The organism is Streptococcus sp. 27098_8_134, from assembly GCF_041431675.1.
Taxonomy (GTDB): Bacteria; Bacillota; Bacilli; order Lactobacillales; family Streptococcaceae; genus Streptococcus; species Streptococcus sanguinis_R.
Genome location: NZ_JAPVYD010000001.1, coordinates 1 through 57671, shown reverse-complemented (window position 1 = coordinate 57671; position 57671 = coordinate 1). Strand labels below are relative to the sequence as shown.

Here is a 57671-nt window from a genome sequence, read left to right as displayed (position 1 = left end):
TATGATTGGGGTGCTAAAAAGGCCGTAGACAGTGGACATTTTACAAAATCAGAGCTAAACTATTTAGAAAAGCATGCGATTATTTACTCAGATTCTGGGAAGCAAATTACGGGAATAGATGGAAATGGAGGAGCTATCCCCTACGGTCAAGTTCGCCTTTATGAAGGAAAAAGCCATAATATCCAAACTCCGTATTTAAAAGGTAATAATTATGATTTTGATAAGTATATCAAAAAAAATAAATTCGTTTCCGGCATGACAGAAAAACAGGTCCGAAAGATTGCTGAATATAAAGCAAAAACGTACAAAGTAAATGTAGCAATCGCAAATTATGGATTAGAGGATGGCAAGCAAAATCCTGAGTATTATGTTAGCGAGTATTTAAAGGAATATGGAAACTTTGCTCCTGAGCCTTCTAAACTGGATTTAATCGCCATAAATAGACAACACATTGATGAACTTCATGCTTCTTTAAGAACCAGCTCTGGCGACAAAAAAATTAGTTTAAGAGAGGAACTTGTTCGTACAAGTGCGCAAACAGCTCAGCTTCAGGCTGAAGTATATGAGCAAGAAATTAAAGATAAGATAAAAAGTGCTAAATCTAGTGTTGAAAATCATATCAAAGAACTGAGAGATGCAGCTTATACTCTAGCCCACAATCTTTCTGCTGATGAGATAGAAGGATTACTATCTGAGTTGAGCATATCAACTGCTTGGAATGATGGAAAAGAAGCAACTACCCTTGCCTCAGCAAGTGCATATACGACTAAAATGAAGGAAATCGCTGGTAATTTAAACAAGGCCGCTGATAATATCGTAGCGATTGATCAAAAAGGCGCCCAGATTTTCACAAAAAAATAGGAGGAAACGCATGATTGAACCAAATACAGAAGATCGAGCTGAAGCCGAACGCATAAAAAAAGAATATTTAAAGATTCAGGAACGAATTGCCATTCGCGGCTTGATTTCAGCTAAAAGAGCTGTCCTATTTGAAGAAAGTCAAGCATTGCAGAGTTGGCTAGATAGTCAAGCTGAGGCTATGAAAACTTTTGCCTCTACTCAAGTACCTGCTGACTTATCTGCGGCATTCACAGGTGGAGCAGCAGATTCAATCAAGGAGGTACTAGGCGCTGTTCCTAAGCCTAGTTTGACCAGCCCTATCTTATAGGAGGCTTTATGGAAATTCAAAAAAAGATTGATCGTCTTGATGATGATCACATAGCCTTTCGTAAGAAAGTTAGTGAGTATGAGTGGGATTACCAAGATATGAGACGAGAGGCTAAAAATGTTTCAGAGCAAATGAGCGAATGGATATTATCTTTTTGTCGTAATAGTCCTGATACCGTGCCCTCATATGAATTAAGACAAATAGAAGAAAATAGAGAAATTTTCGAGAGAAAAATTCAGCGTTATGAAGAACGGCTAAACAAAACTTATCATGAAGAAAATCGAATCTATAATAAAAAATTAGAGGAACTTGAGAAAGAAAAGAAGAACTCTTGACCTTTCTTCCATTTTCATAAACCTTATGGACAGGTCCTACCTGTCTTTTTGTTTGCATTTATTCTGCAACGAAATCTTCTAAATATGATACAATAATAACAGATTATAAGCGGACAAGTATGGCGGAGTAATCTTGCCATGATGTTCGTTAGATGAGGAGAAGCTGATGCAAGCAGTTAAACATTTTATTGAAACATTTGTTCCTGAGCACTATGATCTCTTTTTGGATCTGAATCGTGCCGACAAGTCTTTTTCAGGCAAGGTGACCATTACTGGAGAAGCTAAGACGAGTAAGATTTCCCTACATCAAAAAGATTTGACAGTTGAAGCTGTAGAGGTGGCTGGCCAAGCTCGTCCTTTCACTCTTGATAAGGACAATGAAGCTCTTTATATCGAGCTGGAAGCGGCTGGGCCTGTATTGGTGACAATAACTTATACTGGTAAGATTACGGACAATATGACCGGGATTTACCCATCTTACTACACGGTAGATGGTGTGAAAAAAGAGATTATTTCTACGCAGTTTGAGAGCCACTTTGCCCGCGAAGCCTTTCCGAGTGTGGATGAGCCAGAGGCTAAGGCAACTTTTGATTTGGCTTTGAAATTTGACCAAGCAGAGGGTGAATTGGCCCTGTCTAATATGCCGGAAATTGATGTTGAAAACCGCAAGGCGACTGGCGTTTGGAAGTTTGAGACGACTCCACGTATGTCTTCCTATCTCTTGGCTTTTGCTGCAGGTGATATGCAAGGAATTACTGCTAAAACCAAGAATGGAACTTTGGTAGGAGTTTATGCGACCAAGGCCCATCCAGAGAGCAATCTAGAGTTTGCTTTGGACATTGCGGTTCGCTGTATTGAATTTTACGAAGAATACTACGGAGTCAAGTATCCTATTCCTCAGTCACTTCACGTGGCTCTGCCAGACTTTTCTGCTGGGGCTATGGAAAACTGGGGCTTGGTAACCTATCGTGAAATCTATTTGCTGGTGGATGAAAATTCAACAGCTCTGAGCCGTCAGACAGTTGCCTTGGTTGTTGCACACGAACTAGCCCACCAATGGTTCGGAAATCTAGTGACCATGAAGTGGTGGGATGACCTTTGGCTCAATGAAAGCTTTGCCAATATGATGGAGTATGTCTCAGTTGATGCGATTGAGCCTAGCTGGAAGATTTTTGAAGATTTCCAGACCAGTGGGGCTCCTTATGCCCTCAAGCGTGACGCGACAGATGGCGTTCAGTCGGTCCATGTAGAAGTCAAGCACCCTGATGAAATCAATACTCTTTTTGATGGAGCGATTGTCTATGCCAAGGGCAGCCGTCTTATGCACATGCTGCGTCGTTGGCTGGGAGACGATGCCTTTCGTAAGGGGCTAGGCGCCTACTTTGAGAAGCATCAGTATGGCAATACCATCGGTCGTGATCTTTGGGATGCTCTTTCTCAATCTTCAGGCCGTGATGTAGCAGCTTTTATGGATGCATGGCTGGAGCAGCCGGGTTATCCAGTCGTCACTGCTAAGGTCGAAAATGACTGCTTGATTTTGACGCAGAAGCAGTTCTTCATTGGGGAGCACGAAGACAAAGGTCGTCTCTGGCCAGTGCCTCTTAACAGTAACTGGCAAGGACTTCCTGATACTCTGACGACAGAAAGACTGGAAATTCCTAATTATGCAGCCCTGGCAGCGCAAAATGAAGGAGCCCTGCGTCTCAATACAGAAAACACTGCTCACTATATTACAGATTATCAGGGTGAGTTGCTGGATGCTCTTCTGAATAATCTCAGCTCTTTGGACAATATCAGTAAACTGCAAATTGTGCAGGAGCGCAGACTTCTGGCAGAGTCAGGTAAGATTTCCTATGCGGACCTGCTGCCAGTTATCAGCAAGCTGGCGAACGAAACTTCTTATATGGTAGTTTCAGCTGTTTCCCAAGTGCTGGAAGGGTTGAATCGTTTTGTGGATGAAGACAGTCAGACAGAAGAAGATTACAAAGCCTTGCTGAAAATTCTCAGTCAAAGTAATTTCGACCGTCTTGGTTTTGAAAAACAGGACGGTGAAAGCGATGAGGATGAGATGGTTCGTCAGCTGATTGTGGGTAATATGATTAAGGCTGACGATGAAACGGCTAAAGCTCAAGCTAGCCAGATTTTTGACAACTATCGTGATAATTTGGAAAAACTCCCTGCCGCTATTCGCCTGCAGGTGCTGGTCAACCAAATCAAGCATCATGAAAGCAAGGAGCTGACTAAGCTTTATCTGGACCTATATGTCGCTTCAAATGATGGAAGCTTCAAAAATGCGCTTTCTACAGCCCTTTCTTATACGAAGAACAAGGAAACCTTGAATGAACTTTTAGCGACTTGGAAGGATAAATTTACTGTGAAACCGCAGGATTTGTCAGCTTGGTATGCCCGTTTCCTCAGCCGGGATTTTACTCAAGAAGCAGTGTGGACTTGGGCGCGTGAGAATTGGGACTGGATCAAGGCAGCGCTAGGTGGCGACATGAGCTTTGATAGCTTTGTCATTAGCCCAGCTGTGGTCTTCAAGACAGAGAAGAGATTAGCAGAATACAAATCCTTCTTTGAGCCGCAGTTAAATGATATGGCGATTAGCCGAAACATCAGCATGGGAATCAAGGAAATCGCTGCGCGTGTTGAACTGGTGAAACGCGAGAAAGAAGCAGTGGAAAAAGCAATTCGAGCTGCAATCTGATAGATTTGATTAAAATGACTAGAAAGTCTGAGATATGATCCTATCTCAGGCTTTTATTTATCATTTTGAGTATTTAAACATTGCTAATATGCCTTTGCTTTGATAAAATAGAACAATATGGACAATAAACAGGTAACTGTTTAAAGGAGAAATGGAGATTATAATGGAAAAGAAAATAGTCTATGGCTTCCGCAAGAGCCGCCTTTCTAAGGGCTTGTGCGGAGCTGTTTTGGGTGCAGCTTTGTTGCTAGCTGCTGGGTCGGTTCAGGCTGAGGAAAAGGTATCTTCAGCAGCCGATGAGTCTGCCCTTTCTGAAGCTGCACTTTCACCAACCGAAGCACCCCAGCCGCCTGCTGCCCCTGTTCAGTCGGAGCCAGTAAGTCAAGACGAGCTTCCTTTGGAGGTTTCTCATGCAGAAATAGACCAAGCTTTGGCAGAGGCCGAGAAAGCAGGAGTTCAGCTAAAGCAGGAGCCGCCTATTGATTTAGGAACAGCTAGAAATCCAGAAGAAGCTGCTAGTAAACGGGAGACAGCCCAAGCCGATTACGCAACTCAAGTCAAGGAAATACGCAAAAACACAGCAGCATATCAGGAGCAACTGAAGACTTATGAGAAAGAACTCAGTCAGAAAGAGTCTGCCAATCAAGCCTTGAAAGACCAATATGACAAGGCGCTGGCTTCCTATGAACAAGAGTACAGCCGTATTCAAGCTGAAAATGCTCAGCTAGAGGCGGATTATGAGCAGAAACGGACGGCTTATCAGGCAGAATTGAACCGTATAGTAAAAATCAATCAAGAGAAAGAAGCCTCCTATCAAGCGGCTTTAGCAGCCTATCAAGAGGATCGTTCACGGATTTTACAAGAAAATGCTCAAGCGAAAGCAGACTACCAAACTGCTATGGATAGCTATGCTACAGAGCTGAAAGCTACTCAGGAGAAGAATGCTCAAGCAAAGCGTCGCTATGATGAAAAGCTTGCTCAAGTCTCAGCTCGCAACAAAGCTGCCCAAGCTGAAAATACAGCCATTGCAGCACGAAATCAAGCAGCTAAAAAGGCCTATCAGGAATCAGTCAAGCAGTATGAAGCTGAAGTATCCAGACTGGCTCAGGTTAAGTCGGAAAAAGAAGCTGTTTATCAAGCTGCCTTGGCTGACTATGAAAAACAACTGGCTCGGGTTCAAAAAGAAAATGCTGAGCTAGAGCAGCAGTATCAGTCAGAATTGACGGCTTACCAGCAGGAAGTAGAACGTATTCAAACAGCCAATCAAGCAGCTAAACAATCTTATGAGACAGCCTTGGCTAAAATCCAAGAGCAGAACAAGGAGATTGAGGCAAAAAATCAAGAAGTCCAGCAGAAAAATGCAGCCTTAAAAGAGCAGTATCAGGCTGATTTAGCTGCTTATCAAGAGCGATTGGCTGAGATTCGACAAAAAAACCAAGCGGCAGAGAAAGACTATGAGAGCAAATTAGCTGCTTATCAAAAGAATCGCTCTCAAATCGAGGCATCCAATGAGGCCAAAGAAAGAGATTATCAAGCGTCTTTGACTGCCTATCAAGCTGAACTTGAGCGTATTCAAGGTGAAAATAAGAAGCGGCAAACCGCCTATGACTCAGAAAAAGCAGGAGTAACAGCCCGTAATGCTGCTATTGAAGCTGAAAACGCACAGATTCGTCAGCAAAATCAGGAAAAACAAGAGCTTTATAAAAATCAATTAACCCAATATGAGCAGGATGTAGCTCGAATCACCGAAAGCAACCAGAAAAGTCGAGAAGCATATGAGAAAGCCTTACTTGCCTATCAGGAGGCGACTGCTCAGATTGAGACGGAAAACAAGAATAAACTAGCTGCTTATCAGGCAGACTTAGCGACCTACCAAGCAAATCTTGCAAGAATTGAAGCAGAAAATCAAAGAATAAAAGAAGATTATGAGGCAAACCTTGCGGCTATTTCAGCGCAGAACGCAGTGATTGAGCAGGAAAATGCAATCATTAAGGAAAAAAATGCCCGATTGAAAGCCGACTATGATAAGCTCTTAGAAGAATATAAGAAGGCAAAATCTGCCTATGATACTGCCAAAACTAAGTATGATGCAGCTCTTGTAACTTTTGATAGAGAATTGCAGGAAGCGGAGGCTAAGAAAAATGAAGAAGGCTATCTCAGCAAAGTTGAAAGCCAGCCTTTTGTTTTCAAATCTGAGCCCCAGGCTGTCTTGACACTTGATCCCTCTATTAGAACCTATACCAATGATGAGCTGACTGATGAGGTTCGTTCTTGGGGAATGGATAAACAAGGAATATCTGATTTGACCAGTGTTTTAAAAGGGAAAGAACATCAGACTAAAGTTGTTCTGCAAAAAGATGTGCCTCTGGTAGCTACTTATACCAATATCAAAAATTCCAGTATTCAAGGCAAGAAAATCACTAAAGTTGTTTACACTTATACTCTTAAAGAATCAACGAAGAGTCAGGATAAGCTGCCAGTTTTCTTAGTTAAGGATCCGACCTTAACTGTGTGGACCTTGGATTTTCATGGCCAATCTCGAATCAATGTCCAAGCGGAGTTTTTCGATGAAGCTGGAGAAAAGCTTGATATGACAGGTTCGCTTGTCAGCTTCTCATCTTTAAATACGAATAAAGCTGCGATTGAGTACATCAAGAATTTTAATGGTGAATATGTTCCTATCACAGGATCTGCTATTAACATTCACCCAGATACCAGTGTTCATGCCGATATTTCTATTAACCATGAGAAGGAAGGCTCTCGCTTTGAGTATAATAAGTGGGATACACCTAATAGTCCTTATAACTGGTATGGCGCTATTGTCGGTAAGGCACAGGGCGATGTCATTTCATTTGATATTGGTTCACGAAATCGGGGTTCTGCTTGGTTTGTATTTAACTCAGATATTAAAGCTAAAGGTGTCCCAATGAAGCCTGTCGCTCCGACTGAGATCGCTCAACCACAAGAGCCAACCTATGAAGAGCTCAAGGCACTGCAGCCTCTTCCGAGTCAGCCAGTCTATCAACCTTTGCCAGAAGAGCCAGCTCAGCCGGCCTATCAAGAACTTCCTAGCCAGCCGACAGAAACTCAGCCTCTTCCCCTTCCAAATCGGCCTGAGGGGCCAGTAGCCCTACCGGAAAGAGATTTGGAAAGTCTGCCGAAAGAGCCAACTTATCTGGCTGAGCCTCTACAACCTCAAAAGCCTGTTTATCAAGAGGTGCCAGAAGAACCTAGCTCCCCTCCTCTATTGATAGAGCCGGCTGCAGTTGAAGAGCCAACTTATGAGGAGGAGCTGCCCTTGCTGAGCCTTCCGCAAACTCCGGTTGAAGAAGCGCTGCCACAGGAACCTCAACGACCTTCTTATTTGAAGGAACCAGAAAAACCTCAAAAAGATCCTGAAGTAAACACTGGTGAGGCTCCGAAACCACCTGTTTATGAAGAAGAAATTGCTTTAGAGGACCTGCCTCAGGAACCAAGCTATTTGCAGGAATCACAGCTTCCTCAAGAACCTGTTCTTCAGCCTGAGCCCCAGTCACCTATCAGAGAAAGTGACCTGCCTTTGATGGAGGAGCCTGACAAGCCGAACTATAAAGAGCTTCCTCAAAAGCCGGCTGAACCTAGCTATCAAGATTTGCCAAGCCGTCCGCAAGCGCCGACTCAAACTTATCACTTTAACCAGCTCTTTATCCAGTTAAAAGTCAGAGAAGAGCTGGAGAATGAGTCCAAGAAGAATATTCATCAACAAGAGGTTAGCCAGGGAAGTTTTGCTGTCCTTAATTTGGTAACAGATGCTTTGCCTGCTTATCGACTGCCAATTCATTCTTTCGTATTGGAAGATCGCCTGCCAGAAGGTTTTGAATTGGATCTAGAAGCAACCAGAGTGAAAAGTCCTGGTTATGAGGTTTCTTATGACCCGAGCACCAGAGTCTTGACTTTTGTTGCTGCACCAGGTTTGCTTGAACGCTACAATGCTGATTTGAATACTGCTACCGAAACGCTAGCTCCAGCAGCAGTTGGTCGACTCTTGTATCCAGGCAGAACCTATACCAATCATTTCAGCTTGCTGATTAATAATCAATACCGGATAGCATCCAATCAGGTTAGTGTTTCGACACCTCCTGCAGAAATTACTGTTCAAACAGCGCAAAAATTTGAGCTTCTTTCAAACCGAACTTGGCAGCATCAAAGATTTGCAAGTAAGCAAACAAGCAACTTGCAGCTATCTGTCAGCTACCAAACCAAAGAGAGAGCTTCTCAAGGGCAACTGCCTAAAACTGGAAGCAATTCGAGTGCTCTTCTCACTTATCTTGGATTTGCGACCTTGCTAGCGTCAGCTGGCTTCCGTCTTTCTAAGAAAAAGTCATAAAAAGATAAGCAGCTCCTGCATCCAGAGCTTTTGAACATGATAAATCAAGACTGAGACAATTTCGCCCCAGTCTTTTTTGCTGCGGATTTTTTGAGCAAATGGTCGATAGATGTATCAAGTGTTTTAGATAGGCAAGTATTTTAAGATGAACGTAAATCGTGTTATAATAGCCATGTCAAAGAATTTTTACTTACAATAATCACTAATGTTAAAGAATTTCATCTAGCCAAACAACTAAAAAATAAGTATGATGAGGAGGAAAAGATAATGTTAGGAAAACAATTGAAGTTTATACGGGAGCAAAAAGGCTATAGTCAAGCTCAGATTGCAGAATCACTAGGGACGACTCGGCAGACCATCTCGAACTGGGAAAATGATAAGACGATTCTAGATAGTGTAAGTCTTATTCGTCTAGCCAATTTTTACCAGATTTCATTAGATGAGCTATGTGGTCGAAATGCTTTATCTATCTCCAAAGATTCGAGCATAAAATCAATGATTTTGACAAATGCCTGTACACTTTGGACTTGCTTTGTTTCATCTCTCGGATAATTCTATTGATTTTCCTGCTAACTTTTTAGTTATTTAGAATATTAGGAGGAAAACAATGTTTTACTATTTTTATTTATCTCTCGCAATTCTATTTGAAATTGCCGCCACAAGCCTTTTAAAATTATCTCAAGGTTTTTCGAAACTATTTTTCGGTTGCCTTGCTTTGATGTTTTATGGCTTGTGCTTTTTCTTTTTATCTCTATCTTTAAAGGGCATTCAGTTAAATCTAGCTTACGCTATTTGGTCTGGAATAGGTCTAGTAGGGACAACAATATTATCTATTCTGCTTTGGCACGAAAAAGTAACAGCTGTAAGTCTTTTAGGGATAAGTCTAGTTATTGTCGGACTTGTTTTATTGAATTTATCACAAAAGACTCACTAGAGAATGGAGAATTATATGTTTGATAATTATTTTAAAAATAAAAAGGTTGTAATTATTGGTGCAAGTGGCAGTTTGGGAAGAGTCTATACACGAGCTTTCCATCAAGCGGGTGCTAGGTTATTCCTCTTAGGAAGAGATATAGATAAGTTAACGATGTTTGTGCAAGAATTTTCGTCTTTTATTCCAATAAGCTCAGTGGATATTACAAGTGAAGAGTCTCTAAAAAATGTAGTATCAGAGATACAAGAGTGGTCGGAATGTATAGATATTGTTATCAATGCAACTGGTTTTGATGTAAGAAAGTCTTTGTCAGCGCATTCCCTTGAGGACATAGAGCAAACACTATTGATCAATTTATCTGGCGCCATTCTGATTAGCAAGATTTTTCTGCCCTTATTAGAAAATAAAAAAGGTGCTACAATTGTGCATTCTGGCGGTTTTGCAGATGGGCGACTCGCTTTCCCTTACTATAGCGTAGATGTGGCTAGTCGCGCAGGGATTTTTTCTTTTATTGAATCAATGAATCGCGAATTAAAGCAGGAGCAGGAAAAGGTGTATTTAACCTATTTTTGTCCCAATGCTGCGGACACACCCTCAGAAAAGCCTTACCATCCTGTTTGGAATGAAATGGGGATTAAGATTTCAACTACAGACGAAGTTTGCCTAGCTTTGCTAAAAGGTATTAAGTCTCATCGAAGAGTCATCCTGATGGGGCGAGGGGCATCTTTGTTTGCTAAACTCAACCTTCTGTCTTCAAGATTAGCTGATTTTCTTTTATTAGATAAATATAGCCGTATATTGAAAAAGCACTTTGCATAATCCATTTTCCCTATCTTTCAGCCTTTTTTAAGAAAAAATTCAGTCCTGTTTAAGTAAAAATCTATATGATAATGCTATTCAAGTGAAAGGATGTGTATAGGATGACTTGTAAGCTGCATTAGCTTCTTGTTTGATAGAAACAGATTGAAAAATTTACAAAAGAAAGAAGGAATCGTATTAAATGGATATGGAAAAAATGATTGTTGTAGAAAAAAGTACAAAATGGTGGCTGACGGTTGCGACGGGTGGTGCTGTAGCAGTCGGACTTCTGGGCGGTTATGGTCTTGCGACAGCTATTCACGGTACAAACAGTCAGCAATCAGCTATTCAACAGTCAGCTACTGTGCCTGGAGTACCGGAGCAGGGACAAAATGGTCAGGATGTAGGAAATGGCATGTCTCCGCAACCAGGTCAGAATACTCAAAACGGCGGACCTGGGCATGGAGTGCCACCACAGGATGGTGGTCCAGTACAGAACGGTCAAGACCAAGAAATGCCGCCTCAAGACGGTCAGCAGTCTGTCAAGGACAAGAGCAAGAATTCTTCTGCTCAGCAAAATGACAACGGGAAGAAAAACAAGAAAAAGTCTTCAACGAACACAAATGAACAATCGGACAAGAACAATAATAAGTCGACAAAAGAAAATAAAACGTCGCAGTCGTAGAAAAAAACTTACTGATTTTGACCCGAGTCATGATATAATAAGAATAGCAAATAAAACAAAAACCAAAAGACATAATCTTGGAAAGTTTTATTGGAGGAAAGAAAAATGATTAAAATTCTATTGGTAGAAGATGACCTTGGACTGTCAAACTCAGTTTTTGATTTTTTAGATGATTTTGCAGATGTAATGCAGGTTTTTGATGGCGAAGAAGGTCTATATGAAGCAGAAAGCGGTGTTTATGACCTCATCTTACTGGATCTCATGCTGCCTGAAAAGGACGGTTTCCAAGTGCTGAAAGATCTCCGAGCAAAAGGAGTCACAACACCTGTTCTCATAATGACAGCTAAGGAAAGCTTGGATGACAAAGGACATGGCTTTGAGCTCGGAGCTGACGACTATCTGACAAAACCTTTCTATTTGGAAGAACTGAAAATGCGGATCCAAGCGCTCTTGAAACGCGCTGGTAAATTCAACGAGAATACTCTTTCTTACGGTGATGTGACGGTCAATCTATCCACAAATTCAACCACGAAGGCAGGTAAAGACGTAGAGTTGCTTGGTAAAGAGTTCGACCTCTTGGTTTATTTCTTGCAAAATCAAAATGTAATCTTGCCTAAGACTCAAATTTTTGATCGTCTCTGGGGCTTTGACAGTGATACCACTGTTTCCGTTGTCGAAGTGTACGTTTCCAAAATTCGTAAAAAACTGAAAGGAACGGCATTTGCGAAAAACCTACATACTCTTCGTAGTGTCGGCTACATTTTAAAAGATGCTGAATAAAATCAAGAAGACCTTTTATGCGGATGATTTCTCTTATTTCATTCGCTATTTTGGGTTGTTTACATTAATCTTCTCAGCCATGACCTTGATTATTATTCAGGTTATGCGCTCCAGCCTTTATACGTCAGTTGATGAAAATCTGAGGAATCTGAGTAATGATCCTAGTTCGGTAGCAGATTTGGCCTATCGGACGACAGGTCAGCAGTCTGATCCGAGCAATAAGGTCAACACTAAAAGTCCTAAAAGCAGTAAAGAGCCTGATGGTGATCCAAACGAAGAGCCTAAGCCTGACAATCTGACGACGCCAAATTTCAGTTCTAATACTTTCGCCCTGCTTTTGGACGATAATTATAAAAATATTTCCACCAGCAAGAGCGATGGCTTTCTGGACTTTAATTCATTAGAGTTTAACAAGTCCTATCTGAATCAAATCAAGGAAATTGTGATTGGCAACAGCTTTGGTCAGACAGAAAGCTATCGGGCTTATCTCTTTGATATTGATCCTAAAAATGAGTATCCTGATATCAAGTATGCTGTGGTCATGACTAGTATCAGCCAGCTGGAGCAGACCAGCAGCAAGCATGAGCAGTTGATTGCCATGGTCATGGTCAGCTTCTGGGGAATTTCTCTGATTGCCAGTATTTATCTGGCTCGTATGAGTGTCAAGCCTCTGCTGGAAAGTATCCAGAAGCAGAAGGCTTTCGTGGAAAATGCCAGTCACGAGCTACGGACTCCTCTGGCAGTATTGCAGAGCCGCTTAGAAACGCTCTTTCGTAAGCCTGAAGCAACAATCATGCAGAGCAGTGAAAATATCGCTTCTAGCTTGGATGAAGTGCGCAATATGCGCTTGCTGACGACCAATCTGCTCAATTTGGCCCGTCGTGATGATGGCATTAAGCCACAATATGGTGAAGTCGAACCAGAATTTTTTGATACGACCTTTGCTAATTATTGCATTATTGCAAGGGAAAATAAAAAGGCTTTTCATTCAGAAAATATGATTAAGAACCCTATTGTGACAGATCAAATTTTCCTCAAGCAGCTGATGACCATCCTATTTGACAATGCTATCAAGTACACAGATGATGATGGCGAAATCAGTGTCATGGCTACTTCGACGGATCGTTACCTTATTTTCCGAGTGGCAGACAATGGTCCTGGTATCAGCGATGAAGATAAGAAGAAGATTTTTGATCGCTTTTATCGGGTGGATAAGGCTCGGACCCGTCAGAAAGGTGGCTTTGGTCTAGGACTTTCTCTGGCCAAGCAGATTGTCGATGCTTTCAAGGGCACTATTTATGTCAAGGACAACAAACCAAGAGGTACGGTCTTTGAAGTTAAACTGCTACTGAAAGAAACGAAAAAGCGTTCTGTAAAATAGCGGGAGAGGCCTAATATGAACATTTTGGTTTATGGTGCTGGCACGATTGGTTTGACATACGCTTGGTTACTGTCTAATCAACATCAAGTTACTGTCTTAGTTAGAGAGCATAAGCTGTCGACTTTAGAGCAAGGCTTCACACTTTCTATTAAAGATTTAAGGAAAGATGAACAGGTCTATAAAGAACATCATTTCCAGCCGCCATTGGTGACGAGTATCGCTCAAGACTATGACTTGATTCTCTTAACGGTAAATAGTTTGCAACTAGAGCAGGCATTGAATCATTTGGCGGATATAAAGGAAAAAGCTCATTTACTTATTTTACAGAATAACTGGAATATCAACTCCAAGATTCCTTCTTATTTGGACAGAAAGCAGGTGTCGTTAGCTTTTCCTTCTTCTGTTGGAGGAGGGCGAAAGAGTGATGGTCGGATCCAAGCTATCATTTTCAAAGAAGCTACGTTACTTGATGATGATTCTTACACAGCAGAGTTGTCTCCTATCTTCACAGCTAGTGGGATAGGCATTGATGCTATGCCTAACTTGGCTTCTTGGATGAAGGTTCACTGCCTTCAGGAGGCGGTAATGGCAGGTGCAGTTGCAGAAGCGGGGACTTTTGATGCACTCTTGAAAGATAAAAAAGCAATTCGAAAGATGATTTGCGCTTGGCGAGAAGGTTTAGAACTCTGTCAGCGATATGGCATTCCTAAACATCGTTATAAACCTACTAAATATCTATCCCTGCCCTTATTTCTCTTGGTTCCAGTAATGAAGTTCATGTTGAGTCAGCCTTTGGTTGCCGAAATGGTCACAAATCATATGCATTCAGGCTATGCCGAGTGGGTTGATCAATATTTTGAAATCAAAAGAAGTGCTGAAAAGGAAAGCATTCCCATGCCTCAATGGAATTCGTATAGCGACTTCATTGAACATTTTTTGAAAAACAATTCTTAGCAGGCCTTAATGGCTTGCTTTTTATCTGGCTTTTATTTACTTTTTTAAAAATTTAATATAAGTTTTGCCCAAAATAGGGTATAATAATAAACAAGAAAGAATGAGGTGAAATTATGGCATCAAAAATGTTACATACTTGTTTACGTGTGGAGAATTTGGAAGCGTCTATCGCTTTTTATGCAGAGGCTTTTGGCTTTAAAGAGCTGCGCCGCAAGGATTTTCCAGATTATCAGTTTACTATCGTTTATCTAGGTTTGGAAGGCGATGATTATGAGCTGGAACTGACCTATAACTATGACCATGGTCCTTATGTGATTGGGGACGGTTTTGCTCATGTGGCACTTAGCACGCCAGACTTGGAAGGTCTGCACGCTGAGCACAAGGCCAAAGGCTATGAAGTGACAGATCCAAAGGGTCTTCCCGGCAACCCGCCTAATTATTATTTTGTAAAAGATCCTGATGGCTACAAGGTGGAAGTCATTCGTGAGAAGAGTCTCTAACATCTAGCTGCAGTTAATTTTGCAAGATAAATGATGATTTTTATTCATTTAGGACAGGTGTATGAAAAGACAAAATAACAAGAAACACGGAAAGAAAACACTCATTGTTCTCAGCTTGCTAGGTTTAGCTTTTGTTGCTGCTCTATTTCTGGGTGCTGTAAAAATTTACGCTATTTTCCAAGAAAAGGAACTGCAAGAGAAGGTTAGTGTGCTGATTTCTCAAGAAGAGACCTACCACGCTGAAAAAACTGAAAAGCAGAGCAAGATGATTGGCAGCCACTATGTGGAGTCCTTTTATCCTCTGCTGGATGGTCAGGTTATGGCAAGCGTCAAGGAGCAGATGGACGCAGATAGCCAGACGATTAAGGATAATCAGAAGAAGGGCGATAAGATTGAAGAATTGACCTTCTACTATGCTGAGGAAAAAGAAACGAGCCTGAAGGACGTCAAAGAAGTACTGGTGCATCGCAAGGACTATCATGTCAAAGAGATGAAAATCAGTAAAGGAGAAGAGCGGGAAGTTGCTGACAGCTACCTTGGTGCAGACGGCAGCCGTTTCACTCTGGATAAGCTCTTTCAGGATCCCGATGCAGCTAAGGAAATCTTCATCAACGAAATATCCAGCCAGCTGACCTTTAGACAGGTCGATGAGGCGGTGCAGACGGGAATTCTCAACACCCTCAATGGAACGGAGTTGGGCCAGTGGTCCTTCCGTTATGAGTACAGCCATTTTTCTATTAAATTGAGCAAGGAAGTGCAAGGCTTAACCAGTATTGACGTTCCTTTATCTAGCTTCTATGACCAGATCAATGCGGACTATCTGACTGGAGATGACTTGGCAGCTTATCAGAGTTTTGAGGCTAAGAAGCATGTGAAAATGGTTGCTCTGACCTTTGATGACGGTCCTGATCCTAAGACAACACCGCAGGCTCTGGATATCCTCAAGAAATATGGTGCCAAGGCGACCTTCTTTATGGTTGGGCAAAACATTGCTGGTAATGAAGCGATTGTCAAGCGCGTGCACAATGAAGGTCATCAGATTGGGATTCATACATGGGACCATCCAGTCTTAACCAAACTTCCTCTGGAGTCAGCCCAAAAAGAAATCCTTGATACCCAGACCGCTATTAACAATGTCATAGGCATCAAGCCAACGATTACGCGGCCTCCTTATGGAGCTATTAATGCTACAATTCAAAATTCGGTTGACCAGTCCTTTATCATGTGGAATGTAGACAGTCTAGACTGGAAGACACGCAATACTAAAGCTATTATGCAAGAGATTGCTAAAACTCAACCAGGCTCGATTATCCTCATGCATGATATTCACCAGACCAGTATTGACGCTCTGCCAAGTGTCCTCGAATATCTGAAGAGTAACGGCTATACTCTGGTGACGGTCAATGAGCTGCTGGAAGGTCAGCTAGAGCCCCATCGTATTTATTACGGCAGAGACTAAGACGGTCCTTGGGTTTAGATTTTTGAAATCGTTGTTGGTAATGAGTAGAAGCAAAAAGCTTTGGAAATCTAATGTTTCCAAAGCTTTTTTTAGTTTAACTTGTTACATAAAGTTCTTGATTTTTTAGTACAATTTCGCGAACAGAAGCGTATTTTTTTAATGTCTTCAGTTCTTCTGGATGACTGATAAAGGTAATGACATAGCCTTCCTTGCCCATGCGGCCGGTTCGGCCAGAGCGGTGGGTATAGGTTTCTAAATCGCGCGGAAGCTCATAATTGACGACGCATTCTAGCGAGTCAATATCAATGCCGCGAGCAACCAAGTCAGTGGCTAGCAAGAGAGTAATCTGATGTTCTTTGAACTTATCTAGAATCACCTTGCGGAACTTAACATTGACATCGCTGGCTAGAGAAACCGCGTTGGCTTCACGATACTGAAGTTTTTCCTCGGCACTGCCTAGATCTGACAGAGCGTTGAAAAAGACCAATCCACGGAAATCTTCTACATTGGATAGCTTACGCAGCAACTCTACCTTATCGCGTTTTTCGACCTGCATATAAAAATGCTGGATATTGTCCAAAACTTGGTCGTCAATGCTGATTTCTAGAGTATTTTCAGCAATTTTATCGTGGTCGAACTTAGCAGTGGCGCTCATATATACCAGCTGGTGGTCACGAGGCGCATAGTGGGTGATTTTATCTACAAAGTGATACTGAGAATCGCTGAGCAGCTGGTCAAACTCATCTAAAATGATGGTTTCGACATTCATCATCTTGATTTTCTTGAGCTTGACCAACTCGAAAATTCGCCCAGGCGTTCCGATGATAATCTCCGGACCTTTCTTAAGGCGCTCGATTTGTCGCTTCTGGCTGAATCCGGAGAGCAGGAGCTGAGCTGTCAGTCCTAAAGGCTCTGCCCAAGTCTTGCAGACCTCAAAAATTTGTCCAGCTAACTCAGTATTAGGAGCTAAAATCAAGAGCTGTTGTGCTTTTCTAGGTGTCAGCTTGAGCAGACTGGGAAAGAGATAGGCCAGAGTTTTGCCAGTACCAGTCGGACTGATTCCCAGCACCGTTTCACCTGCAGAAATAGGCTCAAACATCTTCTCTTGAATAGCCGTCAAATCTTCAAATCCTAGCTGAGCCAGCTGATTTTGCCAGCTCGGGAGAAATTTTTCCTTAATCATCATCAACCTCAAATCTAATGCCAGCGTCCTTGCGCATAGCAACTAAGCTTTCATGAACAGTCGCTGCCGCATCCAACCATTTCTCATAAGCTGCATCCTGTCCGCCCTTGAGCACTCGGGCGAAAGCCTGAGCCTCTTCCAGCATGGTGTGTGAAGCACGCTGGATAGGCAGCACCTCCTCTTGACCGTCCAGATTTTGGAAAATAGCAGAGCTGATAAATTCAATCCCGTCCAAAGTCAGAGTTCCCTGATCGGTGTAAATCTCTGCAGGCAGATTGCTGTTTATATTCTTACCGGCCTGAATCTGAACTTGAAAATCTGGATAGATGAGACAGCCAGCTCCATTTAAATCAATCGTATTGGCTAGCTGCTGGGCGCTGTATCGAGCGAAGCGCGGATGACCGAAAAGTCTGATAGCCGCATAGACTGGGTAGACACCCAAGTCCATCAAAGCGCCGCCAGAAAACTTAGCTGAGAAAACATTGGGTTGCTCTCCTGCAAGCAGAGCCTGCATTTTTGAAGAATACTTGGCATAGGTGAAGTTGGCTCCCAAGACAGTCTTGTCCTTGAGAAAATCACTGATTGTATCAAAGGCCTGCTCATGATAGTTGCGGGCAGCTTCAAAGAGATAGACTTGATGCTCGTCAGCCAGCTTGGCCAATTCCCGCCATTCTTTGGGACGAGAAATCGCTGGCTTTTCGACAATAACATGTTTACGAGCCAGAATGGCTACCTTGGCATGATTGAAATGCAGGCTGTTGGGACTGGCGATATAAACAACATCGATATCAGACGACAGAAAGTCTAGCATTTCAATATAGACGGCTGTATTTTCATAGTTTTGCACAAAGCGCTCAGCAGAAGCCAGAGTCCGAGAGTAGACAGCTGCCAGCTGATAGTCGCCTGTTGAGTGAGCAGCCTTGATGAACTCATGAGAAATAGAACCTGTTCCGATGATTCCAAGTTTGAACATAAAAACCTCCTTTTTTCTATTTTTAAGCATGTACTTTTTTTATTTTAGCTCTTTCATTATAACATGAATTGCGGTAAAATAGATAAGATAACAAGAGATGGAGCTTATAATGCAAAATAGACCTATTATTATTGGTGTGACTGGTGGTTCCGGAGGCGGAAAGACCAGTGTTTCTCGAGCAATTTTGGCTAATTTTCCAAACGAAAATATTGCCATGATTGAGCATGACTCCTATTATAAGGATCAGACGCATCTGACTTTTGAGGAGCGGGTGAAGACCAACTATGACCATCCTTTTGCCTTTGATACGGATCTCATGATTGAGCAAATCAAGGAGCTCTTGGCTGGTCGGCCAGTGGATATTCCTACTTATGACTATACGGAGCATACCCGCAGCAAAAAGACCTATCGCCAGGAGCCTCAGGATGTGTTCATCGTTGAGGGGATTTTGGTCTTAGAAGATCAGCGCCTGCGAGATTTGATGGATATTAAGATCTTTGTAGACACAGATGATGATGTTCGGATTATCCGTCGGATTAAGCGAGACATGGAAGAGCGTGGACGCAGTTTGGATAGTGTCATTGAGCAGTATTTAGGTGTCGTTAAGCCTATGTACCATCAGTTCATCGAGCCGACCAAGCGCTATGCGGATGTCATCATTCCAGAGGGAGCTTCTAATAAGGTGGCTATTGACCTGATTACGACCAAGATTGAAAAAATCCTTAAGGAAGCCAGAGAAGGCTAGGACAAGCAGCTTTCTGCTCTGTCGTTTGAGCAAATAAAAGTCTGTGAATCTGGTGAATCACAGTATCTGCAAGATTTTTGAAATGTAGTTTAGCAAGGGGAAGTGGAAGGACTGAAATCTATGATTTTCGGAGTCTGGTCACTCCCTTATTTTGTGGGTGGTTTATGAAACAATTTGTAAAAAGAGAGTTTCACTCTCGTTCAAAATTTTTTGCCTGCCTCTTGACCTTTTGTGCAGGATTTATCGATGCTTATACCTTCATTGAGAGGGGAGGCACCTTGGTGGCGGGTCAGACGGGAAATGTCGTTTTCCTTTCGGTTGAACTCATCAATCAAGAGACAAGAGGAATCGAAGTGAAATTGGCAACTATGTTGGCTTTTATGCTGGGGATTTTTTTGATGACTGTTTTTCAGCATCATTTTGAGCATTCTTGGCGCAGGCTGTCCAGCGTTTTTCCCTTGATATTGACGACAACTGTCGCAGGATTTTTGCCAGCAAATGTACCCCATCTTTATATCGTGCCGCCACTAGCTTTCTGCATGGGCCTGGTCGCGACAGCTTTTGGCGAGGTGGATGGCATTGTCTATAACAATTCCTTTATGACGGGGAATATTAAGAAAACCATGGTAGCTTTTGGCAACTATGCTCGAAACAAGAAAGGGAAAGATTTGAAAGAAGGCCTTTTCTTTATAGCCCTATTAGCAAGCTTTGTAGTCGGAGCCATCATCTCTACCTATCTGATTCAATTTTACCTCCTGAAGACCATCTGGCTTGTTTCCCTGATTCTAACAGCCTTTCTCCTTTTCCGAGGAATTCAGTATATGAGGAGATGAAGAAAGTAGAATGAATCATGTTACGATTCCTGAAAAAATAGAAGAAGCAAAGTTACCTTACTTCTTTTTTCTCGTATTTACAGTTTTAAATCCCCAAAATAATCCAGCATATTAAAAATTTTCAGAAAATATCGACTTTTTCTTGACAGGTTTATGATACTGTGTTAAAATACTAAACAATAAGAAACCATCTCAAAAAGGAGTTAGTCAAACATGAAGTCAACCCAATCTTCAAACTTTGCTTTGTTGTTGCGTTACTCGGGCTAGTGCAAAAGCATTAGTCCTGTTTGGCTTACCAAGCGGGAGTAAATCAACATCTCGCTTGTTCCTCAAGTGAGATGTTTTTTTATTTCACCTATCTTACCTCAAACTCTGATGAGGAAGAAATGGTTTCTAAAGAAGCGACGGGAGTGGGAATACATCTTGATTTTTCTGAAATCAATTTGTCTCATACTGTCTCAGTCATTGAACACGACCTAGAAGTTGGGGAAGAGTTTTTCCTAAATGGTCTATGTATCTTAGAAAAGGAGTTGTCTATGACACGCAAAGTTGAGTTTTTTGATACCAGCCTCCGAGATGGCGAGCAGACACCAGGAGTGAATTTCTCTATCAAGGAGAAGGTGGCTATTGCCAAGCAGTTAGAGAAGTGGGGGATTTCAGTCATTGAAGCCGGTTTCCCTGCTGCGAGTCCAGATTCTTTTGCGGCAGTGCAGGAGATTGCTAAAGTCATCACAAAAGCCTCTGTTACTGGGCTGGCGCGTTCGGTCAAGTCCGATATTGACGCCTGCTATGAAGCGCTCAAGGATGCCAAGCATCCACAGATTCATGTCTTCATTGCGACCAGTCCTATTCACAGAGAGTTCAAGCTGAAAAAGTCCAAGGAAGAGATTTTAGAAGCTGTGAAAGAGCATGTCTCCTATGCGCGCTCCAAGTTTGAGATAGTCGAGTTTTCACCAGAGGATGCGACAAGAACAGAGCTGGATTTCCTCTTTCAGGTGGTACAAACAGCAGTTGATGCAGGTGCGACTTATATCAATATTCCAGACACAGTCGGCTTTACTACTCCAGAAGAGTTTGCAAATATTTTCGACTACCTAGTGGCAAATGTGACTTCTGATCATAAGGTGGTATTTGGTGTTCATTGTCATGATGACCTTGGTATGGCAACGGCCAATACTTTGACGGCTATCAAGCACGGTGCTGGTCGTGTTCAGGGAACTATCAATGGAATCGGTGAGCGGGCTGGAAATGTAGCATTGGAAGAAGTAGCAGTTGCCTTAGAGATTCGCCAGGACTATTATCAGGTTGAGACAGACATTGTCCTTAATGAAACTATTAACACTTCTGAGCTGGTGTCCCGTTTCTCAGGTATTCCAGTGCCTAAGAACAAGGCGGTCGTTGGTGGCAATGCCTTCTCTCATGAGTCCGGTATCCATCAAGATGGTGTTCTTAAGAATCCACTGACCTATGAAATCATTACACCTGAGCTGGTTGGAGTCAAGAGCAATTCACTGCCGCTTGGTAAACTGTCTGGCCGCCATGCCTTTGTCGAAAAACTTAAAGAACTAGCTCTGGACTTTGCGGAATCTGAAATTAATGATCTCTTTGCTAAATTTAAGGTCTTGGCTGATAAGAAAAATGAAGTCACGGACGCTGATATTCGGGCTCTGATTGCTGGAACGACGGTCGAAAATCCTGAAGGCTTCCACTTTGATGATCTGCAGCTCACGACCAATGACGACCATACCATCACAGCTGATGTGCAGCTGGTTAATGGCGACGGAGAGACGGTCAGCTGTGTGGCGGAAGGCAAGGGAAGCGTCGAAGCCATCTTCAATGCCATTGACCAATTCTTTAACCAGTCTGTTCAGCTTTTATCTTATAATATCGAGGCAGTAACGGACGGTATTGACTCTCAGGCTCGTGTTTTGGTAGCTGTTGAAAATACGGATACAGATACAATTTTCAACTCCTCTGGTATTGACTTTGATGTTCTTAAGGCCAGCGCCATTGCCTATATCCATGCCAATACCTTTGTGCAAAAGGAAAATGCGGGTGAAATCGGCCACCAGGTATCCTACCGCGATCTGCCTGCAAATAATTAGAAGGAAGCGACTATGACAAAAGAAATTGTAGCTCTGGCGGGTGATGGAATTGGCCCAGAAATCATGCAAGCCGGTCTCCAAGTACTGGCTGCTGTTGCGGATAAGTTCGGTTTTACTTATCATATCACGAAGAAGGCTTTTGGGGGTGCTGGTATTGATGCGGAAGGTCATCCTCTGCCTCAGTCTACTCTAGAAGCGGCCAAGAAGGCGGATGCTATTCTTCTAGCAGCTATCGGCAGTCCCCAGTATGATAATGCACCAGTTCGGCCAGAGCAAGGATTGCTTGCTCTGCGGAAGGAACTTGAACTCTATGCCAATATCCGTCCAGTTAAGATTTTCGATGCTCTGAAGCATTTGTCGCCTTTGAAGGCTGAAAGAATTGCTGGTGTGGATTTCGTGGTCGTGCGTGAGCTGACTGGTGGGATTTACTTTGGTGAGCATATTTTAGAGGATAAATCTGCGCGGGATATCAACGACTACAGCTATGAAGAGGTGGAGCGGATTGTCCGTAAGGCCTTTGACATTGCACGTGGTCGCAGAAAGCGCGTGACCAGTATTGACAAGCAAAATGTGCTAGCGACATCCAAGCTCTGGCGCAGAGTAGCAGATGAGGTGGCCAAGGATTATCCAGATGTGACCTTGGAGCATCAGCTGGTGGATAGCGCTGCGATGCTCATGATTACCAATCCTGCTAAGTTTGATGTCGTAGTAACAGAAAATCTCTTCGGGGATATTCTATCAGACGAGTCCAGTGTCTTATCAGGGACGCTGGGAGTTATGCCATCAGCTAGTCATTCGGCTGCTGGACCAAGTCTGTATGAGCCTATCCATGGTTCTGCTCCAGATATTGCAGGGAAATGTATTGCCAACCCTATCAGCATGATACTTTCTGTAGCCATGATGCTGCGGGATAGTTTTGCAGAGTTAGAAGCTGCAGAAGCGATTGAAGCAGCGGTTGAAAAGACTTTGGCTCAAGGGATTTTAACGCGAGATCTTGGCGGTCAGGCAGGGACAGCCCAAATGACGGAGGCAATTATTAATAACTTATGAAATGGATATTAACAGGTATTTGCCTGCTATGGAACCTTGTCGTTTTCCTGCTTTATGGCTGGGATAAGCGAAAGGCTAAGAAAAATCACTACCGCATTCCAGAGAAGACGTTGCTCTTGTCAGCATTGGCAGCCGGAGGTTTGGGCGCTTTATTAGGCGGTCGACTCTTTCACCACAAGACCAGAAAATGGTATTTCTGGCTGGCTTGGATTTGCGGAATAATAGTGGAAATCGGAATTTTATATTACATATGGAGAAGCTAGTATGGCTGGAAAATCGATTTTTGATAAGCTGTGGGAAAGGCATCTGATAACTGGTGAAGAAGGCCAGCCCCAGCTTATGTATGTGGATCAGCATTATATTCATGAAGTAACCAGCCCTCAGGCTTTTCAAGGTCTTCGAGATGCAGGGCGCAAGGTTAGACGGCCGGATTTGACCTTTGGAACCTTTGACCATAATGTTCCTACGGTCAATATCTATGATATTCGGGATGTGATTTCCAAGGCACAGATTGATAAACTTTCTGAGAATGTCAAGGATTTTGGCATTGAACACGCGGCTCACGGATCGGAACTGCAGGGGATTGTCCATATGGTTGGACCGGAAACGGGCAAGACTCAGCCGGGCAAATTTATCGTCTGCGGTGACAGTCACACGGCCACTCACGGAGCTTTTGGAGCTATTGCTTTTGGAATCGGTACTTCGGAGGTGGAGCACGTCTTTGCCACGCAGACCATTTGGCAGGTCAAGCCCAAGAAAATGTTGGTCAAATTTACTGGGGTGCCACCTAAAGGTGTCTATTCTAAAGACTTTATCTTAGCACTGATTGCCCGATATGGTGTGGCTGCAGGTGTCGGTCATGTGGTCGAGTATGCTGGTGATGCGATTGACCATCTGACCATGGAAGAGCGCATGACCATCTGCAATATGTCCATAGAGTTTGGCTCAAAGATGGGCATTATGAACCCCGACCAGAAGACTTATGATTACGTTCAAGGCCGGCCGGGCGCTCCTAAGGACTTTGAGGCGGCGGTAGCCGATTGGAAGACTCTAGTCAGTGATCCTGATGCCGTCTATGATAAGGTCATTGAGATTGATGTCTCCGAGCTGGCACCTATGGTGACTTGGGGAACCAATCCTTCTATGGGAGTAGAGTTCGGCTCGGCTTTCCCAGAAATACGTGATATGAACGATGAGCGGGCCTATAATTACATGGACCTCTCACCAGGTAAGAAAGCAGAAGATATTGACCTAGGTTATATCTTTATCGGCTCCTGTACCAATGCCAGGCTCAGTGACTTGCAGCTGGCAGCTAAGTTTGTCGCTGGTAAGCACATTGCTCCCAATCTGACAGCTATCGTCGTACCAGGCTCTCGTCCGGTCAAGCGGGCTGCTGAAAAGATGGGACTGGATAAAATTTTCATGGATGCAGGCTTTGAGTGGCGCGATCCGGGTTGTTCCATGTGCCTGGGGATGAATCCCGACAAGGTGCCAGACGGAGTTCACTGTGCCTCGACCAGTAATCGGAACTTTGAGGATCGGCAGGGATTTGGAGCAAAGACCCATCTTTGCAGTCCTGCTATGGCCGCAGCGGCAGCCATTGCTGGGCGATTTGTAGACGTCCGTCAGCTACCGGAGGTCCAGTAAGGAAGGTTTATGGAAAAATTTACAATCTACACGGGGACAACGGTTCCTCTCATGAACGATAATATTGACACGGACCAAATTTTGCCCAAGCAGTTTCTCAAGTTGATTGATAAAAAAGGCTTTGGTAAGTACCTCATGTACGCTTGGCGCTATCTGGACAATCAGTACACCGAAGATCCTGATTTCGTCTTTAACAGACCGGAGTATCGCAAGGCGACTATTCTGATTACAGGGGACAATTTCGGAGCGGGTTCCTCTCGGGAGCACGCTGCCTGGGCCTTGGCTGACTATGGCTTTAAGGTAGTCATTGCCGGATCTTTCGGGGATATTCACTACAACAACGAGCTTAACAACGGTATGCTGCCTATCGTCCAGCCACTGGAAGTCCGGCAAGCATTGGCTAATCTGAAGCCGACGGATCAAGTGACGGTGGATTTGGAGCAGCAGAAGATTTTTTCGCCGGTGGGGGAATTCTCCTTTGACATTGATGGTGAATGGAAGCACAAGCTTCTCAACGGACTGGATGACATCGGCATTACGCTGCAGTATGAGGATTTGATTACAGAATATGAAAAAAATCGTCCATCTTATTGGCAGTAACCATATTTTTGCTATATTGAGAAAATTCTGAAAAAACCTTGTCTCCGATAAAAATATATGGTAAAATAAATCTTAATTTAATAGAAAAGGAAGAAACTTATGACAAAACACATTCAATGGAACGGACAGCTTTCACAAGAAGGTTATGACATCTTGAAAGGTGATGGTGGCTGTATCGTTTGCCCTACCAAGGTGGGTTACATCATCATGACAAGCGATAAAGCTGGCTTGGAGCGTAAGTTCGAAGCTAAGTCTCGTAACCGTAATAAGCCAGGTGTTGTCCTCTGTGGTAGTATGGATGAGCTCCGTGCTTTGGCTCAGCTGAATCCGGAAATTGAAGCTTTTTATCAAAAGCATTGGGATGAAGACATCCTCTTGGGCTGTATCCTACCATGGAAGCCAGAAGCTTTTGAAAAGCTCAAGGCATTTGGCGACGGTCGGGAAGAGCTGATGACAGATGTTCGTGGCACTAGCTGTTTTGTTATTAAGTTTGGTAAGGCGGGCGAGCAGCTGGCAGCTAAGCTTTGGGAAGAAGGCAAGATGGTTTATGCATCCTCAGCTAACCCATCTGGTAAAGGAAACCGCGGCAAGGTTGAAGGAATTGGCGAGCGCATCGAAAATGCTGTTGACCTCGTCATTGAAGCAGATGATTATGTAGCCTCTATCCAGCCAGACAAGACCATTGAAACTCGCTATGAGCAAGGCGTTATGGTCTCTATGGTGGACAAGGATGGAAAACTGATTCCAGAACAAGGTGGGCAACGTTCCATCTCACCAGCACCAGTGGTCATCCGCAAAGGCTTGGACATTGACAAAATCATGATGCACCTGTCCGATACTTTCAACTCATGGGATTACCGTCAGGGTGAATATTACTAAGACAAAAAGAAGCTCAGTGCGAGAGGGGGATTTCCTCTTTACACTGAGTTTTTTGTTTGGAGTTTTTAGTTTAAAATCTTTATTCAGTTTAAAATTATTTCCAAATAGAACAAAATTCTTGACAGATGTAATTCTAGATGTTACAATTAAGGAAAATCGATTCGATATAGAAATAAATTGGAGGGAGTATGAAAGACAGTCATTTGGTGGCCTATCATATTCGTTTGTTGAATGGGCGGATTTTTCAAAAGTTACTGAATCAGGATCCTGAAGCTCTTTATCGCAGTGAACAGGGCAAGATTCTCACAGTTTTATGGAATAGTGAAACGGGTTGCGCTACGGCGACAGATATTGCACTGGCGACAGGATTGGCCAATAATACGCTGACGACTATGCTGAAAAAGCTGGAAGAACAGGGTTTGGTGACCTTTAGTCAGTGTGGTTTAGACAAGCGAAAAAAATATGTCAAGTTGACGGAGCAAGGTTGGTCCCAGAAAGAAGTTGGCCATCGCGTCAGTCAAAAATTGGATGCTATTTTTTATAAAGGTTTCTCAGAGGATGAAATTCGCCAGTTTGAAAGTTATCAGGAACGCATCTTAGCAAATTTAAAAGAAAAAGAGGCATAAATCATGTCAAAACAAGTTGAAAATGCACAAAATTTATACATTCATGCCATTCAAGATGGGCGTGTTGCCGAGGCTCAAACTCAGTCTGTAGGGGATACCTACATTCAACACTCGACAGGTGTGCCAGATGGGAAAGAAGGGTTTGCGGCTTTCTTTGCAAATTTCTTTGAGCGCCATCCCGAGCGTGAGATGAAGATTGTTCGCACCATTGAGGATGGTAATCTAGTCTTTGTCCATGTCCATCAATATCTCAATGGCGGGGAAGCTCAATGGGTGACGACGGATACTTTCCGTTCTGATGAGAATGGTCGCATCGTGGAGCATTGGGATGTGATTGACTACTATCGCGCTCCAGAAAATGGACAGTTAGACCAGATCTTTGGAGATTTTGAAATCACGGATTTGGACAAGACAGTAGCAAATAAAAAAACCGTTCGTCGTTTCTTGACAGAAATTTTCCAAAATGGGGAGCTAGAGCAGTGGAGTGATTATGTGGCAGAAGATTTGATTCAGCATAATCACGAGATTGGCCAAGGAAGTCAGGCTTATAAAGACTATGTAGCTGAGCATGGAGTTGCTTTTGACTTTGTTTTCCAGCTTTTGGGACAAGGAAACTATGTGGTTAGCTATGGGCAGGCTCAGATAGATGGGGTGGCTTATGCCCAGTATGACATCTTCCGTTTAGAGAATGGATTGATTGTAGAGCATTGGGACAATAAAGAAGTCATGCCTAAGGTAGAAGACTTGACCAATCGAGGGAAGTTTTAAATGAGGACAAAGAATGATTGAATATAAAAATGTAGCGCTACGCTATACAGAAAAGGATGTCTTGAGAGATGTCAACTTACGGATTGAGGATGGAGAGTTCATGGTTTTAGTGGGTCCTTCTGGATCTGGTAAGACGACCATGATTAAGATGATCAACCGTCTCTTAGAGCCAACAGATGGTAATATCTATATGGATGATAAGAGGATCAAGGACTATGATGAGCGTGAACTCCGCCTTTCCACAGGCTATGTTTTACAAGCGATTGCCCTCTTTCCCAATCTAACGGTTGCGGAAAATATTGCTCTCATTCCTGAGATGAAAGGTTGGAGTAAGGCGGATATTGAGCAGAAGACTGATGAATTGCTAGAGCTAGTAGGCTTGCCTGCTGAAGACTATGCTCAGCGTATGCCGAGTGAGCTGTCTGGTGGTGAGCAGCAGCGGGTGGGCATTGTCCGTGCCATTATCGCCCAACCCAAAATCCTGCTGATGGACGAGCCTTTTTCAGCTCTTGATGCTATCTCTCGTAAGCAATTGCAGAGCTTGACCAAGAGTATCCATGACCAGTTTGGGATGACAACAATCTTTGTGACCCATGACACGGATGAGGCTTTAAAGTTGGGGAATCGGATTGCTGTTCTGCAGGACGGGGAGATTCGTCAAGTGGCAACACCTGAGGAAATCTTATCTGCACCTGCGACCAGCTTCGTAGCAGATTTATTTGGAGGTGTTCAACATGGCTAATTTGTTTTCTACCTTTCAGGAGCGCTTTGGCGAATGGTTGGCAGCCTTAGGGCAACATCTCCAGCTGTCTCTTCTGACCTTATTAGTGGCAATCTTCTTGATCATTCCGCTCGCTATCTATCTTCATAGTCACAAAAAGACAGCCAATTGGGTGTTGCAAATTGCAGGAATCTTTCAAACCATTCCTTCAATGGCCTTGCTGGGGCTCTTTATCCCCCTCATGGGGATTGGCACACTGCCGGCATTGACTGCTCTGGTGATTTACGCTATTTTCCCGATTTTAGAAAATACTGTTACTGCTTTGAATGGGATTGATCCTAGTTTAGAGGAAGCCGGAATCGCCTTTGGGATGACCAAGTGGGAGCGACTCAAGAAGTTTGAACTGCCTCTAGCAATGCCCGTCATCGTTTCTGGAATTCGGACGGCAACGGTAATGATTATCGGGACAGCAACTCTAGCAGCCCTTGTTGGAGCTGGTGGATTAGGTTCTTTTATCCTTCTAGGAATTGACCGTCGCAATGCCAGTCTGATCTTGATTGGAGCAATTTCATCCGCAGTTTTGGCTATTCTTTTCAACAGTCTCCTTAAATGGATGGAAAAGGCTAAGCTTCGGACTGTATTTACAGCTTTTGCGGTCTTAATCCTCGGCCTCGGCGCTTCTTACTCGCCGAGTCTGATTCCCAAGCAGGAGAAGGATCATCTGGTTATAGCTGGAAAATTAGGTCCAGAACCAGAAATTCTCATGAATATGTATAAACTCCTCATCGAGGAAAATACGGATATGACTGTGACAGTCAAGCCTAATTTTGGGAAGACAGACTTCCTTTATCAAGCTTTAAAGAAAGGCGATATTGATATCTATCCTGAGTTTACCGGTACGATTACTGGAACTCTCTTGCAGCCTGCTCCAAAGGTCAGTAATGATGCTGAAGAAGTTTTTGAAGCAGCGCGTGATGGAATCAAAAAACAAGACAATCTAGTCTTGCTCAATCACATGGCTTATCAAAATACATATGCCATCGCAGTACCTAAGAGTGTCGCCAAAGAATACAATCTTAAAACCATCTCTGATCTTAAAGCAGTCCAAGATAAGCTCAAGGCGGGGTTTACCTTGGAATTTAACGACCGTGAAGATGGGAACAAGGGACTTCAATCTGTCTATGGACTGAATCTCAATGTGTCAACCATGGAACCAGCCCTTCGCTACCAAGCTATCCAGTCGGGTGATATTCAAATCACGGATGCCTATTCGACTGACGCAGAACTTGCGCGTTATGATTTACAAGTTTTAGAAGACGATAAACATCTTTTCCCTCCTTATCAAGGGGCACCTCTCCTTAAGGCTGAATTGTTAGAAAAACACCCTGAATTGGAAGGTGTTCTCAATAAGCTGGCTGGCAAAATTACGGAAAGTCAGATGAGCCAGATGAATTATCAAGTTGGCATCGAAGGTAAAAAAGCGGAAGCTGTTGCGCGTGACTATCTGGTCAAGGAAGGACTTTTAAAAAAATAATAAGTAAAAGAGTTAGACTTGTAAGTTCTAGCTTTTTTGCTTACTTGAGGATAGACAGACTACGGATTGAAGAAGCTGTGTTTATCTCTTAGTCAGGAAATCTTCATCCATTTTTGGTATAATAAAGTATCAATTCATGGAGGGGTTTCAATGTCATCTAGTCAAGAATATTTAGATTTTATCCTGAAGCAGCTGCAGGGCTTAGGCCAAGAAATTAGCTTTCGCAAGATGATGGAAGAGTATTTGCTCTATTATCGGGGGCGCTTATTTGGCGGGATTTATGACAATCGCTTGCTGCTCAAGCCGGTCCAGCCAGTCCTGGATTTTTGTGAAAATCCGGTTTATGAGACCCCTTATCCAGGTGCAAAGTCGATGCTTCGTATAGAAGAAGTAGAAGATGCTGCCTTTCTCTGTAATCTGATTGAAGCAGCCTACCCTGCCTTACCAGTACCTAAAAAGAAAAAATAGTCTTTCCTTTACAATGGATATTATAAAATGTTGCCGTTTAAATAGACAATTTTAAAATTTTCCTTTATAATGGACTTAAAGGAGGTTTGGTATGCTTTATATTGCTCTTATTGGAGATTTAATTGAATCCAAACAGCTGAAAAATCGCAAGCAGGCCCAGAAAGACCTGCAGGACATGATGGCGGTGCTAAATCAGGATTATCAGGATTATCTGGTGTCACCTTTCACGGTAACGACTGGAGATGAGTTTCAGGCTTTGCTGCGGCCTAATCCAGAGATCATGCAGCTCCTTGATCAGATTGCCTTGGGCTTTCCTCATCCGATTCGCTTTGGACTTGGTCTGGGGGAGATTGTGACGGATATCAATCGGGAGCAGAGTATTGGTGCGGACGGTCCGGCCTACTGGAGGGCGCGCGCAGCCATTGAGGCTATTCATGAGAAGAACGACTACGGCAGCAGCCGTATAGCTGTATCCTTGGGAGATGAAGAGCTCAGTCAGGCGGTCAATACGGTGCTGGCAGCTACTTCATTTATTCAGAGCAAGTGGAATAACAGTCAGAGAGAGGTTCTGGAGCAGATGCTCAAGGAATATATCTATGACGAGAATTTTTCTCATGGGGAAATAGCAGAGCTGCTGCAGATTAGTCCCAGTGCGCTTAGTAAGCGGCTCAAGTCGTCTGGTCTGAAGATCTATCTGAGAAATCGCCGTTTAGCTATGAGAATGATTCTACAGGCAGCAAAGGAGGCTGAAGAATGACAAATTTTATGGGATTTTCAGAATTTTTCATGCAGAATCCGATTCTCGTATTGACTTTGCTGGCTCATGTACTAGCTGATTTTCAGCTTCAAAGTCAGAAAATGGCCGACCTTAAAAGCCGTCGGTTAAATTTTTTGATTCTCCACTTGGGAATTGTTCTCTTGCCTCTGTTGCTCTTGGGGCTCATCTTACCTAATTATCTGCTATATTTCGCCTTGGTCTGGCTCAGCCATGCGCTTATTGATTTCTTGAAGAATAGGTTGAATTCATCGATTGTCCGCCATCATGCTCAAAAGTTTGCCTTTACACTGGATCAGGTCTTGCATCTGATTAGCATTTTTGCTCTTTATTTTCTCTTAGTGCGGCAGCAAATTCCAGTTCCTAATTGGCTTTCTGAGCGCTACCTTATGCTGCAGGCTCTCTTTTTCTTCGCCCTGACTGGTAAGCCGGTTAATATCCTCTTTAAACTCTTCTTCAGCAAGTATCAGGCAGGAGAAGACAGTGGGGAGACTATTGCGGGGGCTGGTGCCATGATTGGGGTATTAGAGCGCTTGATTATGGGACTTTCTCTTATTTTCGGGCAGTTTACTGCAATTGGGTTAGTTTTTACAGCTAAGTCTATCGCCCGCTATAATAAGATTTCAGAAAGTCAGTCCTTTGCTGAATACTACCTGATTGGCTCGCTTTTCAGTATGATTGCAGTCTTGCTGGTTTACGGCTGTCTGTATTGGTAAAAATAAATAAAAAACAGATCATCATAGCGATGGTCTGTTTTTGTGTTCTTATCTATAATTCTACTCAATCATGGTATTGACAGCAGTGCCTGTTTGGTAGTCAATCTCTGCATTTGGAGAAACATTGTCCAAGAGGACATGAGACATTCCGTCCTCGTCTATTGTTTCCTTGCCCCCTAGCTGAATGCTGACAACATTGCCTTCTGCGTCAAGCCCGACATACTGGAGCTCAATCTTGCGAGGAAGAAGCTCATTGTCCGTGTAAATCGGAGTAACCTTGTAATCCAGCCAGTAATCCGGATTTTCCTCTAACCAGCGCTCCAAGCGATGTTCATAATAGAGCATGCTATCTGGGTTATTGTCATCCAGTCCTTGGAAACTGCCAGAGTTGAGCCAAGCGGTCATCGGAACGAGGTTTTTCCCTTCGTTATTGAGGCCACTAAAAGTGAAGCCAATCAGATGAGCTCGATTCATGAGCCAAGCCCGATCATCTCCATTTCCGTAGTAAAATTTGTAATTGTGCCAACCGATGGGATTGTAAGTGACCTTGGTCTCCTTTTTCTTTTTGGCTTTGTGTTGCTCCTGCATTTGTACATGAGCAGCGGTAGCCCGACCGTACTTGTCCTTTTTCCCAAGCTTTAGCTGATACTCCCCATTCAACTCCAGAGTGCCGATAGCTGTTTCATCGCTATGGTTAAGCAGCTGGACCTTAATCTGGTTCTTCTGATTAGCAGCAACATTTTCTGCAGGAAGATCCTGTGAAAGTAACAACAAAGAGCCGGCTGACAGGACAAGCCAAGTGCCAAACCTAAACTTTTTCATAAAGAACTCCTTTTAAATAATATATCTCCGACATCATTCTACTAAAAAATAGATTGTTTGACAACTAAAACTTTTCAAAAATATTACAAAAATAAATATCTGTTCAATAAGTGCAAGGTTTGACTAGGATGTGTATTTTTTCTATAATCATAACTAGAGAAAACGCTTGTATATATTACCTAAGGAGGTACTTATGAGTCCATCTTTAGAGGAAATGTCACTGGAGGAGCTATGGCAGCTTTTTCCGATTTTTTTAAGAGAGCATCAGGCTGAGTGGAAAGACTGGTATGAGGAGGAACGGCTTCAGCTTTTGAGTTTTTTGTCTGCAAATCAGCTGGTTCGGATTAGTCATATTGGGTCGACATCGGTAGAGACCATCTGGGCCAAGCCTATAGTGGATATCTTGCTGGAAATTCCTAAAGAAACAGATATGGCGGTAACGAGAGACTTGCTGCTGCAAAATGGTTATCTGCTCATGTCAGAAAGCCAAGGGCGGATGTCATTTAATAAAGGCTACACACCGAGTGGTTTTGCGGAGCGGGTTTTCCATCTGCATTTGCGCTATGAAGGCGATCATGATGAACTTTACTTTAGAGACTATTTACAGGAGCACCCTGCTGTAGCCGAAGACTATGAAAAGCTCAAGCTATCCTTGTGGAAGCAATATGAGCACAATCGTGATGCCTATACAGAGGCGAAAACGGATTTTATCAAGAACTATACAGAGAAAGCTAAAAAGCTTTATGGCAGAAGATATGAGGGGGAAGATAGATGATTTATCTAGCAATGATTGGCCTTCTGATTATTCTTGCTTTTCTTTACTTAATGTACCAATCAAAGAGACCGTCTGGCTTTATAGGGCTATGGATGATGGAATTATGGAATCGTGTTTATATGCCCATGGTTGTTTGGGCGGTCAGTCAGCTGGATCGTAAGAAGCGATTTCATGCTATTTTGGATGTTGGAGTTGGAAATGGAGCATCCTCGAAATATTTGAAAAAGCACTTTCCTAATAGCCAAGTGTTGGGGATTGATATTTCTTATACTGCCATCAGAGCAGCTGAAAGATTGGCTGAGCCTGGTCTATCTTTCGAGGTGAAAAATGTTGAGAAAACAGATCTTCCTGTTGAGGAATTTGATTTGATTACAGCCTTTCAGACTCATTTTCATTGGTCAAATCTAACTCAAGCGTTCCTAGAACTTAAGCGGATACTTAAGCCAGATGGAATCATCTTACTGGCATGTGAATGGAGCAAATTAGCTTATTACCTAGCAGACTTTACAAAGCAAGAAAAACTGGAACATTATTTGTCTAACTTGGATTTATATCTTATTGATAGTCAAAGAAAGGGCCAATGGATTCTTTATAAAATCATGAAAAAATAAGGAGGTATCCTATGAAACAATTATTTTTATGTTCATATTTTGCGGGAGTCAAGGATTTGTTCAGACAATATGCGTCTGAAAAGCAATTGGGCAAACATGTGCTTTTTATCCCGACAGCTGGAAATGTAGAAGAGTACAGAGGTTATATTGACGAAGCCCTGCAGATTTTTGCAGATTTGGGATTTCAAGTAGAGGTCTTGGATATTTCGGCTTGTGATAGAGAAACAGCTCAGGCCAAAATTTTCCAAAGCAAACTCCTCTATGTCTCTGGCGGCAATACCTTTTACCTTTTGCAAGAACTTAAGAAAAAGCAACTTCTGTCCTTGATAAAAGAGCAGATTGCGGATGGCATGGTTTATGTGAGCGAATCTGCTGGTGCTATCATCACAGCTAAGGACATTGACTACAATAAGCTCATGGACGATAAGTCGGTTGCAGCAGAACTGAACGATACAGGGGCGCTAAACGAGGTGGATTTTTATGTCCTGCCTCATGTTAGCGAAGAACCCTTTGTCGAAAGTGCTCAGGACACTCTGGATACATACAGCGACCAGCTGAATCTGCTTTCCCTCAATAATCGCCAAGCTGTGCTTGTGGAGGGTGAAGAAGTGAAGGTTTTGGAGGATAAGTAATCAGAATATATGTTCTAGTGAACCTACTTGAGAAACTATAATAAAAGGAATGAGTGAAATTGCGATAAACTAGATTAAACAAATTAGAATGCGGGGATTGAACTTTGATTGAAAAAATATATGAAACACCAAGTGGAATAATTCATTATTGGACAAATGATGCTGTTGAATCATCCCAAAGTACTCTTATCTTTTTACCAGGGCTAACTGCTGATCATAGGTTATTTGAAAAACAAATAGAATATTTTAAAGATACATATAGAGTCTTGGTTTGGGACGCACCTGGACACGCTTCATCTTATCCATTTCGTCTCGATTTTACTTTATTTGATTTAGCAACTTGGCTGGATGAAATATTTATCAAAGAGAGAATAGAAAATCCAATAGTAATTGGTCAGTCAATGGGAGGATATGTAGGACAGGTTTATGATCAACTTTTTCCTGAGAAATTAAAAGGCCTTGTTACGATTGATTCACCTTCTCTGCAAAGGAACTATTATACAGCTATAGAGTTGTGGCTCTTAAAAAATATGGAAGCAATTTATAGAATCTATCGATGGAAATCTCTTTTGAAATCAGGCCCTAAAAGCGTATCAACAACAGACTATGGAAGAAAACTTATGTATGATATGATGATGGTTTATGATGGTGATCAAGAAAGGTATGCTCGTCTTGCGGGATACGGATATAAGATATTTTCAGAAGCAGTAGAGAAGAAACTTTCTTATGAAGTAAAATGTCCACAATTGGTTATATGTGGAAAAGAAGATCGTGCAGGGTCTTGTATACGATATTTGAAGGCCTATGAAAGAAATACTGGGAAGTCTGTTCAATGGATTGATAAGGCGGGACATAATTCTAATACCGACCAACCCGATATTGTAAATAGACTGATTGATGAATTTTTGGATAACAAAATTAAAGAAAAGCTTGGTTGAAAGACCGGCTTTTTGATATAATAGACTCTATGAATACAAAAGAAAAAATTTCAAGTTATCAACTTTTACTGGCTCAGCTGGAAGCCTTGTTAGAGGGTGAGACCAATGCTTTGGCTAATCTTTCCAATGCTAGCGCCTTGCTCAATCAAGCCTTGCCTCATTCGGTTTTTACTGGTTTCTATCTTTTTGATGGGAGCGAGCTGATTTTGGGGCCTTTTCAGGGTGGTGTTTCCTGTGTCCATATTACGCTGGGCAAGGGTGTCTGTGGGGAATCTGCGGAGAAAGAAGAGACGATTATCGTAGATGATGTGACCCAGCATGCTAACTATATCTCCTGTGATAGCAGGGCTAAGAGCGAGATTGTGGTGCCCATGGAAAAAGACGGTCGTCTTCTGGGAGTGCTGGATTTGGATTCAGCCTTAACGGGTGATTATGATAAGGTAGATCAGGAATATCTGGAAAAGTTTGTCCAGATTTTGCTTGAAAAAACTACTTGGAATTTTGAAATGTTTGGAGAAAAAGCCTAATGTATCAAGCTTTATATCGGAAGTACCGCAGTCAGACATTTGGTCAGCTGGTGGGTCAGCAAGTAGTGGCCACCACCCTGCGGCAGGCTGTGGAGCAAGGGAAAATAAGCCATGCCTATCTCTTTTCTGGCCCTCGTGGAACAGGGAAGACCAGTGTTGCCAAGATTTTTGCTAAGGCTATGAACTGTCCGAATCAAAAGGACGGTGAGCCCTGCAATGACTGCTATATCTGCCAGGCTATTACTGAGGGGAGCCTTGAAGATGTCATCGAAATCGACGCTGCTTCTAATAATGGAGTAGATGAGATTCGTGACATTCGGGACAAGTCTACCTATGCACCCAGTCTAGCTAAGCATAAGGTCTATATCATTGACGAGGTCCACATGCTCTCGACTGGGGCCTTTAACGCCTTGCTCAAGACCTTGGAAGAGCCAACGGAAAATGTGGTCTTTATCCTAGCGACGACAGAGCTGCATAAGATTCCAGCGACCATTCTTTCCCGCGTCCAGCGTTTTGAGTTTAAGTCTATCAAGACGCAGGACATTATTGGTCATATTGAGTGGATTTTGGAGCAGGAAGGTATTAATTTTGAGCAAGAAGGTGTGCAGATTATTGCCCGTCGAGCTGAGGGCGGTATGCGGGATGCCTTGTCTATCCTCGATCAGGCTCTTAGCTTGACTCAGGAAAATCGTTTAACTACATACATAGCTGAAGAAATCACTGGATCCATCAGCTTAGGAGCCTTGGATGCCTATGTAGCAGCCTTGATTTCTCATGATGCAGTAGCAGCCTTGGATAATCTCAATCTGATTTTTGACAGCGGTAAAAACATGGCTCGTTTTGTGACGGACCTCCTGCAATACCTGCGTGACTTGATTATTGTCAAAACTGGCGGGGAGAACCATCATGCTAGTGAGCTCTTTCTGGAAAACCTCAAGACACCGCAGGACACTCTCTTTGCCATGATAGATATGGCGACCAAGAGTTTGGCAGACATCAAGAACAGCCTGCAGCCCAAGATTTATACAGAAATGATGACCATTCGACTGGCAGAGACCAGCAGTCTTCCTGCAGCGGCAGTCATTCCAGATAATCTAGCTGATGAGCTCAAGGGTCTGAGACAAGAGATAGATAGTCTTAAACAGCAGCTGGCTAATGGCAATGGGAAACCTGCAGCAGCTGTCAAAACTTCGGATATTCGACCGCAGAAGTCTAAGGGCTACCGAGCAGACCGCAATAAGGTCAATGCCATCCTAGAAGAGGCTGTTGAGAATCCTAGTCTGGCTCGTAGTAACCTAACAAAGCTGCAGAATGCTTGGGGTGAGATTATCGAAAGTCTGGCTGGAGCTGATAAGGCCTTGCTGGCAGGCTCGCAGCCGGTGGCGGCCAATGAAAGTCATGCTATCTTAGCTTTTGAGTCTAATTTCAACGCTGAGCAGACCATGAAGCGGGACAATCTCAATACCATGTTTGGCAATATCCTCAGCAATGCAGCAGGCTTTTCACCAGAGATTTTGGCTATTTCCTTGGAAGAGTGGACCAAGATTCGGGCGGACTTTTCAGCTCGCAGCCGCAATGGCAAGACAGAGGCTGAAGAGAAGGAAGAGGAAAGCCTGATTCCGGAGGGATTTGACTTTTTAGCAGAAAAAATTACCATTCAAGAGGATTAAAAAAGATTTTTCTAGGCTTTCGTGTTATAATAAAACTATGAACAGACGACAATTTATTGTAATGGCTGTTTTTACGGCCTTAGAAACCTATTTTTTCAATGAATCTATCATGGCGGGGCGCTATTTTATGGCTGCTTTCTGGGCAGTTTTAGTGCTGCGCAATCTGCAGATTTCCTATGTCATGGGGCGGATTGTGGATGAAATCGATAAACATTTAGGACCGAAATAATGAAAACAGGACTGAGCTATGAGACTCAGTCCTTTTGAAATGAAATTTTTGATTACCAACTGGTCAGTGAGACTTCGCCACTGTTGAGCCAGATTTCCTGACCATCAGTCAGCTGGACTAAGAGTTGCCCGCTGTCTGAGATATCTTTGACCAAACCCTGGTAGTCTGCGCCTTTTTGGCTAAAGGTCACTTGTCGTCCCAGCACCAAGGATTGCTGCTTGTAGAGATAGATGAGCTCTTCTGGGTCACTTTCGTAGAAGCATTTCCAAATCTCGGCAATGAGCTCATTGCGACTAATGGCTGGTTTCTCTTCAAAGAGGGAGCCAGCTTTTTCTTTAATCTCAGCTGGAAAGTCTTTAATGAAAAAATTAAAGCCAACACCGATGATAACATCAGTGACGAGCCCTGTCTCAATAGAAGTTGTAGCCTCGGTCAGGATGCCGGAAATTTTCTTGTTTCGATAGTAAATGTCATTGACCCACTTGATATCAACCTCCATAAGGGTTAGATTTTTTACTGCCTTATAGATAGCTCCTGCGGTCAAGATTGTATAGGAGGGGAGCTGGTCGAAGGGGAGGTTGGGCTTGAGGTGGAGAGACATGTAAAAGCCGCCCTGGCTGGGGCAGAAGAAGGCACGATCGAAACGGCCACGGCCAGCAGATTGGGCAGCGGCCAGATAAAGAGTGTTGGCCGGGCGTCCGGCCTCCATGCCAGCCTTGGCGTCCATCTGAGTGGACAGGCAGTCAGGATTAAAGGAGACCTGAACAGGTGAGTGTTCCTCAATCCAATCAGGAATCAGCAAGTCACCAGTTGTCAATCGATAGCCCCGGTTCTTGACGGATTCAATTTGAATACCTTCTTTTTCCAGTTTTTGGATGGCTTTCCAAATGGAAGTTCGTGAAATGCCCAATTCTTGGGCTATTTTTTCGCCGTTGACATAGTCGTCAGCCTGACTGAGGATGTCAAAGATTTTTTCGTAGGTTTTCATAGGTGGTCTTTCTAGCTTAAAGGCTGCTTTCTCTTAGTGTCAGCTTGGTTGAGAGCTTGATCATATAAGGGATGGGGCTTTCGTCTATTTTGATCAACTGGTCCAGCATCTGCAGAGCTTGCTTGCCCATTTCCTCTGTAAAGACTGTCACAGTGCTGAGAGGCGGATAGACGTATTTGGCGATGGATGTATCATTAAAGGAAATAATCTGGACATCTTGGGGAACAGCTATTCCCGCTTCCTGAAGAGCACGGAGGGCACCGACAGCCAGAGCATCGCTGGCTATGAAAAATGCTTTGGGCATCTGTTCTTTTTGTTCGTCAATCATGTCTTTCATCAGCTGGTAGCCCGACTCTGAGGAGAACTTGCCTGTCTTGACATAAGTCGGCTGATAAAGGCCTTTGTCACTAAGGTAACGGCAGAAGCAGGCCAAGCGCGGATCGTCAAGACTTGTCGTTCCGTCTGTAGTCTCTTCGCGTCCAGCAATCATAGCGATTTCTTGAATGCCCTGCTGAAGAAAATGGTCAAGAACATGAGTAACGGCATGCTCAAAGTCCGTTGTCACACAGCTGTGGCCTTGGTCGAGAGTATCGCTATCCACGAAAACTAGGGCAGGGCTGTATTGCTCCAGCTCCTTGACTTGCTTGCTGCTAAATTTTCCGATGGCAATGATGCCGTCAATCTGTTCTAGCTGGTTTAGAGAGTCGTTGTTGAAAATACGCACGATATCATAGCCCAGTTTCTGGGCTTTCTTTTCAATGCCTAAGCGGATGGAGTAGTAGTAAAGATCATCCAGCTCTTCCAGCTCAGTGTACCATTCAACGATGGCAATGCGGTGGGTCTGAGGCAAAGTCTTTTTCTGTCTGTTGCTTTTTTTGTAGTTGAGCTGTTCAGCGATATCGAAAATCTTCCTACGCGTCTCATCGCTGACAGACATGGACTTGTCATAATTCAAAACCCGCGAAACAGTTGCGGGAGAAACACCAGCAGCCTGAGCGATATCTTTGATAGTAGCCATTTGATTTGATCCTTTTCAATTTACTGTCTACATAAATTATAACTTAAAAATTAGTAAATAACAAAGAAGAATTTAGTAAACATTTTGTTAAGTAAAATTTTACTAAATTTATTGAAGTTTTACTCGGAAACAGTTATAATAAATATAAGAAAACGATTACAATGTCGATCATTCATTTTAAAGGAGTTTAGCTTATGTCAAACCTAATTTCAGCGGAGCAAGTCCGCGCAGATTTTGCCAAGGTTTTTGGAGTAGAAGCGGACCACACTTTCTTTTCACCCGGTCGGATCAATCTGATTGGTGAGCATACGGACTATAACGGCGGCCATGTTTTTCCTGCTGCGATTTCTCTAGGAACTTATGGAGCGGCTCGCAAGCGGGACGATCAGCTCTTGAGATTCTTCTCAGGGAATTTTGAAGAAAAAGGGATTATTGAAGTGTCGCTGGAAAACCTGCACTTTGAGCCTGAGCATAACTGGACCAACTATCCGAAAGGAGTTCTGCATTTTCTGCAGGAGGCAGGCCATACAATTGACCGAGGTATGGATGTCTATGTTTATGGAAATATTCCAAATGGTTCTGGCTTATCATCTTCTGCATCGCTAGAGCTTTTGACGGGTGTCATTGCTGAGAAACTCTTTGATTTGCAGTTGGAACGTTTGGACCTAGTGAAAATCGGTAAATTAACTGAAAATGAGTTTATCGGGGTTAATTCTGGCATTATGGACCAGTTTGCTATCGGAATGGGTGCTGACCAGCGGGCTATTTACTTAGACACCAATACTCTCGAATATGATTTGGTGCCGCTTGATCTTAAGGATAATGTCGTAGTGATTATGAATACCAACAAGCGTCGTGAGTTAGCTGACTCTAAATACAATGAGCGTCGGGCGGAGTGCGAAAAAGCTGTTGAAGAGCTCAATCGCAAGCTGTCTATCGCTACCTTGGGTGAGTTGGACGAGTGGGCCTTTGATGAGTATAGCTATCTGATAGAGGACGAAAATCGTCTCAAACGGGCTCGCCATGCTGTTTTGGAAAATCAACGGACTTTGCAAGCGCGGGCAGCTTTGCAGGCAGGCGATCTTGACAAATTCGGCCGTCTCATGAATGCGTCCCATGTTTCTTTAGAGCATGACTATGAAGTGACTGGTCTAGAGCTGGACACCTTGGTTCACACAGCCTGGGAGCAAGAAGGTGTTCTGGGGGCTCGTATGACTGGAGCAGGCTTCGGTGGCTGCGCCATTGCTTTAGTTGCTAAGGATGCGGTGGAATCTTTCAAAGAAAATGTCGGCCGCAAGTATCAAGAAGTTGTCGGCTATGCCCCTAGCTTTTACATTGCAGAAGTAGCTGGCGGAAGCCGAGTGCTGGACTAATTCACAGAAAAGAAACTTGGGTCTGGGACAAAAGTCCTAGCCTCTCAATTGTCTTTGGATTGTCGAGCAAGACGCAGTGGTTGAGTGGGCTCTATTACGCTGATTTCATCAGCTTTTACAGCCCTAATCAACTGTGCGGAGGTGGGACGACGAAATCGAATTCTAACGAATTACCGATTTCTGTCCCACTCTCTTTACTAGCAAAAGAAAGGAAGATCTATGTCCAAGAAGTTACTGACTGCTTTTGTATCTGCAGTGATTGACAATAGTACTTTTGAAGAAATGGACACCATCTATCTGAGCAATCGTGTCATGGCTTTAGTTGGAGAGGCAGTGGCAGAGCAGGAGACTGAGGCTGAGCAGCTAATTGACCTGAAGGATGACTTGGTAGCTTTGGCTGTCAAGAATGGGAAGATTGGTGATACTCTGGCTGAGCAGGATATACTGGGAGCTGAGCTCATGAACTTAATCACACCTGCCCCTAGCCAGCTCAATCGGGACTTCTGGACGACTTATGCCTCCAATCCTGAGCAAGCTGTAGCTGATTTTTACCAGCTTAGTCAAAAGAATGACTATATCAAGGTCAAGGCCATTGCTAAAAACATTGCTTTCAAAGCACCGACTGAATATGGAGATTTGGAAATCACCATCAATCTCTCTAAGCCAGAAAAGGATCCCAAGGAAATTGCGGCAGCTAAAAAGGTTAAGAATAGTAATTATCCAGCCTGCCAGCTCTGTATGGAAAATGAAGGTTACCAAGGGCGCTTGGACCACCCAGCCCGTGCCAACCATCGCATTATTCGATTTGACTTGGCTGGACAGGAGTGGGGCTTCCAGTATTCCCCCTATGCCTACTTTAATGAGCATTGCATCTTTCTCCACAGCCAGCACCTTCCCATGGCTATCAGTCGGCTGACCTTTGAGCGTCTGCTGGACATCGTTGAGACCTTTCCAGGCTATTTCGCAGGTTCTAACGCCGACCTCCCTATTGTCGGCGGCTCTATCCTGACCCACGACCACTATCAGGGCGGACGTCATACCTTCCCTATGGAAATAGCAGAGCTGGATTGCAGCTTTACTTTTAGCGGATTTGAAGAGGTGGAGGCAGGCATTGTCAAGTGGCCCATGTCCGTCATTCGTCTAAGGTCTGAGAAAAAGCAATTGTTGATTGAGTTGGCTGACAAGATCTTGCAAGCTTGGCGAACTTATTCTGACCCAAGTGTGCAGGTGTTGGCAGAGTCTGAGGTTGAGCCTCACCATACCATCACACCGATTGCCCGCAGGAAAGATGGATCTTTTGAGCTGGACTTGGTCTTGCGGGACAATCAAACTTCCCCAGAACATCCGGACGGCATTTACCATCCTCATAGGGATGTGCAGCATATTAAGAAAGAAAATATCGGCCTGATTGAGGTTATGGGGCTGGCTATTCTGCCGCCTCGGCTCAAGGAAGAACTCAAGCAAGTGGAACTTTTCTTGCTGGGAGATGACTGTCAAGTCGCTGCCTATCATAGGGATTGGGTCAATCAACTCAAAGACCAGAATCCAGATGTTACCGCTGAGACGGTGGAAGGAGTAGTTCAGGCATCGGTTGGACAAATTTTCAGCCGAGTACTGGAAGACGCGGGAGTTTACAAGCGAACAGAGGAAGGGCAGGAGGCTTTCATGCGCTTCGTCCAATCCGTCGGCATCCAGCCCTAGGAAATGTGTTATAATGAATCTAGCGTAACAGGGAAAGGAAGGTTTTATGGCAATTTTAGTATTAGGTGGAGCTGGCTATATCGGCTCGCACATGGTTGACCGTTTGATAGCAGCAGGTAAGGAAGAGGTAGTCGTTGTTGATAATTTGGTGACTGGTCATCGGGCAGCCGTCCACCCGCAAGCAGTCTTTTATGAGGGGGATTTGGCGGATAAGGACTTTATGCGTGATGTCTTTGCTAAGCATCCATCCATCGATGCAGTCATTCACTTTGCAGCCTTTTCACTGGTGGCAGAGTCTATGGCGGACCCGCTCAAGTATTTTGACAATAACACAGCCGGTATGGTTTCTCTTTTGGAAGTCATGCAGGAATGCGGCGTTAAAAACATTGTCTTTTCTTCAACCGCTGCGACTTATGGCATTCCTGAGGAAGTGCCGATTCTGGAAACGACCCCGCAAAAGCCGATTAATCCTTATGGTGAGAGCAAGCTTATGATGGAGACTATTATGCGTTGGGCAGACCAGGCCTATGGCATCAAGTTTGTAGCCCTGCGTTATTTCAATGTGGCGGGTGCCAAGCCCGACGGCTCTATTGGCGAGGACCACGGACCTGAAACTCATCTCTTGCCCATTGTGCTTCAAGTGGCTCAGGGCAAACGTGAGAAGATTGCCGTCTTTGGCGATGATTACGATACTCCAGACGGCACCAATGTCCGAGATTATGTCCATCCTTTCGACTTGGCTGACGCTCATATTTTGGCTGTTGAGCATCTGCGTGCAGGACAGCCTTCAGATGCCTTTAACCTTGGCTCTTCGACTGGTTTTTCCAACCTGCAGATTGTAGAAGTAGCTCGAAAGGTGACCGGACATCCTATTCCTTTGGAAATAGCAGAGCGGCGCCCAGGCGATCCGGATACGCTGATTGCTTCCTCTGAGAAAGCAAGAAAAATTCTGGGCTGGCAGCCGAAATTTGACAATATCGAAACCATTATCGAAACTGCTTGGAAATGGCACTCCAGTCATCCAAATGGTTATGATGATAGAGGATAAACTGACAAACCAGCTAGAAAAGCTGGTTTTTTAATTTTTATTATAAAACCCTTCTTTACAAATTTTTAAAAGCATTTTATAATAAAAAGAAGATTGATTGACATATTATCTGAAATCTTGTTTAGTTGCTACTAACTCTTAGTATTTCTTAAAAAATCAGGTAGTTACAGATGCGACGGGAAGCAACATTTTAGAATAACGAATTTTTGTACCATAATCAGATGTGACAGTTGTTGACAGTTTGTTGTGTAAGGGCTTTAGTGACTTATGATATAATGAAGTCATAAAAGTTTGAGAAGTCTCTTAATCTTTTCAAACTGATTTTCATAAAAAGAATAGGAAATAAGTATGCGTTCGATTCTTGCCTTATATATCACCCTGATGCCGGTCATTCTGGCTGGAGTTCTGAATATGATCTTTTGCAAGTCTTCACTGCTAGAGGCGGCTTATCGACCAATGGATGCTGGGCTGATTTTAAAGGATGGGAAGAGGCTTTTTGGGGCTAACAAGACCTGGAAAGGTTTCCTTGGCATGATTCTCTGGGGAGCTTTGGCTCAGATTCTCTGGGGATTGCTCTTGAAGAGTATTCCTACCCTAGAGACGCTGCACTTGGTCTATGCTTTCTACGAAAATACCGTGCTGTTTAATCTGATGCTTGGCGCTCTTTTGGGGCTGGCTTATGTTTTGTTTGAGCTGCCCAATAGTTTTATCAAGCGCCGTTTGGAAATCAGAGAGGGCAAGACGGCGGAGAATGGCTGGAAATGGACTTTTATCTGGATAGACCAGATTGATTCCTTGATTGGCTGTATTATTTTCTTGCTTTTCTATATCCCTCTGTCCTGGCAGCAGATGCTGGGCATACTCATCCTAGGGGCGGGCACGCATCTAGGAGTCAATTGTCTGCTCTACTGGGCTAAGCTTAGAAAAAATCGTATGTGAGATGGGAGTATTTGATGAAAAAACTATGGCTGGAAAAAGAGCCTTCGGTCGTCTATGGCGGTAAAATCAATCAGTTAATCAACCTCTGTCAGCTGGGGCTTTCGGTGCCTAGGGCTCTAATATTGCCGGCAGACCAAGTCATGGCTTGGCTAAAAGTAGCTCTGCCAGAATACTCAAAAGAGGGACTTAAAGAATTAATCGAACTGGGCAAGGAGGAAATTGCCGAGCGTTTGCAGCAATATCCCTTGGAGCCAGCTTGGCTACAGGAGTTAGCAGCTTTTTGTCAGAAAAATCAAGCTTATATCGTTCGCAGCAGTGCCATCTTAGAAGACGGACAGACCATGTCATTTGCTGGTCAATATGACTCGATTGGTGACTGCCGGACACTGTCAGAAATTGAGCAGGGCATTCGTTCCTGTCTGCTTTCTCTTTTTAATCCAGAAGCCTTGGCCTACTGGCAGCGTCAGGGTCTGGCGGAGCAGAATTTTGCCATGGCAGTGCTGATTCAGGAGCAGATAGAGCCCGACTTCAGCGGTGTCTGCTTTTCCCTAGATGTGGCGACTAATCAGGACCAGTCTATGCTGCTTGAGTATGTAAAAGGCTCGGCTGAGAGCTTGGTTAGCGGTCAAGTCAATCCTGAGCAGCTGACTCTTGCTTGGTACAAGCCGGACTGGCTCCAGTTTGAAAAGACTGAAATCCCTCTGGCAGTCTTGCAGAAGCTGCACGAGCAAGTTTTGCAGATTGTGGCGTATTTTGGTCGGCCGATGGATATTGAGTGGTGCGCTGTCCAAGAGCAAGTCTATCTGCTGCAGGCTCGGCCCATCACGACAGTACCAACAAAAATCGACAGTGGTCGCTGGACGACAGCAAATTTTCGGGATGGAGGGGTAGCGGCTCAGCCCTGTCCCAACCTGATGTGGAGCCTTTATCGCCATTCTTGGCAAGAGGCACTCTCCAGCTTTTTGCTGGCAATTGGCCTAGAGCCTGAAGGTATGATGCCGCCGCTAATGCGTCTCCATTATGCTCGGCCTTTCTGGAACTTAGGCGTGGTCAAGCAAGGTATGGAGCAGATTCCGGGCTATATTGAGCGAGACTTTGATGATGAGCTGGGAGTTAATAAAGACTACCAAGGTCAAGGTTTTACCAGCAAATTAAGTCCAGCCTTGCTCTTGAATTTCCTGCGGGTGGCTTGGAAAACGCAAAAAGTAACTAAGGCTTTTCTGTATCAGGCTCCAGACAAGCTGCAAGATCTGCGCCAGCAATTTAACCGTCTTCATCAAGAAATAGGAGAACTGAACCACCAAAGCCCGTTGCAACAAGTCGAGAGTCTTTGGCAGTTAGTGCTAAATCAGGTTTATTTAGACAGTGAGGGAACTTATTTTTGGCAGGCCTACATCAATACGGTTCAGCTGTCCATGAAAAAGACCAGTCTCCTCAAATGGCTGACGGTTGATGAATTTTTCCAACTAATAGCTAAGTTGGGAAATGTTTCGCATACCAAGCCTTTGGCTAGGATGCTGGAAGTTGCGGATCTTGTTTTGGCAGATGAGAAACTGATAGACGATTGGTTGAAGCCATCGGTGGAAGAATTGCAGGAACTGGCTGCACAATACCCTGAGCGAGCAGATTTCATCAAGATTCAGGATTTCCAAAAGGATTTTGGCTATCACTCGGCACGGGAGCTGGACTTGCGAGTGGCTAGCTATGAAGAAGATGCTCATCAAGTTATGACAGCGGTCCAGCAGTTGATTGCTGATCCTGCTTACTACCAAGCGGCCAAAGCTTCGCTCAGTCCTGTCTCAGGGTTTGAGCTGGATCTTGCTCATCTATCTCGAACCAAGCAGAAAAAGATAGAAAAAATCAGCGAAGACTTGAGGAACTTGCTCTGGTGGCGGGAGGAGTTCAAAGATATTTCCACGCGCTATTACCACCTCATTCGTCAGCTTAGTCTCAAACTCGGCCGAGCCTATAAAAAGCGAGGTTTTCTAAAAGGTTCTCAAGATATTTTTTACATTAAGAAAGAAAGCCTGACTGCCTTTATGGAAGGACAAAAGACTGTTGACCAGCTCCAAGAAGAAGTGGCTGATAATCGGCATTATTGCCAGGCCTATCGGAATTTTGAGCTAGTGGGGGATTTGACCGACAAAGAGATGGGACTGGAAGAGGTGGCCCCTGAGAGTCAGGCTCTGCTGACGGGAATGCCAGCCAGCAGCGGTCAGGTGACCGGTCGGGTTCGAGTTCTCTTGGATTTGGCTGATATTGAGATGATTGAACCGGGAGAAATTCTTGTCACTCGCTATACAGATACGGGTTGGAGTTATGTTTTCGGTATTCTGGGCGGTCTTGTGACAGAGTATGGCGGGGTTCTCTGCCATGCCTCCATTGTCGCTAGGGAATGCGGGGTTCCAGCTCTGGTTTGCGCCAAGAATGCAACTCAGCTGCTAGAAACTGGCATGCTGGTTACTTTAGATGGAAGAAGAGGAGAAATAAAAATTCATGAAGAAGAATGAACCTTTGTTTATTGGTGAATACGACAAATCTGTTATCCTGACCTATATGGGCGCTGCTTTTGCACTGTTGGCAGTCTATGCCGTCATTCAATCCCAGCTGCGGCTAGCTATGATGGCCTTTATCGTTAGCGGTATCTGTGACCTTTTTGATGGTGTGGTGGCGAGAAGGATGAAGCGGACTGAAAGTCAGAAGCGCTTCGGCATTGAGATTGATTCGCTCTGCGACATGATTAGCTTTGCGACTCTTCCGGCTGTGCTCCTCATGACTCAGCTGCCCTTGGGAGCGGCCAATATCGTCTTGGCTGTCCTCTATGTCTTAGCTGCAGTTACGCGCTTGGCTCATTTTAATCGCTTGGCCAAGCATGATGAAGGATCTGGCTCGTATTTTATCGGCTTGCCCGTGACTTACAGCGCCCTATTTTTTCCTCTGACCTATCTGGTCTGTCAATGGCTGGCGCCTGGTTTCTTTGCTTGGGTGTGGCTGGGCTTGTCTCTTTTGTTGACCTTCTTATTTGTCTACAACTGCCGGATTCCCAAGCCTAATAAGTTGGCCTATTTGGTTTTTGCGATTTTAGCTGTTGCTAGCTTGATTGGTCTGGGGGTCCTGCCCCATGGTTAAGGTCTATCAGAGAAGGACTGGCCAAGTAGTGGAACCGACAGAATATAAGGCGGGGCTGTTAGATAAGCTTTATGGTACTGCTTGGGGTCGCTTCTTATTGCCTATCTTGACCCGACCTAGCCTGTCTTATCTTCTGACTTTGAAAGACTACACTGCATTTTCTCGCAAGAAAATAGCAGCTTTTGTGGAAAATTATCAGCTGGATCTAGCTGACTATGAAGGTGGCCCCTATTCTAGCTTTGCGGCTTTCTTCCAGCGAAAAATCAAGTCCGCTCTGCGTCCAGTCTGTCCTGACAGTCAAGTACTGGCTGTGGCGGATGCTAAGTTAGAGGTTTTTACCATCAGTCAGGACTTGCAGCTGACAATTAAGGGGCAGACATACAGGTTAGCTGACTTACTGCTGGATGAAGAATTAGCTCAGCTGTTTAGTGGCGGAACAGCTCTTGTTTATCGTTTGGGAGTGGAAGACCTGCACCACTATCTGGCTGCTGAATCCGGCAGAATTACCCGAAGACGAAAAATCAAAGGCCGCTTGCATACGGTCAGGCAGGTAGCCCAAAAGCGGCGCTTGATTTACAAAGAAAATAAAAGAGAATACTGTCTTTTAGATACCGACCTAGGACCTGTCCTGCAGATGGAAGTAGGGGCTCTCTTGGTCGGAAGAATATACAATCACAGTCAGGACAGTTTGGTCAGGGGACAGGAGAAGGGCTGCTTTGGTCTGGGTGGCTCAACCATTCTTGTCCTCTATCCAGCAGGCACGATTCGCTCGGATCAGGATATCCTGACTTACTCAGACCTTGGAATAGAAACCCAGATTCAAATGGGTGAAAAGATTGGAGAAAAGCTATGTTTAAACGATTAGCTGTTTACTATAAGGAAATGTTTCCTTTGCTGCCACGCTTTTTTGTGGCTGCCATCATGTTTTTTGAGATTTATTTTGTCCTTCTGCTTAATGACGGAGTGACCAAGTTTCGCTTTGACCATCAGGAGTTGATCGGAATTTTTACCATTTTCGTCTTTCTGATGATTCTGCGGATCGCGGATGATTTCAAGGACTATGAGACCGACAGACGCCTCTTTCCTCATCGGGCTCTGCCATCTGGCCGGGTGAAAAAGAAGGACCTGGCTATTGCCCTCAGCTTTATCGTAGCTGTATCTGTACTTCTCAATATCCTCTTTATGAACAATATCGGCTGGTTCCTCTTTCTCTACATCTACGGAACTCTCATGTCCTTCTGGTTCTTTAAGCGTGATAAGATTCAAAATTCTCTGCCACTGGCTCTAGTAACCCATAATCCGGTCATGATGATTTTGAATCTTTATACTATTTCCTTTGTCTGCTACAAGTACAATCTGCCTCTCTTGTCCCTGCCGACTGTCTTGCTGGCCTTTACCATGTATTTCCCAAGTCTGATCTGGGAAGTCTGCCGCAAGATTCGAGCGCCAAAAGACGAGACAGAGTATGTGACCTATTCTAAGCTTTTTGGCTACAAAAAAGCTACTCGCTTTATCGAGGTGGTGACTCTGCTGGATATCTTGACCAATTTTGCCCTTCTCTGGAATATTTCCCATGTTGGAGTGGTAATCTTGGTGCTGAATGTCATTTGGATGACCGTCCAGTTTGAGCAGTTTATCAAGGATCCGACTCGCTTTAATATCCGGGAGCGGGTGGAGCGTTATACTTATATCACAGAGACGACAATGGTTCTGTCCGTTGCTGTTTATCTCTTGATGGGGGTACTTTGATGAAAAGAATCAAGCAGACAGGGCTTGACCAGGTCGGAGGCAAGGCCTATCATTTGCTGAAAATGCAGGCTGCTGGTTTGCCGGTTCCTGACTTTGCAGTATTTGCTTTTGACTTTTTTCAAGAATCTGCCAGCTCTGCTGACTTGGAGCAGATGGAAGTAGCCTATCGGTCCGGAGAGTTGGAATTGTCCCAACTCAGTCAGCAATTTCAGGATTGGGCTAAAGAGCAGTTTGCGCAAGAAGATCTGACAGCAGCAGAAAACTGGATTCATCAGGAGTTTTCTCAGACAGACTGTCGCTTTGCGGTTCGCTCATCAGCAACCATTGAGGATGGGAAGGCTTCATCCTTTGCCGGTCAGTTTGAGAGCCAGCTCAATGTGAAGCCAGAGGGGCTTAAAGAAGCCGTCCAAGCGACTTTGCTCTCTCTTTATCAGGAGTCGGCTCTTAGTTATCTATTTGAGCAGGGACTATCCTTGAAGCAGGCACAGATGATTTGCCTTGTTCAGGTCATGCAGGAGGGAGAACTGTCTGGGATTTACTTCACAGCTAATCCCAAGGGCATTCTGAACGAGCACATCATTGTCATCGGTCGGGGCTTGGGCAATAAGGTTGTCGAGGATAAGATTCCTACAACCATGGTGACGCTCCATCCCAAGGACCAGCTCTTTTATACTGAGCAGACGGAGGACTCACCAGAATTATCACAGGAACAACTCGAGGACTTACAGGCCTTGGCTGGTCAGGTAAGTCAGCTTTTCGGACCTTATATGGATATGGAGTTTACCTTCGCAAATGGCCAGCTCTATCTTTTGCAAGCACGACCTATTACTACCTTGCTAGAAGGCCAGCAGATTATTCTGGATAACAGCAACATTGTCGAGAGCTATCCGGGCGTTTCTAGTCCTTTGACCATTAGCTTTATCCAGGAGGCCTATGCTAGCATTTTCCGCAGTCTGGCCCAGCGATTGGTTGGCAAGAATGCCCCTGAATTGGCAGCTTATGAATCCACATTTCAAAATATGCTACAACCAGTCAACAGTCGGGTTTATTACCAGATCCAGAGCTGGTATCAGCTCTTGCAGCTTCTGCCTTTTTCTAAGAAAATCATTCCTATCTGGCAGGATATGCTGGGAGTGAGAGAGACAGAGGTGCCTCAGATGCCAGTGCACCTGTCTGCTTTCAAACGCCTGCAAATCATGCTCCGAATCATCCGAGAGTTTTGGACGGCACCCAAACAAATGAGGCAATTGGAAGAGCAGTTCGCCCAGATTCAGCGCCAATACGAAGCGAGCTTTTCTCCCGATGCAGATGCGGAGACCTTGATTGGCTTGGTCAGCAAGCTGAAAGAGGATATTCTGGCTCACTGGGACATTACACTGGTCAATGACCTCTATGCTTTTGTCTATACTGGACTCCTGAAGAAGTCGCGGCGCGGCGGAGCGGTTCAGGCTGAGATTGCGGGAATTGAGCAGATTGAAAGCATGAGACCGGCTTTGGCTCTGCAGGCTTTAACAGCTCAGCTGAAAGCAGAAGAAAATGCAGAGATTAGACAGGCTATGGAAACTGAAAGTCCAGCAGTTTTTCTAAGTCGCCATCATCCTTTGGTCCAAGAAATTACTCATTTTATCCATGAATTTGGTGACCGAGCTCCGGAAGAGTTGAAGTTAGAAACACCAACCTTCCGAACGCACCCAGAGCGTCTGTTCAAGCTCCTGCTGCAAATGTACCAACAAGAGGAGAAAAAGTTGGCCCCTCAGAAACTTGAAGAAGTTGAGCAAAAATCAGGCTGGTGGACGAATTTTCTTCGCAAGCGAGCTATGACTGGTGTTAAATATCGGGAGAGCTCCCGCTTAAACCGCACACGAATCTATGGCATGATGCGACAGATTTTCCGAACGCTTGGGCAGCAATTAGCCGAGCAAGGACTGCTGGCTACGCCTGACGATGTTTTTTACCTGACAAAGGAAGAATTGTTTGAGCTGACCAGAAAACCCAGAGATGTTAGCGGCTTGATAGCCGAGCGTCGAGAGAAGTTGGAGGCTGATAAGGAGCTGCCAACCTTTAGTCGCTACGTTTTTGCTGGACAGGTCTTTGAGAAATACCTGAAACCGCAAAACCACACCAGCAGTCATAATACGGGCAATCAAGCCTTACAAGGGATTGGCTGCTCACCTGGCTGCGTCAAGGCTCAGGTTTTGGTCGTGGAAGATGTGCAGGAGATTGAGTCTGCTCAGGACCGGATTATCGTGACCAAGATGACCGATCCGGGCTGGGTCTATCTTCTGACCCAAGCCAAGGGTGTCATTGCCGAGCAGGGGTCTTTGCTCTCGCACACGGCCATTATTTCCCGTGAGTTGGGTATTCCTTCTATTGTTAATGTCAGAGGCGCCTGCAGCCAGCTGCAAAACGGTGATTGGATTGAGATGGATGGCCTTACTGGCAAGATTCGACTGATCAAGGAGGAAGACCATGCTGGAAATTAAACCAGTCAAACCTAATACTGTAGAGCTGGCCGATTTTCTAGCCCTGCCCAAACAGATTTACCAGCCAGACCACCTTATGCAGTCGGAAGAGGAAGAGCAGGCGTTAATTGAGGGCAGTCACCCGCTGAGTTCTGACTTAGAAACCTATGCCTTTATTGGCTATGAGGACGGTCGTTCTTGTATTCGAGGCCTTCTGACCTTCTATCCAGATGATGAGGCTGCTTACTTGGGATTTTTCGAGTCGATCAATGATCAACAGATTGCATCTGCTTTTATCAAGCATTTAGCAGGATTTGCTTGCAGTCTCGGAGTTAGCAGGATTATCGGTCCCGTACAGGCAAGTTTTTGGCTGGGCTATCGAATGCAGCTGACTGGAACAGAGGAGATTCCTTTTACTGGAGAACCTCATAATCCAGACTATTATCCTGAGTTATGGCAGGCTGCTGGTTTTGAGCTCAAGGAGCGCTATCTGTCCAATTTTTATCCCAAGGTTAGCAATCAAACTCATCAGGACAAGCTGGCTCATCGCTTTGAGTCTTTTGAAAAAGCGGGTTTCACCATTTGCTCTCCCAAAAAGAAGGAGTGGGATCAAGCTTCGCTGCAGGTTTTTGAGCTCCTCAATCGCCTCTATCAAGATTTTCCGATTTATCGCTCCATTTCCAGCCAGCAGTTCAGTCAGATTTTTCAAAAATACCAGTATATTCTTGATTTTTCCATGGTTAAGCTGGCCTATAAGGAGGGCAAGCTAGCAGGTTTTCTGATTGCTATGCCGGACTACGGTTCTCTGGTTTATCAAAAACTGACTCCTCTCAATCTAGCTAAACTTTTTTGGACCAAGCGCTTTCCCAAACGCTATATGATTATGTATTTAGGAGTAGATGAGGAATTCTTGGGGTTAGGCTCTGCCTTGGCCTATCCGATTTTTAAAGAGGCACAGAAGAGACAGGCTTCAGCTATTGGAGCCTTGATTCATCAAAAAACCGTCACGCGCCACTATGCAGCAGAATTGCAAGGAGACAAGCATGAGTACGGCCTCTTTGGATTGAATTTGAACTTCTGACTAACAAAATAAATCATATTTTAAAAAGCAAATTTTCTAATTGAAGATTTGTTTTTTAATCTTTCAGGTAAAAATGAACACTATTTTTAGGCTGTTCAAAAACATGATGATTTCAGTCTTCAAAGATATATTTTTAAGCAAAAGCATTGAATTTTTGTAGGAAATTCTGTAAAATTTTAAGAGATTATTATATGAAGAAAAGGGAATTATTATGGAAAAAAGAATCACTGGTGATACGCTCCAGCGCTATTCTTTTAGAAAGTTATCAGTAGGATTGGTTTCTGCCACTATCGGAAGCTTCTTTTTGAGTACCGCAATAGGGGGAAATACAAGCACGGTTGAGGCTGCAGAAGTCTCAGCAGGCAAAACCGTTCCAGTTCACTATCACTACGTAGTAGAGTCTGAACTGACTGAAGCTGAGAAGAATGCAGTTGTTAAGGAGCTTCCAAAGTTTGTGGAAGAAAACTCTGATGCTTATTACCTGGTTTACCGTCCAAAGACCCAGGGACTTTCGGCAAAAAGTTTGCCAAAGACGGGCTACTCAAGTCTGTGGGAAGCAACTTTTGCTGCTGCTGGACTGACTTTAGCAGTTTTAGTAATTGCACGAGGTAGAAATGGTAAGCGATACCTGTCTTCTATTTTGCTGGTGACAGGTCTAGGCTCTATTCTCCTAGCTCCTTCTGTATTTGCAGTGACCAATATTGAATTAGCCGCCTACAATCAAAGGCTGAATTTGACAGTAGGAGATAAGCTGCCTGAACCTTTAGAGATTGCTGGTTTTGAGTATGTCGGCTATCTAAAAAGCGGTGAACAAGGCAAGGAGAACGCAGCAGGAAGTCATCAACTTCCTACGGCACAGAAGGACTTGTCAGCTGTCGAAGTCGATCAGCAGGCAGGTAAATCTGCTAGTCTTTCTGGGAATCAGGGTACTGCCAACAAGCCTGTGTCTACTGAAACAGATAAACTGACAGAGCAAGAAAAAGAGATTATTGCTGCCAAAGAGCGCGAATTTGCTCGGCTTTCTCCAGTCACTGAAGTACCAGAACTGGAATTCAAGAGCCAAGAAAGCAGCCAGACCCAAGTCCTGCCTTATCGAACAGAATACCAATATTCAAATGAACTCGCAGAGGGGCAATCTCAGGTCATTCGTGCAGGTGTCGCTGGAACTCGCACTGTCGTCACTCGCAATTATATAGCAGGTAAAGAAATTGTAAAAAGTGAAGTGATTTCAGACCAGGTAACTGCAGAGCCAGTTTCAGAAATTGTGTTGGTTGGAACTGCCGCAGTAAAATCTGTGCCAAAAGAGGCACCAGTTCAAGAAGTCCCAGAATTGACGAACTATGGAACGACGCCCGATACAGCGCCAGTACATCAAGTTCCAGAATTGACGACTTATGGCACTGCGCCAGATACCGCACCTGTTCAAGAAGTGCCTGAGTTAACAACTTATGGTACCGCACTAGATGACGCACCCGTGCAAGAAGTTCCAGAATTGACGACTTATGGCACAACGCTAGATACAGCACCGGTTCAAGAAGTCCCAGAGCTAACCACTTATGGCACTGCGCCAGATACCGCACCTGTGAATGAAGTTCCAGAATTGACAACGTATGGCACTGCACCAGATACAACGCCAGTACAAGAAGTTCCGGAACTAACCACTTATGGTACCGCACCAGATGAAGCACCCGTGCATCAAGCCCCAGAATTAGAGCTGACTGCGACGGATGAAACAAGAAGAGAAAAGATAGATTTTTCCGTTGAAGAACAGTATACTGATGAGATTCCAGAAGGCAGTCGCCAAATTGTCACACCAGGTGTCCAGGGTGAGCGGGCGATTACTACTCGTATCTATACCTCGAATGGCCAAGAAGTTGACCGCCAAGTTTTATCGGATGAAGAAATTCTTGCAGCAGTCACTCAAATTATTAAGGTCGGTACAAGTAAGTCAAGTCTGATTCCGGCTGACTCACCAAAGGCAGAAGAACTACCAGAATACCCGCTGACTTACACCGACGAAACGCGCGTAGAGAAAATCAACTATACTATTCGTGAAGAAGAAACGGACGAGCTAGCCCAAGGTACTCGCCAAATTGCGACTCCGGGCGTTCAGGGCGAGCGAACAATCAAGACCCGTGTTTACAGCTCCAACGGTCAGGAAATTAATCGTCAAGAACTTTCTAATGAAGAAACTCTAGCTCCAGTGACGCAAGTTGTCAAAGTCGGTACAGCTAAGCCAACCATGGTTCCGAACGATGCGCCGAAAGCAGAAGTTCTTCCAGAATATCCGTTGACTTACACGGACGAAACTAGAGTTGAAAAAATCAACTTCACCATTCGTGAGGAAGAGACAGACAATCTTGTTCGTGATGTCCGTCAGATTGCGACTCCAGGAGTGCAAGGCGAGCGAACAATCAAGACTCGCGTCTATAGTTCCAATGGACAAGAAATTGACCGCCAAGAGTTGTCCAATGAAGAAACCTTGGCTCCAGAGACGCAAGTTGTCAAAGTCGGTACCGCTAAACCAACCATGGTACCAGGTGATGCACCAAAAGCAGACGTTTTGCCAGAGTATCCATTAATATACACGGATGAAACGCGCGTAGAGAAAATCAACTATACTATTCGTGAAGAAGAGACTGACGAGCTAGTCCAAGGTACTCGCCAAATTGCGACTCCAGGTGTGCAAGGTGAGCGAACAATCAAGACTCGCATCTACAGTTCCAACGGTCAAGAAGTTGACCGTCAGGAGCTGTCTAACGAAGAAACTCTAGCTCCAGTTACTCAAGTTATCAGAATTGGCACGGCTAAGCCAACCATGGTTCCAAACGATGCACCGAAAGCAGACACTCTTCCAGAGTACCCGTTGACTTACACGGACGAAACTCGAGTTGAGAAGATTAACTTCACCATTCGTGAAGAAGAAACGGACGAATTGGTTCGTGATGCCCGTCAAATAGCGACTCCGGGAGTTCAAGGTGAGCGAACTATCAAGACCCGTGTCTACAGTTCCAACGGTCAAGAAGTTGACCGACAAGAGTTTTCCAATGAGGAGACTCTAGCTCCAGTAACGCAAGTTGTCAAAGTCGGAACGGCTAAGCCGCATATGGTACCGAACGATGGACCAAAAGCAGACGTTTTGCCAGAGTATCCGCTGACTTACACAGACGAAACCCGCGTTGAAAAAGTAGCCTTCAATATTGAGGAACAATATACTGATGAGTTACCACAGGATGTCCGCCAAATCGCAACACCGGGTGTCCAAGGTGAACGCACTATTAAGACTCGTGTCTACAGTTCAGACGGTCGAGAAGTTGACCGTCAGGAACTGTCCAATGAAGAGACTCTTGCTCCAGTAACGCAAGTTGTCAAAGTCGGAACTGCTAAGCCAAACATGGTACCGAACGAAGCTCCGAAAGCCGATGCTTTGCCAGAGTACCAGTTGACTTATGCCGATGAAACGCGTATTGAGAAAATCGCCTTCAATATTGAAGAGCAATATACGGATGAATTGCCACAAGATGCCCGTCAAATTGCGACTCTGGGTGTCCAAGGCGAGCGGACGATTAAGACCCGTGTCTACAGCTCCAATGGTCAGGAAATCGACCGCCAAGAGTTGTCCAATGAAGAAACCTTGGCTCCAGTAACACAAGTTGTTAAAGTCGGAACTGCTAAGCCAACCATGGTACCAGGTGATGCACCAAAAGCAGACGCTTTGCTAGAGTATCCGCTAACTTACACGGATGAAACTCGAGTGGAGAAAATAAACTTCACTATTCGTGAAGAAGAAACGGACGAACTTGTTCGCGATGCACGCCAAATTGCGACTCCAGGAGTGCAAGGCGAGCGAACAATCAAGACCCGTGTTTACAGTTCCAATGGTCAAGAAGTTGACCGTCAGGAGTTATCGAATGAGGAAACTCTAGCTTCAGTAACACAAATTGTTAAAGTTGGTACGGCTAAACCAAATATGGTACCGAACGATGCACCAAAAGCCGATGCTCTTCCAGAGTACCCATTAACTTACACAGATGAAACGCGTGTTGAGAAAATCAACTTCGCGATTCGTGAAGAAGAAACGGATGAACTTGTTCGTGATACCCGTCAAATCGCGACTCCAGGTGTTGAGGGCGAGCGGACTATCAAGACTCGTGTCTACAGCTCCAACGGTCAAGAAATTGATCGCCAAGAACTGTCCAATGAGGAAACTCTCGCTCCAGTAACGCAAGTTGTCAAAGTCGGTACGGCTAAGCCAACCATGATACCGAGTGATGCGCCAAAAGCAGACG

The 57671-nt window shown here is 44.2% G+C and carries 52 protein-coding genes (1 of these 52 running past the window's edge); 47 read left to right on the top strand and 5 right to left on the bottom strand.

Annotated features, from left to right (window positions below; translation table 11 throughout):
- From O3620_RS00260 to O3620_RS00195, 14 genes are all read left to right on the top strand, one after another.
- Window positions 1–861: the 3' portion of a hypothetical protein gene (locus tag O3620_RS00260; protein WP_371601296.1), read on the top strand. Its footprint begins 477 nt before the window's first position; only the last 861 of its 1338 coding nucleotides appear in the window; its start codon lies beyond the left edge, outside the window; the stop codon is at window positions 859–861.
- Between the two features lie 10 nt (window positions 862–871).
- Entirely contained in the window at window positions 872–1168 is a 297-nt protein-coding gene (locus tag O3620_RS00255) for a hypothetical protein (protein WP_371601295.1), read from the top strand.
- 8 nt (window positions 1169–1176) lie between these two features.
- The gene (locus O3620_RS00250) at window positions 1177–1503 is read left to right on the top strand and encodes a hypothetical protein (RefSeq protein WP_002934028.1); all 327 of its coding nucleotides are present in this window, start codon (window positions 1177–1179) and stop codon (window positions 1501–1503) included.
- 166 nt (window positions 1504–1669) lie between these two features.
- A complete protein-coding gene (locus O3620_RS00245) occupies window positions 1670–4210 on the top strand; it encodes a M1 family metallopeptidase (protein ID WP_371601294.1) in 2541 nt (846 codons plus the stop codon).
- A 151-nt stretch (window positions 4211–4361) separates the two neighbouring features.
- A complete protein-coding gene (locus O3620_RS00240) occupies window positions 4362–8576 on the top strand; it encodes a GbpC/Spa domain-containing protein (RefSeq protein ID WP_371601293.1) in 4215 nt (1404 codons plus the stop codon).
- Between the two features lie 267 nt (window positions 8577–8843).
- Window positions 8844–9128: a helix-turn-helix domain-containing protein gene (locus O3620_RS00235; protein WP_048773161.1), complete on the top strand. Its 285-nt coding sequence runs from the start codon at window positions 8844–8846 to the stop codon at window positions 9126–9128.
- A 55-nt stretch (window positions 9129–9183) separates the two neighbouring features.
- Window positions 9184–9510, top strand: a complete 327-nt coding sequence (locus O3620_RS00230) for a multidrug efflux SMR transporter (RefSeq protein ID WP_002904310.1) — start codon at window positions 9184–9186, stop codon at window positions 9508–9510.
- Between the two features lie 3 nt (window positions 9511–9513).
- Entirely contained in the window at window positions 9514–10329 is an 816-nt protein-coding gene (locus O3620_RS00225; RefSeq protein ID WP_371601292.1) for an SDR family NAD(P)-dependent oxidoreductase, read from the top strand.
- A gap of 181 nt (window positions 10330–10510) precedes the next feature.
- Window positions 10511–10993 carry a hypothetical protein gene (locus tag O3620_RS00220; protein WP_002919185.1) on the top strand — a complete coding sequence of 161 codons (483 nt, stop codon included), beginning with the start codon at window positions 10511–10513 and terminating at the stop codon, window positions 10991–10993.
- Window positions 10994–11098: 105 nt separating this feature from the next.
- Window positions 11099–11773 (top strand): response regulator transcription factor, encoded by a 675-nt coding sequence (locus O3620_RS00215; RefSeq protein ID WP_002897753.1) that lies wholly within the window; start codon window positions 11099–11101, stop codon window positions 11771–11773.
- Window positions 11763–13154, top strand: a complete 1392-nt coding sequence (locus O3620_RS00210; RefSeq protein ID WP_371601291.1) for a sensor histidine kinase — start codon at window positions 11763–11765, stop codon at window positions 13152–13154. Before O3620_RS00215 ends, O3620_RS00210 begins: the two co-directional genes overlap by 11 nt.
- 15 nt (window positions 13155–13169) lie before the next feature.
- Window positions 13170–14108 carry a ketopantoate reductase family protein gene (locus O3620_RS00205; RefSeq protein WP_002906765.1) on the top strand — a complete coding sequence of 313 codons (939 nt, stop codon included), beginning with the start codon at window positions 13170–13172 and terminating at the stop codon, window positions 14106–14108.
- Window positions 14109–14221: 113 nt separating this feature from the next.
- A complete protein-coding gene (locus O3620_RS00200) occupies window positions 14222–14608 on the top strand; it encodes a VOC family protein (protein WP_002895748.1) in 387 nt (128 codons plus the stop codon).
- A gap of 61 nt (window positions 14609–14669) precedes the next feature.
- Window positions 14670–16067 carry a polysaccharide deacetylase family protein gene (locus O3620_RS00195; RefSeq protein WP_002906763.1) on the top strand — a complete coding sequence of 466 codons (1398 nt, stop codon included), beginning with the start codon at window positions 14670–14672 and terminating at the stop codon, window positions 16065–16067.
- Between the two features lie 94 nt (window positions 16068–16161).
- Here the strand turns inward: O3620_RS00195 and O3620_RS00190 are convergent, their stop codons facing one another.
- Window positions 16162–17253 (bottom strand): DEAD/DEAH box helicase, encoded by a 1092-nt coding sequence (locus tag O3620_RS00190; protein WP_002919180.1) that lies wholly within the window; start codon window positions 17251–17253, stop codon window positions 16162–16164.
- Window positions 17243–18253, bottom strand: a complete 1011-nt coding sequence (locus O3620_RS00185; RefSeq protein ID WP_002919179.1) for a Gfo/Idh/MocA family protein — start codon at window positions 18251–18253, stop codon at window positions 17243–17245. Before O3620_RS00185 ends, O3620_RS00190 begins: the two co-directional genes overlap by 11 nt.
- Window positions 18254–18332: 79 nt before the next feature.
- Here O3620_RS00185 and udk point away from each other — a divergent pair, with 79 nt between their 5' ends.
- From udk to O3620_RS00110, 15 genes are all read left to right on the top strand, one after another.
- Entirely contained in the window at window positions 18333–18968 is a 636-nt protein-coding gene (udk, locus tag O3620_RS00180; RefSeq protein ID WP_032909529.1) for a uridine kinase, read from the top strand.
- Window positions 18969–19132: 164 nt separating this feature from the next.
- Window positions 19133–19801 (top strand): YoaK family protein, encoded by a 669-nt coding sequence (locus O3620_RS00175; RefSeq protein WP_002919178.1) that lies wholly within the window; start codon window positions 19133–19135, stop codon window positions 19799–19801.
- 536 nt (window positions 19802–20337) lie between these two features.
- Window positions 20338–21906 carry a 2-isopropylmalate synthase gene (locus tag O3620_RS00170; protein ID WP_032913107.1) on the top strand — a complete coding sequence of 523 codons (1569 nt, stop codon included), beginning with the start codon at window positions 20338–20340 and terminating at the stop codon, window positions 21904–21906.
- Window positions 21907–21918: 12 nt separating this feature from the next.
- Window positions 21919–22956: a 3-isopropylmalate dehydrogenase gene (leuB, locus tag O3620_RS00165; RefSeq protein WP_002919176.1), complete on the top strand. Its 1038-nt coding sequence runs from the start codon at window positions 21919–21921 to the stop codon at window positions 22954–22956.
- A complete protein-coding gene (locus O3620_RS00160; protein ID WP_002895724.1) occupies window positions 22953–23219 on the top strand; it encodes a DUF1294 domain-containing protein in 267 nt (88 codons plus the stop codon). The genes leuB and O3620_RS00160 overlap by 4 nt, the downstream gene beginning before the upstream one ends.
- A gap of 1 nt (window position 23220) precedes the next feature.
- The gene (gene leuC / locus O3620_RS00155; RefSeq protein ID WP_371601290.1) at window positions 23221–24603 is read left to right on the top strand and encodes a 3-isopropylmalate dehydratase large subunit; all 1383 of its coding nucleotides are present in this window, start codon (window positions 23221–23223) and stop codon (window positions 24601–24603) included.
- Window positions 24604–24612: 9 nt separating this feature from the next.
- The gene (gene leuD, locus O3620_RS00150; protein WP_002909937.1) at window positions 24613–25203 is read left to right on the top strand and encodes a 3-isopropylmalate dehydratase small subunit; all 591 of its coding nucleotides are present in this window, start codon (window positions 24613–24615) and stop codon (window positions 25201–25203) included.
- 99 nt (window positions 25204–25302) lie between these two features.
- A complete protein-coding gene (locus O3620_RS00145; protein ID WP_011836840.1) occupies window positions 25303–26082 on the top strand; it encodes an L-threonylcarbamoyladenylate synthase in 780 nt (259 codons plus the stop codon).
- A gap of 188 nt (window positions 26083–26270) precedes the next feature.
- Window positions 26271–26708 carry a MarR family winged helix-turn-helix transcriptional regulator gene (locus O3620_RS00140; protein ID WP_011836841.1) on the top strand — a complete coding sequence of 146 codons (438 nt, stop codon included), beginning with the start codon at window positions 26271–26273 and terminating at the stop codon, window positions 26706–26708.
- Between the two features lie 3 nt (window positions 26709–26711).
- Window positions 26712–27476 (top strand): nuclear transport factor 2 family protein, encoded by a 765-nt coding sequence (locus O3620_RS00135; protein ID WP_048773191.1) that lies wholly within the window; start codon window positions 26712–26714, stop codon window positions 27474–27476.
- A gap of 13 nt (window positions 27477–27489) precedes the next feature.
- On the top strand, window positions 27490–28218 hold the full coding sequence (locus tag O3620_RS00130) for an ABC transporter ATP-binding protein (protein ID WP_002900534.1): 729 nt from the start codon (window positions 27490–27492) through the stop codon (window positions 28216–28218).
- The gene (locus O3620_RS00125) at window positions 28211–29731 is read left to right on the top strand and encodes an ABC transporter permease/substrate-binding protein (protein WP_002925014.1); all 1521 of its coding nucleotides are present in this window, start codon (window positions 28211–28213) and stop codon (window positions 29729–29731) included. The genes O3620_RS00130 and O3620_RS00125 overlap by 8 nt, the downstream gene beginning before the upstream one ends.
- 150 nt (window positions 29732–29881) lie before the next feature.
- Complete coding sequence (locus O3620_RS00120; protein WP_048773198.1) at window positions 29882–30199, top strand: competence protein TfoX; 318 nt, start codon at window positions 29882–29884, stop codon at window positions 30197–30199.
- A 91-nt stretch (window positions 30200–30290) separates the two neighbouring features.
- Window positions 30291–30956, top strand: a complete 666-nt coding sequence (locus O3620_RS00115) for a SatD family protein (RefSeq protein ID WP_048773201.1) — start codon at window positions 30291–30293, stop codon at window positions 30954–30956.
- Window positions 30953–31690 carry a DUF3307 domain-containing protein gene (locus O3620_RS00110; protein WP_048773205.1) on the top strand — a complete coding sequence of 246 codons (738 nt, stop codon included), beginning with the start codon at window positions 30953–30955 and terminating at the stop codon, window positions 31688–31690. Before O3620_RS00115 ends, O3620_RS00110 begins: the two co-directional genes overlap by 4 nt.
- 60 nt (window positions 31691–31750) lie before the next feature.
- Here the strand turns inward: O3620_RS00110 and O3620_RS00105 are convergent, their stop codons facing one another.
- Complete coding sequence (locus O3620_RS00105) at window positions 31751–32512, bottom strand: DNA/RNA non-specific endonuclease (protein WP_371601289.1); 762 nt, start codon at window positions 32510–32512, stop codon at window positions 31751–31753.
- A gap of 193 nt (window positions 32513–32705) precedes the next feature.
- Here O3620_RS00105 and O3620_RS00100 point away from each other — a divergent pair, with 193 nt between their 5' ends.
- The 7 genes from O3620_RS00100 to O3620_RS00070 all read left to right on the top strand — a co-directional run bounded on the left by O3620_RS00100 (window position 32706) and on the right by O3620_RS00070 (window position 37894).
- Window positions 32706–33287: a GrpB family protein gene (locus O3620_RS00100; protein WP_371601288.1), complete on the top strand. Its 582-nt coding sequence runs from the start codon at window positions 32706–32708 to the stop codon at window positions 33285–33287.
- A complete protein-coding gene (locus O3620_RS00095) occupies window positions 33284–33898 on the top strand; it encodes a class I SAM-dependent methyltransferase (protein WP_002919164.1) in 615 nt (204 codons plus the stop codon). The genes O3620_RS00100 and O3620_RS00095 overlap by 4 nt, the downstream gene beginning before the upstream one ends.
- Before the next feature lie 11 nt (window positions 33899–33909).
- Window positions 33910–34530: a Type 1 glutamine amidotransferase-like domain-containing protein gene (locus tag O3620_RS00090; RefSeq protein ID WP_002919163.1), complete on the top strand. Its 621-nt coding sequence runs from the start codon at window positions 33910–33912 to the stop codon at window positions 34528–34530.
- A 104-nt stretch (window positions 34531–34634) separates the two neighbouring features.
- A complete protein-coding gene (locus O3620_RS00085; RefSeq protein WP_002900524.1) occupies window positions 34635–35468 on the top strand; it encodes an alpha/beta fold hydrolase in 834 nt (277 codons plus the stop codon).
- A 29-nt stretch (window positions 35469–35497) separates the two neighbouring features.
- Window positions 35498–35995 (top strand): GAF domain-containing protein, encoded by a 498-nt coding sequence (locus tag O3620_RS00080; RefSeq protein ID WP_371601287.1) that lies wholly within the window; start codon window positions 35498–35500, stop codon window positions 35993–35995.
- Window positions 35995–37665, top strand: coding sequence for a DNA polymerase III subunit gamma/tau (gene dnaX / locus O3620_RS00075; protein WP_002919162.1), 1671 nt, complete (start codon window positions 35995–35997; stop codon window positions 37663–37665). The genes O3620_RS00080 and dnaX overlap by 1 nt, the downstream gene beginning before the upstream one ends.
- A gap of 37 nt (window positions 37666–37702) precedes the next feature.
- Window positions 37703–37894: a DUF3272 domain-containing protein gene (locus O3620_RS00070; RefSeq protein WP_002895701.1), complete on the top strand. Its 192-nt coding sequence runs from the start codon at window positions 37703–37705 to the stop codon at window positions 37892–37894.
- Between the two features lie 52 nt (window positions 37895–37946).
- Here the strand turns inward: O3620_RS00070 and birA are convergent, their stop codons facing one another.
- Window positions 37947–38882, bottom strand: coding sequence for a bifunctional biotin--[acetyl-CoA-carboxylase] ligase/biotin operon repressor BirA (gene birA, locus O3620_RS00065; RefSeq protein WP_002913629.1), 936 nt, complete (start codon window positions 38880–38882; stop codon window positions 37947–37949).
- A gap of 16 nt (window positions 38883–38898) precedes the next feature.
- Complete coding sequence (locus O3620_RS00060) at window positions 38899–39900, bottom strand: LacI family DNA-binding transcriptional regulator (RefSeq protein ID WP_002913627.1); 1002 nt, start codon at window positions 39898–39900, stop codon at window positions 38899–38901.
- A gap of 194 nt (window positions 39901–40094) precedes the next feature.
- On the opposite strand from O3620_RS00060, the gene O3620_RS00055 reads away from it, so the two are divergent.
- From O3620_RS00055 to O3620_RS00005, 11 genes are all read left to right on the top strand, one after another.
- Window positions 40095–41273 (top strand): galactokinase, encoded by a 1179-nt coding sequence (locus O3620_RS00055; protein WP_002900518.1) that lies wholly within the window; start codon window positions 40095–40097, stop codon window positions 41271–41273.
- A 219-nt stretch (window positions 41274–41492) separates the two neighbouring features.
- Entirely contained in the window at window positions 41493–42974 is a 1482-nt protein-coding gene (galT, locus tag O3620_RS00050; protein WP_002900517.1) for a UDP-glucose--hexose-1-phosphate uridylyltransferase, read from the top strand.
- A 46-nt stretch (window positions 42975–43020) separates the two neighbouring features.
- Window positions 43021–44022, top strand: a complete 1002-nt coding sequence (gene galE / locus O3620_RS00045; RefSeq protein ID WP_002900516.1) for a UDP-glucose 4-epimerase GalE — start codon at window positions 43021–43023, stop codon at window positions 44020–44022.
- Window positions 44023–44370: 348 nt separating this feature from the next.
- On the top strand, window positions 44371–44961 hold the full coding sequence (locus O3620_RS00040; RefSeq protein ID WP_002900515.1) for a CDP-archaeol synthase: 591 nt from the start codon (window positions 44371–44373) through the stop codon (window positions 44959–44961).
- A gap of 14 nt (window positions 44962–44975) precedes the next feature.
- Complete coding sequence (locus O3620_RS00035; RefSeq protein ID WP_371601286.1) at window positions 44976–47471, top strand: PEP/pyruvate-binding domain-containing protein; 2496 nt, start codon at window positions 44976–44978, stop codon at window positions 47469–47471.
- Window positions 47458–48090, top strand: a complete 633-nt coding sequence (locus O3620_RS00030) for a phosphatidylcholine/phosphatidylserine synthase (RefSeq protein ID WP_002919152.1) — start codon at window positions 47458–47460, stop codon at window positions 48088–48090. The genes O3620_RS00035 and O3620_RS00030 overlap by 14 nt, the downstream gene beginning before the upstream one ends.
- Entirely contained in the window at window positions 48083–48955 is an 873-nt protein-coding gene (locus tag O3620_RS00025; protein WP_125410346.1) for a phosphatidylserine decarboxylase, read from the top strand. Before O3620_RS00030 ends, O3620_RS00025 begins: the two co-directional genes overlap by 8 nt.
- Window positions 48940–49839, top strand: a complete 900-nt coding sequence (locus tag O3620_RS00020; RefSeq protein ID WP_002900511.1) for a UbiA family prenyltransferase — start codon at window positions 48940–48942, stop codon at window positions 49837–49839. Before O3620_RS00025 ends, O3620_RS00020 begins: the two co-directional genes overlap by 16 nt.
- Complete coding sequence (locus O3620_RS00015; protein WP_023916140.1) at window positions 49839–52322, top strand: phosphoenolpyruvate synthase; 2484 nt, start codon at window positions 49839–49841, stop codon at window positions 52320–52322. The genes O3620_RS00020 and O3620_RS00015 overlap by 1 nt, the downstream gene beginning before the upstream one ends.
- Window positions 52309–53382 (top strand): hypothetical protein, encoded by a 1074-nt coding sequence (locus O3620_RS00010; RefSeq protein WP_371601285.1) that lies wholly within the window; start codon window positions 52309–52311, stop codon window positions 53380–53382. Before O3620_RS00015 ends, O3620_RS00010 begins: the two co-directional genes overlap by 14 nt.
- A gap of 211 nt (window positions 53383–53593) precedes the next feature.
- Window positions 53594–57671: SIALI-17 repeat-containing surface protein (locus O3620_RS00005; protein WP_371601284.1), on the top strand; the 4078-nt coding region annotated here is incomplete at its 3' end.

Coding starts and splice junctions, on each gene's coding strand:
- O3620_RS00255 (WP_371601295.1), top strand. CDS start 872: ATGATTGAACCAAATACAGAAGATCGAGCTGAAGCCGAACGCATAAAA.
- O3620_RS00250 (WP_002934028.1), top strand. CDS start 1,177: ATGGAAATTCAAAAAAAGATTGATCGTCTTGATGATGATCACATAGCC.
- O3620_RS00245 (WP_371601294.1), top strand. CDS start 1,670: ATGCAAGCAGTTAAACATTTTATTGAAACATTTGTTCCTGAGCACTAT.
- O3620_RS00240 (WP_371601293.1), top strand. CDS start 4,362: ATGGAGATTATAATGGAAAAGAAAATAGTCTATGGCTTCCGCAAGAGC.
- O3620_RS00235 (WP_048773161.1), top strand. CDS start 8,844: ATGTTAGGAAAACAATTGAAGTTTATACGGGAGCAAAAAGGCTATAGT.
- O3620_RS00230 (WP_002904310.1), top strand. CDS start 9,184: ATGTTTTACTATTTTTATTTATCTCTCGCAATTCTATTTGAAATTGCC.
- O3620_RS00225 (WP_371601292.1), top strand. CDS start 9,514: ATGGAGAATTATATGTTTGATAATTATTTTAAAAATAAAAAGGTTGTA.
- O3620_RS00220 (WP_002919185.1), top strand. CDS start 10,511: ATGGATATGGAAAAAATGATTGTTGTAGAAAAAAGTACAAAATGGTGG.
- O3620_RS00215 (WP_002897753.1), top strand. CDS start 11,099: ATGATTAAAATTCTATTGGTAGAAGATGACCTTGGACTGTCAAACTCA.
- O3620_RS00210 (WP_371601291.1), top strand. CDS start 11,763: ATGCTGAATAAAATCAAGAAGACCTTTTATGCGGATGATTTCTCTTAT.
- O3620_RS00205 (WP_002906765.1), top strand. CDS start 13,170: ATGAACATTTTGGTTTATGGTGCTGGCACGATTGGTTTGACATACGCT.
- O3620_RS00200 (WP_002895748.1), top strand. CDS start 14,222: ATGGCATCAAAAATGTTACATACTTGTTTACGTGTGGAGAATTTGGAA.
- O3620_RS00195 (WP_002906763.1), top strand. CDS start 14,670: ATGAAAAGACAAAATAACAAGAAACACGGAAAGAAAACACTCATTGTT.
- O3620_RS00190 (WP_002919180.1), bottom strand. CDS start 17,253: ATGATGATTAAGGAAAAATTTCTCCCGAGCTGGCAAAATCAGCTGGCT.
- O3620_RS00185 (WP_002919179.1), bottom strand. CDS start 18,253: ATGCTTAAAAATAGAAAAAAGGAGGTTTTTATGTTCAAACTTGGAATC.
- udk (WP_032909529.1), top strand. CDS start 18,333: ATGCAAAATAGACCTATTATTATTGGTGTGACTGGTGGTTCCGGAGGC.
- O3620_RS00175 (WP_002919178.1), top strand. CDS start 19,133: ATGAAACAATTTGTAAAAAGAGAGTTTCACTCTCGTTCAAAATTTTTT.
- O3620_RS00170 (WP_032913107.1), top strand. CDS start 20,338: ATGACACGCAAAGTTGAGTTTTTTGATACCAGCCTCCGAGATGGCGAG.
- leuB (WP_002919176.1), top strand. CDS start 21,919: ATGACAAAAGAAATTGTAGCTCTGGCGGGTGATGGAATTGGCCCAGAA.
- O3620_RS00160 (WP_002895724.1), top strand. CDS start 22,953: ATGAAATGGATATTAACAGGTATTTGCCTGCTATGGAACCTTGTCGTT.
- leuC (WP_371601290.1), top strand. CDS start 23,221: ATGGCTGGAAAATCGATTTTTGATAAGCTGTGGGAAAGGCATCTGATA.
- leuD (WP_002909937.1), top strand. CDS start 24,613: ATGGAAAAATTTACAATCTACACGGGGACAACGGTTCCTCTCATGAAC.
- O3620_RS00145 (WP_011836840.1), top strand. CDS start 25,303: ATGACAAAACACATTCAATGGAACGGACAGCTTTCACAAGAAGGTTAT.
- O3620_RS00140 (WP_011836841.1), top strand. CDS start 26,271: ATGAAAGACAGTCATTTGGTGGCCTATCATATTCGTTTGTTGAATGGG.
- O3620_RS00135 (WP_048773191.1), top strand. CDS start 26,712: ATGTCAAAACAAGTTGAAAATGCACAAAATTTATACATTCATGCCATT.
- O3620_RS00130 (WP_002900534.1), top strand. CDS start 27,490: ATGATTGAATATAAAAATGTAGCGCTACGCTATACAGAAAAGGATGTC.
- O3620_RS00125 (WP_002925014.1), top strand. CDS start 28,211: ATGGCTAATTTGTTTTCTACCTTTCAGGAGCGCTTTGGCGAATGGTTG.
- O3620_RS00120 (WP_048773198.1), top strand. CDS start 29,882: ATGTCATCTAGTCAAGAATATTTAGATTTTATCCTGAAGCAGCTGCAG.
- O3620_RS00115 (WP_048773201.1), top strand. CDS start 30,291: ATGCTTTATATTGCTCTTATTGGAGATTTAATTGAATCCAAACAGCTG.
- O3620_RS00110 (WP_048773205.1), top strand. CDS start 30,953: ATGACAAATTTTATGGGATTTTCAGAATTTTTCATGCAGAATCCGATT.
- O3620_RS00105 (WP_371601289.1), bottom strand. CDS start 32,512: ATGAAAAAGTTTAGGTTTGGCACTTGGCTTGTCCTGTCAGCCGGCTCT.
- O3620_RS00100 (WP_371601288.1), top strand. CDS start 32,706: ATGAGTCCATCTTTAGAGGAAATGTCACTGGAGGAGCTATGGCAGCTT.
- O3620_RS00095 (WP_002919164.1), top strand. CDS start 33,284: ATGATTTATCTAGCAATGATTGGCCTTCTGATTATTCTTGCTTTTCTT.
- O3620_RS00090 (WP_002919163.1), top strand. CDS start 33,910: ATGAAACAATTATTTTTATGTTCATATTTTGCGGGAGTCAAGGATTTG.
- O3620_RS00080 (WP_371601287.1), top strand. CDS start 35,498: ATGAATACAAAAGAAAAAATTTCAAGTTATCAACTTTTACTGGCTCAG.
- dnaX (WP_002919162.1), top strand. CDS start 35,995: ATGTATCAAGCTTTATATCGGAAGTACCGCAGTCAGACATTTGGTCAG.
- O3620_RS00070 (WP_002895701.1), top strand. CDS start 37,703: ATGAACAGACGACAATTTATTGTAATGGCTGTTTTTACGGCCTTAGAA.
- birA (WP_002913629.1), bottom strand. CDS start 38,882: ATGAAAACCTACGAAAAAATCTTTGACATCCTCAGTCAGGCTGACGAC.
- O3620_RS00060 (WP_002913627.1), bottom strand. CDS start 39,900: ATGGCTACTATCAAAGATATCGCTCAGGCTGCTGGTGTTTCTCCCGCA.
- O3620_RS00055 (WP_002900518.1), top strand. CDS start 40,095: ATGTCAAACCTAATTTCAGCGGAGCAAGTCCGCGCAGATTTTGCCAAG.
- galT (WP_002900517.1), top strand. CDS start 41,493: ATGTCCAAGAAGTTACTGACTGCTTTTGTATCTGCAGTGATTGACAAT.
- galE (WP_002900516.1), top strand. CDS start 43,021: ATGGCAATTTTAGTATTAGGTGGAGCTGGCTATATCGGCTCGCACATG.
- O3620_RS00040 (WP_002900515.1), top strand. CDS start 44,371: ATGCGTTCGATTCTTGCCTTATATATCACCCTGATGCCGGTCATTCTG.
- O3620_RS00035 (WP_371601286.1), top strand. CDS start 44,976: ATGAAAAAACTATGGCTGGAAAAAGAGCCTTCGGTCGTCTATGGCGGT.
- O3620_RS00030 (WP_002919152.1), top strand. CDS start 47,458: ATGAAGAAGAATGAACCTTTGTTTATTGGTGAATACGACAAATCTGTT.
- O3620_RS00025 (WP_125410346.1), top strand. CDS start 48,083: ATGGTTAAGGTCTATCAGAGAAGGACTGGCCAAGTAGTGGAACCGACA.
- O3620_RS00020 (WP_002900511.1), top strand. CDS start 48,940: ATGTTTAAACGATTAGCTGTTTACTATAAGGAAATGTTTCCTTTGCTG.
- O3620_RS00015 (WP_023916140.1), top strand. CDS start 49,839: ATGAAAAGAATCAAGCAGACAGGGCTTGACCAGGTCGGAGGCAAGGCC.
- O3620_RS00010 (WP_371601285.1), top strand. CDS start 52,309: ATGCTGGAAATTAAACCAGTCAAACCTAATACTGTAGAGCTGGCCGAT.